The sequence below is a fragment of the Psychroserpens sp. genome (genome assembly GCF_047633235.1).
Classification (GTDB): Bacteria; Bacteroidota; Bacteroidia; order Flavobacteriales; family Flavobacteriaceae; genus Psychroserpens.
In genome coordinates this window covers 1-57671 of sequence record NZ_JBLIET010000014.1, presented here as the reverse complement: position 1 = coordinate 57671, position 57671 = coordinate 1, and the positions used below count along the sequence as shown (strand labels likewise).

The following is a 57671-nucleotide window of genomic DNA, read 5'->3' as shown; positions in this document are numbered from 1 at the left end:
ACGTACACTCGAGATGATTGTCCATTGGCAACGTGTTGGTTTTGTGCATGGTGTTATGAATACAGATAATATGTCTATTCTAGGACTAACCATAGATTTTGGACCTTATGGATGGCTAGAAGGATTTGATTTTGGCTGGACACCAAACACAACCGATAAGCAACATAAGCGATACAGGTTTGGTAATCAGCCTAATATTGGGCTTTGGAATTTGTATCAACTCGCCAATGCATTGTATCCACTTATTGAAGAAGTAGAGCCTTTAGAAGAAGTTCTTGAGAATTATAAAATTGATTTTGAAAAGAAATCTTTAGAAATGATGTGTTCTAAATTAGGTTTGATGGTAAATGACGACAAAGACAATGAATTGATTCAAAGGTTAGAAGATGTTTTGTTACTCACAGAAACTGATATGACGATATTCTTCCGAAATTTAAGTAATTTCAAATTAGGAGACGCTGGAAAAGGATTACAGATTGTTGAGGATTCATTTTATGTGCCTAATGAAGTGTCAGACACAATTGCTCAACAATGGAGAGATTGGTTTAAAAGCTATGATGTAAGATTGATAGATGAGTCGCTTTCTAATACTGATCGAAAAGAAAGAATGAATGCTGTTAATCCAAAATATGTGCTCAGAAATTATATGTCTCAATTAGCTATTGATGATGCGAATAAAGGCAACTATAAATTGATTGACGAGTTATTTCAAGTTTTAAAACAACCGTATGCTGAGCAACCAGAATACGAAAAGTGGTTTGCTAAACGACCCGATTGGGCAAGACATAAAGTAGGATGTTCCATGTTATCTTGTAGTTCATAATGTCAATTTTAGAACGTATTCAAAATTTGCCAAAAGGGTATAGCGCAGTTGTATTTCAGAATACAAAATATGGAGTTACAAGAACCGACTTTAATTCTGGAAAAAGTATAAAAGTATAAAAGTGTATGCAGAAGAATTAGCAGGAAATAATTTTATAAGCCTAAATTATTATGTAACATCAAATAGAGACTTATTGAAACCTTGCGAAATGGAAGAACAAAAAGTAATTCAATTTTTAAACAATTATAAATTAATAGACAATGAAAGCCATTTGGAATCATCTAGTTATTGCTGAGAGTGATCATACAATCGTGATTGAAAATAACCATTATTTTCCTAGTGAAAGTATTAAAGAAGCGTTTTTTAAACCCAGTAAAACTCATAGCATGTGCCCTTGGAAGGGAGAGGCGTTTTATTATACTTTAGAAGTAAATGGAAAAGAAAATATAGATGCTGCGTGGTATTATCCTGAAGTTTCTGAGTTGGCAAAATCAATCAAGGGATATATTGCTTTTTGGAAAGGTGTGGAGGTAACAAAATAACTTAAAACATTTTTAGTAACTTAAGAAAGTAAAATGGAAACTGAGATAATTGGTTTTGGAGGTGGGTGCCATTGGTGTACAGAAGCCGTTTTTCAATCTTTGAAAGGCGTCGTTTCTGTTGCGCAAGGTTATATTGCATCCAATCATGAGAATTCAAGCTTTTCTGAAGGTGTTTATATTGATTATAACCCGAAAAAAGTTAACCTTCAATTGCTAATTAATGTTCACTTATTGACGCACAAAAGCACTAAAAATCATTCTATGCGTTACAAATATAGATCTGCGATCTACACCTTTTCTCAAATTCAAAGAACAAAAGTAGAAACTATTTTAGTTGAGTTGAATAAAAATAAAGGCGATGATTATATTACTGAAGTTTTAGATTTTGAGACCTTTAAAGCGTCAAACGAAGAGATTACAAATTACTATTATAGCAATCCTGAGAAGCCATTTTGTAAAACCTTTATAAATCCTAAATTAACTTTACTATTAAACTATTATAGTGATGCTGTTGATTTAGATAAATTAAGTCATTTAAAGTTGGCGTCAGCCTTATAATAGATCAATTATGAAAAACCAGAAATTAAAAGTAATAAATAAAAAAGGTCATAAACTTCAAGCTTACTTGGAATTACCAGCAAATCAAAAACCGAACTACTTTGCCATTTTTGCGCATTGTTTTACATGCAGTAGCTCTTTGAGTGCAGTGAGAAACATTAGCAGAGCGCTTACTAATCACGGTTTTGGAATTGTAAGATTCGATTTTACTGGATTAGGAAGAAGTGAAGGGGAGTTTGCTGATAGTCATTTTTCGGCAAACGTTGACGATTTGATAGCAGTAAGTGATTTTATAAAAGAACATTATGAAGCACCGTCGCTTTTGGTTGGCCATTCTCTGGGAGGTGCAGCAGTTTTAGTGGCTGCTTCTAAATTAGACAATATTAAAGCTGTTGCAACTGTTGGAGCTCCAGCAACAATAAGTCATGTGAAGCATTTGTTTTCCCACGGTATAGATGATATAAAAAATAAAGGTCGAGTCGCGGTTAATATAGGAGGAAGACCTTTTAAAATTGATGAAGAATTTGTGTCTGATTTTGATAAAACCGATTTGCCTGCAGTAGTTAAAGCTTTAAGAAAACCACTCTTAATTTTACATTCCCCAACAGATACTATAGTTGGCATTAAAAACGCAGAACAATTATATAACAATGCACATCATCCAAAAAGTTTCGTGACTCTTGACGATGCAGATCATTTATTATCAAAGACTAGAGACAGCTCTTATGCAGGAGATATAATAGGTGCTTGGGTAAAACGATATTTTCCGCAGCAAGAAAACAAAATGTTAGATACTTCAGGAGAGCAATTGGTTGCGCATTTAAATTTGAAAGAAGATAATTTTACAACAACCATTCAAACGGCAAAACATAATTTTATTGCAGATGAACCAGATTCGGTTGGAGGAGATGACTTTGGGCCTTCGCCTTATGATTTTATCAGTGCTGGATTGGCTGCTTGTACCGTAATGACTTTAAAAATTTATGCGGAGCGTAAAAAATGGGATTTACAAGAAGTCTATGCTCACATCACCTATTCTAAAAAACATAGTGATGATTTGATGTTAGACGTGGATAAACCGACTAGAATTGATCATTTATCAAAAAAATTGACTTTTATTGGTGATTTAGACGAGTCGCAAAGACAACGATTAAAAGAAATTGCTTCAAAATGTCCCGTTCATAAAACATTACAAAGCGAAGTAATTATTGATACAGAACTTACTTAATACGACTTTATTGAACATCTTTAAGACCTATTAGAATGAGAATTAATATTTTTATAAATCAAACTCTTTAAAATGAAAAACGCCAACCAACTAGCAGTTATTTTCATGTTAAGTCTATTGTGTAATGCTTGCGCGACATATAAGCCTCAATATAAAAACGAGAATGCGTCTAATACATCGCCAGATAAAGAAATTGAACATTCGTTTTATTTAATTGGTGACGCAGGGAATTATGAACGAGGTGCATCTTCTGAAGTTTTAAATGCCTTTAAAATAGAATTAAATGAAGCTTCAGAAAATAGTACAGCTATTTTTTTAGGAGATAATATCTATCCTGTCGGGTTTCCAGATAAAAATCATAAGTACAGAGAAGTTGCGCAAAAACGTCTTAAAGCACAAACAGACGTTAATCAGGGTTTTAAAGGAAGAACTGTTTTTATTCCTGGTAATCATGATTGGTATAGTGATGGCGTTAAAGGTCTGAAAAGACAAGAAAAGTATGTGGAAGATGCGCTAGGAAAAAACACATTTTTGCCTGAAAATGGTTGTCCAATAGAAAAAATTCATGTGTCTGACGATATCGAATTAATCCTTATTGATAGTCAGTGGTATATCACTAATTGGGATGATCACCCAACACTTAATGACGATTGTGAGATTAAAACAAGAACGGCTTTTTTTGATGAATATAGTAGTCTAATAAAAAAAGCCAGAGGTAAAACAACGATCGTTGCTTTGCACCATCCAATGTATACTAATGGTCCTCATGGAGGGCAATTCACATTTGGGAGTCATATGAAACCACTTCCTATTCTTGGGACAATAAAAAATATAATTAGAAAAACGAGTGGACTTGCGAATGTTGATTTACAAAACAAACGTTATAATGAGTTTAAAAAACGTTTGGTTACCATCTCACAAGAAAATAAAAAAGTGGTCTTTGTATCTGGTCATGAGCATAGTCTGCAATATATAATAGAAGATAATCTACGACAAATTGTAAGTGGGTCTGGTTCTAAGATTTCAGCTACACGTAATATTGGAGGTGGGCAATTCTCATACGGAACTCCAGGTTATGCAAGACTGGATGTGTTTCAAGACGGTTCGTCATATGTGCGTTTTTATTCGGTTAATGATGACAGTATCGTTTTTGAAACTGAAGTGCTCGAGCAAGATGTAAAAAAATCATCAATAACGTATCCTGATAGTTTTCCGAAGGAAATGGTAGCCTCAATTTATTCCGAAGAAGAAACAGATAAATCAAGGACTCATAAATTTCTATGGGGAGATCGTTATAGAAAATTGTACAGTACTCAAGTGTCTGCTCCAACAGTAAATTTAGATACGATGTATGGCGGCTTAAAAGTGGTGAGAAAAGGAGGCGGAAATCAATCTAAGTCATTACGTCTTGAAGATAAAAATGGTGCTCAATACGTCATGAGAGCACTTCGTAAAAATGCTGTACAATATTTACAAGCTGTCCTATTTAAAGATCAATATATTGAAGGTCAATTTGATGATACAAGTACTGAAGATTTAATTCTGGATGTCTTTACAGGTTCCCATCCTTATGCGCCTTTTGCAATTGGTACATTATCTGACGCTGTAGGTATTTATCATACAAACCCCGTATTATACTATATTCCGAAGCAAAAAACATTAGGTGATTATAATGATGAGTTTGGAGATGAACTATATATGATTGAAGAGCATACCTCAGAAGGGCATAGTGATTTGGCAAGTTTTGGCTTTCAGGATGAGGTTGTCAGTACAGATGATATGATGAAGAAAATCCATAAGGATGAAGATATTGTTATTGATGAAGCCTCATACATTCGTGCACGTTTATTTGATATGCTAATAGGAGATTGGGATAGACATCAAGATCAATGGCGTTGGATAGAGTTTAAAGAGAATGGTAAGAAAGTATATCGCCCTTTGCCACGAGATAGAGATCAAGCCTTCTCTATTATGTCTGACGGTGCTTTATTGACTGCTGCTGTAGCTATCATTCCAACAGCAAGATTACTCAGGAAGTATGATGATGATTTAGTAGATGTTCAAGGCGTTAATTTTGAGCCTTATCCTTTAGATATGGAACTCATCCAAGCTTCAGATAAAGCAGTTTGGGATACTCAAGTAAAGGCGATTCAAAAGGGTATAACCAATACTGTCATTGAAGACGCGTTTTTACACTTTCCAGAAGAGGTTCGTGATGAAAGTCTTGATGAGATTAAACAAAAATTAAGAGCAAGATTAGGTAATCTTCAAGCTATTTCAGATCGATATTTTAAATTGATTAATACGTTTGGAGTAGTAAAAGGGACTAATAAAGATGATTATTTTACAATAGAATGTTTGTCTGATGGGAAAGTTAAAATAGTAGCACAACGTATTAAAAAAGGAAAAAAGGGCGAGGTGTTTCATGAACGTGTTTATAATAAAGAGTATACCAAGGAAATTTGGGTTTATGGACTAGATGATGACGATGTCTTTGAAGTTAAAGGTAAGAATACTAAGATTAAAATAAGATTGATAGGTGGCCAAAATAATGATATTTACATTATTCCTGATGGTGGTAAAATAACTGTATACGATTATAAAAGTAAATCCAATGATGTTTCTCAAGCCCAAAACGCTAAGTTACGATTAAGTGATGATTATGAAATCAACGTATATGATTATAAAAAATTAAAGAATAATACCAATCAACTTTTTCCAACAATTGGCTCTAATCCAGATGATGGTTTTAAAATAGGAGCTAGTAATACCTATACAGCTTATGGTTTTGAACGCAACCCGTTTACGTCTCAGCACACGATTTCAGCAGCATATTATTTTGCTACTGAAGGTTATGATTTTAATTATAAAGGGGAATTTGCTAATATTATAGGGCATACTAATTTTGGCTTTGATGTGCATTTCAATAGTCCAAATTATGCTGTAAATTTCTTTGGTTTTGGTAACAGTACACCTAACCCAGAGGCAGATGAAGATGACGGATTTGATACAGATTTAGATTATAATCGTGTAAAAATAAGAACCTTTAAAGCGATGCCTTCATTGATTTGGAGAGGCGAACAAGGCGCTAGTTTTAAAATAGGTGTTTTTTTTGAATCTAATGAAGTTGAAGAAACTTCAGGCCGATTTATAAATCAATTTATTCCAAATAATACTGAAATTAATGATGAATTCTATGGTATAGAGACACAATATCATTTTGAAAACAGAGACAATGATGCTTTTCCTACTTTAGGTATGCAATTTGGTTTGCAAGTAGGGTATATAAATAATATTTCAACGAGTAAGGGTTTTTCTTATATATTACCAACGTTGGGGTTTGATTATAAATTAATTCCTAGCGGACAATTAGTATTAGCAACAAATTTAAGAGGACATATTAATTTAGGTGATGACTTTGAGTTTTATCAAGCTGCTACTATAGGCGCTAATACAGGATTACGTGGTTACAGAAATCAACGCTTTACAGGAAAAAGTGCTTTTGTTCAATCTTCTGACGTACGATGGGATTTTATGGATTTGAAAACAGGAGTAATTCCTATTAGTATTGGTGTTTTTGGAGGTGCCGATTATGGTCGTGTGTGGATTGAAGATGATTTAGTAGGCGACGCTTCTTTTAATAGAAATGATTGGAATACGTCTTTTGGAGGAGGCTTTTTTGTAAACATGGCCAATATGATGAACGCCAATATTTCTGCCTTTAGTAGTGAAGACGGCTTGCGTTTAGCTTTTAAATTAGGTTTTGGATTTTAAATTAAAGAGTGTTTTACAACTTGATTATATCTTAATTTAATGTTCCCTAGCTATTTAGGAATAGAATACTACGAAGTTGATAGTTGCTTTATTCAAAACAATACTGTAATTTTGAGTACCAGAGAAAACTAAACAATCAATGAAAAAACACATTCTCATAGTAATGTTAATGGTTGCTGCATTTGCTTTTTCGCAAACTAAAACCTATCAAGTTGGATTTTTATTAGATAATAACTCAGCCGAAATAGAAACCTTATTATATGAGCTTTCAAACGAAATATCGACGGTTGTGGGTGAAGACGCTATTATAGAATTTCCTGTTGCTAATACATTAGTCAATAACTTTGATTCTGCGGGAGCACTAAGTAATTATAATACCTTATTGCAAAATGAAACTGACATTATTATAGCCTTTGGTGTTATTAATAATGCAGTAATTTCTAAAATTGGGACTTACGAGAAACCAACAATTCTTTTTGGAGCTTTAAGTGAGGAGTTAATAACCGATGAAACTATTGTTTCTAATATCGAAAACTATACTTCTATTATTACGTCACAGTCTTATACTGAAGATTTGAAGTTTCTTAAAAAACTATCTAACCCCAAAACTGTTGGTGTTGTTCTAGAAAAAGCATTTACAGATAATTTGCCAATAGCCGAAACATTTAGTAAGATAGGTTTAGCGTTAGATCTGGAAATACGTCTTATCACATTTGAATCTTTGGATGATATCACTTCAAATCTTGATGACATCGATGCGGTATATTTAGCAGGTGGATTTTACTTTTCTGATGATGAAATAAAAGAACTAGCAAATGTATTGATTGAAAAGAAATTACCATCGTTTTCAGCAAATCCTGTAAAAGATGTGATGAACGGTATTCTTGCAACAAATCATGATCAGTCTCAATTGAATCAGTTTTTTAGGCGTATTGCTTTAACTGTGGAGTCTGTTGTAAATGGCAATGACTTATCTAGTTTGAGTACTAAGTTAGAATCTAAAAGTAACTTAACGGTTAACTATAATACTGCTGATAGAATTGGCTTGCCACTTAAATACAGTCTAATAGCGACCACAAGTTTCGTTGGAAACCCTAAAGAGATTGTTGCTGATAAGACCTATACACTAGTTAGCGTCATGCAAGAAGTTATTACTGAAAATTTAGAGTTGCAAACCAGAGAGCGAGATATAAGCTTAACGCAAAAAGAGGTACAATTTGCAAAAAGCGATTATTTACCTAATGTTACAGCGGGTGCCACAGGGACTTATTTGGATCCAGAATTGGCAGCTGTGAGCAATGGGCAAAATCCAGAATTAGTGACGTCTGGAAATGTGACTTTAGAGCAGACCTTGTTTTCTGAAGCGGTAAATGCAAATATTAGCATACAGAAATCTCTTCGAGATGCTCAACAAGAAAACTATAACAGCGAAACGCTTAACACCGTATTCAATGCAGCAACAGCCTATTTTACTGCTTTAATTTTAAAAGCTAATTTATCTATTCAAAATCAAAATTTAGAGCTCACGAAATACAATTTGAAGATTGCTACTGAAAACTATGAAGCTGGACAATCAGGGAAATCTGATGTGTTGCGTTTTAAGTCTGAAAAGGCTCAGAACACACAACAAATGGTAGAAGCCATTAATCAGTTAGAGCAGGGTTATTACACGCTTAATCAATTACTAAATAATCCTATTGATACTAAGATTGATGTTGAAGAGGCAGAATTGCAAAAAGGCGTTTTTAGTAATTATAAGTATGAGCAACTTGGCCAGTTTTTGGATGATCCTAAATTGCGACAACCGTTTGTGAAATTTTTGGTGCAAGAAGCGTTAGTAAACGCACCTGAACTTAAAGTATTGGATTTTAATTTGAAAGCAACAGAGCGCAGTGAACGATTATTTGGCGCAGGACGTTTTTTGCCAACAGTGGCTTTACAAGCTCAGTATAATTATGAATTTTCAAGAGTTGGAGCAGGGACAGATTTTATTTTTGGTGATTTTCCTCAAGGTTATTATACCGTGGGACTAAATGTATCACTCCCAATATTTAATCAGAATAAGCAAAATATTAATAAACAAATAGCTTCGATTCAAAAAGAACAACTTGAGGTTTCGAAGGAAAATATTGAATTAAGTATAGAGAAAAAGATTAATGACTCGGTACTAGATTTGATAAATCAAATTTCTAATATTGAATTATCGAAAGTGTTCGAAGAAACAGCCAAAGAAGCTTTGGACTTAACACAAACCTCGTATGCAAATGGTGCAGTAAATATTGTGCAATTGCTAGATGCTCAAAACAATTATTTACAAGCACAACAGGCGAGTGCTAACGCGACATATAATTACTTACAAGTCTCAATGCAGTTAGAACGCTCTTTAGGATTATTCTTTTTATTGCAAGACGAAAGTGAACGGGAAGACTTCATTCAGCGTTTTTTAGAATTCACACAAAATAATGACTAACAGTTAACACATATATGATAATGCTATCCAATAGAATCTTTAAAATCAGTAGCCTAGTTATGGTTCTTTTACTCATTAGCTGTGGGGAAAAAGAAGTCCAAGAAGAGGTCGTTTTAAGACCCGTGAAGTATAGTGAGGTTTCGTATTTAGGAGGCGAAAAATCTAGACAATTTAGTGGTACTGCACAAACAAATAAAATTGTAAATCTAAGTTTTAGAAGTAGTGGGATTATTACTAAACTCGATATGAATCTTGGTCAAGATGTTAAAAAAGGGCAGTTGTTAGGAGCCTTAGATAATGTTTCTGCTAGACTAAGTTATGAGTCCTCAATTTCATCTAAAAACAGTTCGGAGTCTCAAATGAATACAGCTAAATTATCGTTAAGTCGTGTGCGCATTTTATATGAAAAAGGAAGTGCGTCCTTAAGTGATTATGAAGCTGCTAAAAACTCATACAGAACTGCGGTTGCTAGTTTTGAATCTTCAAAACGAAGTGTTGCCATTCAGCAAGATCAAATCCAATTTGGATATTTATATGCACCTGAAGATGGTGTTATTGCCTCTGTTACTGTTGAGGTTGACGAAAATGTATCCCCAGGACAGGCCGTTGGTGTTTTAAATGCAGGAACTGCAATTGAAATTTCTTTGGGTTTACCTGAATCTGTCATAAACGCGGTTAAAAAAGACATGAACGTTAAGGTGTCTTTTACCGCAATTGAAGGTCGAATTTTTAAGGCTGTTATTACAGAAGTTGCACCAGCTTTAGACTCTAGTACTTCAACATACCCAATTACTGTGATGGTTACCGATTCAGATGAACGTATTAAAAGTGGTATGGCAGCAAATGTGCTTTTTGAATTTGTTGACGAAGATATAGTAAAAAACACCATTGTTGTGCCTGCAAGCGCAGTTGGAGAAGATGGTAAAGGTAGATTCGTCTTTTTAGTTGAAGGGGATAGAAATAAAGCAACAGTAAAAAAACAAACCATTACTATTGGGGATTTAACACCAGAAGGTTTTGAAGTAGAATCTGGTCTCAAGATTGGGCAAAAGATTGCCATAGCGGGTTTACAAACCTTATTAGACGGACAAGACGTAAAATTAAACTAAATAGCAATGAATTTAGCAGCCTTTTCCATTAATAGAAACCGAATTACGTTTATAGTTCTTTTTACAATAATGATTCTGGGTATGGTGTTTTACCAATCTTTATCACGAGATAGTATGCCACCTTATACTGTAAGAGTTGCAACCATCGTATCTTCATTTCCAGGATCTAGTCCAGAGCGTGTTGAGTTACTGGTTACTGATAAAGTTGAAAAAACTGTACAAGAAATACCAGAGTTAAAAGAAGTTACGAGTACGTCACGTTCAGGTTTGTCTGTGGTTACTGTAGAACTTAAAGAACAGGTTAAGCCAGAAGAACTGCAAGCTGTTTGGGATCGGTTACGACGAAAATTAACTCAGATTAAAGGCTTGCCATCAGGCGTCACACCCAACTTAAATGATGATGGTATTGGAGAGGTCTTTGGTATTGCAGTTGGTTTAGTGATAGATGGCTTTACCTATGCAGAGGCTAAGGATTATATTGATGATATTAAAGATGACTTTATTAAATTGGATTTGGCTGCCAAAGTAGAAGTTGGAGGTGTTCAAGACGAACGTGTATTTATAGAATTTGATAATGCACGACTAAAAGAGTATGGCTTATCAGCTTCTAAATTACAAAGTATTATTAGCTCAACAAACATTTTAAGTTCTGGTGGTCAAGTTAATCTAGGGAATGAACGAATTATTTTGGAACCTACAGGTAATTTTAATTCAGTAAAAGATATTAAGCAAACTTTAATACCTGTTGGCGATGGCTCACAGTTGGTGTATTTAGGTGATATTACAAAGGTGAGACAAGATTATATTGACCCGCCAAAACAACTAGTGACCGTAAATGGACAGCAAGCAATTTCTATGCATGTGAGCTTAAAAGAAGGTGCCAATGTTATTCAATTAGGTGCTGATATGGATGTCGTGATTAACGAGTGGGAAAAACGTTTACCTGTTGGGTTAGAGTTGAAACGTTTATCATCTTTAGATACTTATATTGATGTTAAGATTAGTGCTTTTATCGTTAATTTAATTCAGGCAATTACGATTGTATTGATTGTAATGCTTGTGTTTTTAGGATTGAGAACAGGAGGGATTATAGCCAGTTTAATTCCTATGGTAACGATTATGACATTAATGCTCATGGGCCTCATTGATATGGGTCTAAACCAAGTCACACTTGCAGCTTTAATTATGGCATTAGGGATGATGGTAGATAATGCTATTGTAGTTGCAGAAACTATCATGGTTAAAATGGAAAATGGAATAGAGTCTAAAAAAGCAGCTATTGATTCCTGTGCCGAATTATTTACACCACTATTAATTTCTACCTTGACGACTTCTGCAGCTTTCTTAGCCTTTTACATGGCAGAATCTACAATGGGTGATATTGTTGGTCCTATATTTGTCGTTATTTCTTTAGCCCTATTATCGTCTTGGATTTTAGCCTTGACCGTAATCACATTATTGTGTTATCTGTTTTTGAAAGTGACACCAAAAGCAGAAAAAAAGGAAAGCTTTATTGATGGAATTATTAATAAATTAAAGTTGTACTATAAAGATTTAATCTTATTTGCTCTTGCTTATAAGCGTATGGTGTTAGTAGCCATTGTAGTATGTTTTTTTATATCCTTAAAAGGGTTTAGTTATATTCCATTTGTTTTCTTTCCAGATAGTGATCGTAATATGGTAACTATAGATGTTAATTTGCCTCAAGGCACTCGTATAGAAGCAACTCAAGATGTTATAAAAGGAATTGAGGACTATATTGTTTCAGACTTATTAGTTAATGACAGTAGACCAAACGGTATATCAGATTGGTCATCTTATGTTGGAGCAGGACCAGAGTCTTATGATTTAGGATATACTACAGACGAGCCAGATCCAAGTTATGCTCATATTTTGATTAATACCTCCGATTTTATCTACAATAATGAAATGGTAGAGAAATTGGATAACTATTGTTTTAATAGTTTCCCAAATGCCGATGTTAAAGTTGGGTTACTAGCTTCTGGTGGAGGTGGCACACCAATTGAAGTAAAGATTTCTGGTGATAATCCTGATATCCTTTCTGAGCTTTCAGAACAAACGAAGCAAAAACTAAAAGCGGTTTCAGGAACTAAAAACATCAAAGATGATTGGGGACCGAAAACGAAAAAATTTGTTGTCAATATCGATCAGAATAAAGCACAAATGGCTGGCGTTACAAGTGCAGATATTGCAACATCATTACAAACGGTTTTAGATGGTTTTAAAACTGGTGAATATCGTGAAGATGATAAATCCATTCCAATATTAATGCGAAGTAATGAAAGTCAGCAACAAACACTAGCATCCATTGAAACCTTAAATATTTATTCTCAAAGTTCTGGTAAAAGTGTGCCATTACTTCAAGTGGCGAGTATAGAACCACAATGGCAATATGCAAAAATTAAGCGCTTAGATATAGATAGAACGATTAACGTGAGCAGTGAATTAAATGCGACAGGTAATGCGTCTTCCATTATGAAAGAAATGACACCATATATGGCAGAAATTTCTCAACAATGGCCAGAAGGTTATACGTACAAGTTTGGTGGTGATGCAGAAAATACTGCAGAGAATATGGGAGCAGTCATTAGTTATTTGCCGTTATCTGGATTTATTATTATTCTCCTTTTGATTATTATGTTTAACTCGGTCAGAAAAACAATAATGGTAGCGGCAACTATCCCCTTAGGAATTATAGGAGTAGTTATAGGTTTACTTATTTTTCAAGAACCCTTTGGATTTATGCCATTTTTGGGTGTGATTTCATTAGCGGGAATTGTCATTAATAATGCTATTGTTTTAATTGACCGAATTCAAATTGAAGAATCTGAAATTAAGAGACCTATTCAGGATGCTATTATAGCTGCGTGTTTGCAACGTTTTAGACCAATATTATTGGCAACATTTACTACAGTTTTAGGATTGATCCCTTTATATCTAAGTGGGGGAGAAATGTGGGAAGGTATGGCTGTAAGTATTATGGTTGGTTTATTGTTTGGTACAGTAATTACCTTGCTTTTTATTCCATCATTGTATAGTATCCTGTTTAAAGTTAATTACAAAGACTATGAATTTGACGAATCTATTATGGACGATTAATATTTAAAAATGATAGATAGACTCTACCCATATCGTTTTGAATTATTTCTGTTTACACAGTTGTCTATTTTATTTGGCTCCCTTATCATCCCAGTTGAATGGTTTGAAAATTGGGTAATGCCGGTCTTCTTACTTTGCAATATAGCATCTGGAGTATTATTAGTTGCTAAAAGGAGAACGTTATCTCGTTTTATGTTTTCGTTTCTCGTGATTTCTGTTGTGATGTTTAGTATGGGTTTTATTAATTCAGAAATAGAGCACAGATTTAGTTACATCAAGCTTGGTTCATATTTTATATTCTTTGCTATTGTCACTATTGAAATTATAAAACAAGTATGGAAGGCTAAAATAGTAGGTAAGAATGTTATTTTAGGAGTAATAAGTGGATACATTTCATTAGGATTACTTGCTTTTTTTCTCTGCCTTTCTATTGAAATTATAACTCCAAATTCTTTTTCAGGAATAGTAAGTATACCTGGAGTAAATACGGATACTACAGAACAACTCATGTACTATAGCTATGTTACTTTAATGACTATTGGTTATGGTGATATTTTACCTATCACGCCAATTGCCCAGAAAGCGTCAGTTTTTATTGGTCTGATTGGACAATTTTATTTGGTAATTATAACTGCAGTTGTAGTTGGGAAGTATATTCAGCATAGTAATTATAATATTAAAGATTAAGCTAGTTTAATTTGAATTCATATAAGTTTCCACCTTTATGTTTGGTTTTTTCATCAGTAATTAAAACAGTATTTGAGTCGATAAAATTGATGCCTTCTTTTTGAGAATCGTGATCAAATTCAATGGCTTCAATTGTTCCGTTTAAAAAATCGTCGGAGGTGTAATCAGTAAGTTTCCATAATTTATCATGGTTCAATAAAGCAACTGTTTTGCCATCTTCACTAATATCTGCAGACGTTACTTTTGTGTTTTTTCCTTTTAATTTTACTTCGGAAATGTAACTAGCTTCATGATTACCAATTATATTTGGTACTTTGAAAAGCTTCGTTTCCTTGTGGTCTTTACTGAAAAGATAAAAATTATTATTGTATAGAAAAAAGGATTCAAAATCTTCAGATTTCATTTTCTTCGGAAGTTTAAAACTAATAACACCTGCTGTTGCCTTAGTATTCGTGTTTTCTGGATCTGAAACTTTATATATGGCAAAGTTTTTACGCTCTTTATTGTTATTTCCAAAATCACCAATATAGATATTTCCGGAGTCATCAGACGTTAAATCTTCCCAATCGATATTTTGAATATTGTCAATACTAATATCCTTAATAATATCACCTTTAGCATTTAATCCATATAAATTGTTTTTATTGCCAGCATCTTCAATAACCCAAAACAGATCAGAGGTCACAGTTTTTTCAATAGCTGAAATCTCCTTTAAACTTGAAGGTGAATCGGCAACCACAGTCAGTTTCCCTGTATGACATGATGTAGAAATTAGTATGGTAAATAAGAGTAAATAGATATTCAATTTCATAATATGTATTTCAAAATTAAATAAAAGAAATTTTCTTCGTATTAGAAAGCTTAGACTCTTAAAGATTTGATAAAAATCATAATGTTGATATTTTTATGTTTGAATTTTATACATTTATGCGCTATGAAAAAACCACTTAAAATGGGTCATCGAGGTGCAAAAGCTTACGTTATTGAAAACACTATAGAATCCATTGAAAAAGCACTTGAACTTGGTGTTGACGGTATTGAAGTTGACGTTCATAAATGCGCTTCTGGCGAGCTGGTGGTATTTCATGATTTTACTTTAGATAGAATGACTAATGGCTCTGGGGAATTAGGGAAATGTTCTTTGAGTGAATTAAAAGTCTTAAAAGTCAAGCAGCAATTTTCTATTCCAACACTTGATGAAGTTTTGGCTGTGGTTGATAAAAAGTGCGTTATGAATATTGAGCTTAAAGGTAAGGATACAGCAAGTGGCGTTTGTAAAGTAATCACAAATTTTATAGAAGAAAAAGGATGGAAAAATGAGGACTTTATAATCTCTAGTTTTCAACATCACGAACTTGAAGACGTCTACAATATTAATCCAAATTTTAGATTAGGCGTGTTGACAAAAGCCAGTGTGACAGATGCTTTAGAATTTGCTCAAACCATTAATGCTTATGCTATACATCCTAATTATGCGTTATTATCAAAAGACAATGTGAAGTTAGCTCAAAATGAAGGTTATAAAGTCATTACTTGGACTGTTAATGACCATGAATCTATAAAGCGTATGATCTCTTATGGTGTAGACGCAATAATTTCTGATAATCCAGATAGACTATGAACCATTATGATGTTATAATAGTTGGAGGAGGAGCTGCTGGCTTTTTTGCAGCGATTAATGTCGCTGAACAAAATCCAAAACTAAAAGTTGCCATCTTAGAGCGTGGAAAAAGCGGGCTCCAAAAAGTAAAAATATCTGGCGGTGGACGATGTAATGTTACGCATGCAGAATTTATTCCATCAGAATTAGTACGCAACTACCCAAGGGGTGAAAAAGAATTATTAGGACCCTTTCATCAATTTATGACAGGTGATACTATCCAATGGTTTGAAGACAGAGGTGTCGCTTTAAAAATTGAAGATGATGGTAGAATGTTTCCGGTTACTAATAGTTCACAAACTATCATCGATTGTTTTCTAAAAGAAGCTCAAAAGCATAAGGTTGATATTTTGTATAATCATGCTTTGAAATCTGTAATTCATTCAGGCAAAGATTGGCTTTTAGAAACTTCGCAAGGCGAATTCTCTGCCACTAAATTAATGCTGGCTACAGGAAGCAATCCTAAAATTTGGAAATTGTTAGAACAATTAGGTCACACGATATCACAAGCTGTACCATCATTATTCACCTTTGATATTAAAGATGAACGCATCAAAGATATTCCTGGAGTAGTAGCTCTGGATGTTGAGGTGAAAGTAGTTGGTTCAAATTTATGGAGTGAAGGACCATTGCTTATTACACATGTAGGAATGAGTGCTCCTGCTATTTTGAAATTGTCTGCTTTTGGAGCCATAGAATTGGCCAAACGTGATTATGATTTTGAAATAGAAGTGAATTTTATAAAGCAGTCATTGGATGATTGTATGGAGCAATTAAAAACTTTAAAGCACGATTTAGCAAAGAAAACAGTACTTAAATCTTCTCAATTTGAATTGCCAAAACGACTATGGCAAAAACTGGTTTTAGCATCACAAATGACCACTGAAACACGTTGGGCAGACCTTACCAAATTTCAAGTAGAACAATTAGCCTCTCAGCTTACTAAAGCAGTATTCCATGTGACAGGTAAAAGTACTTTTAAAGAAGAATTTGTAACTGCAGGTGGTGTCAGTTTAAAAGAAGTGAATTTTAAAACCTTTGAAAGTAGGCTTCACGAAAACTTATACTTTGCCGGCGAAATTTTAAATATTGACGCTATAACTGGAGGGTTTAATTTTCAGAATGCATGGTCAGGTGCCTATATTTCGTCACTTGCTATGTCTATTAGTGATGAGGTAGATTAGAGTAGGATTGTATTATATTTCTAAAGTCTTCAAAATTATAGGGTTTTGTAATGACTTGATTGATGCCTGATTTTTGAGCTTTTTCTTCAATTTCATTAGAGTTTAATGCTGTTAAGGCTAAAATAGGAATATCAGGATTAAACATTCTAATATGCTTTGTGACTTCAAAGCCATCCATATCTGGCATATTGATATCCATTAAAATTAAATCAAAATTCTTATCTTTTACAATAGAAATACTTTGACGACCGTTAGAGGTAGTTTCACAGGTATGACCTTTTATTTTTTCAATATTCTTTTTGGTAATAAGTAGATTAATTTTATTATCATCTACAACAAGGATATGTGCTTCTGTGTTGTGTATGGAATTTATAGCGCTTAAATCTTCTTTATAATTGCGCGATATTTCAAATGTTGCTTCAAAAAAGAAAGTAGAGCCTTTCCCTTTTTCTGAAATAAAATCAATATCTGTATTGTGACTTTTCAATAATGTCTTTACAATATAAAGTCCCAATCCAGATCCGCGACTATTTTGATCTAAAAACGTTTTGTTTTCAAAGGCATTAAAAACTAAAGAGCGGTTTTCTTTAGCGATGCCTATTCCTGTATCCTTTACTTCAAATAGAAGCGTTACATGGTTTGCAGTTCTGTTTTTCTCTTTTACACTAATTGAGACAGAGCCTTCTTTGGTGTATCGTATGCCATTATAAGCAAGGTTAATTAGTATTTGACTAAATGCTACTTTATCTATCAATATATACTCATCATCTTTGGATCCTTCAATATCTATATGAAAATTTAAACCTTTGTTTTTAGCTGCTATTTCTACAGTGCTGGTTACATTTTTAATAAGATTATTCATCTTATCAGGCTTTAAACGTAAATTTTTGTCTTCAAATCTTAGTTTAGTGGCTTGTAAAACATTGTCAATTAACAGCGATATATAATTACTTGAAGAAATCAATGAATTTAAATATTCCTGCTTCTTTTCTAAATCATCTTCTTGTTTTATAAGTGTTGCTAGGCCATTAATGCCATAAATTGGGGTTCTAAGTTCATGGCTCAGTATGGAGAAGAATTCTAAACGCTCTTTATCGGTAGCAATAAGTTTATCATTGGTGTCTTGTAGCTCCTTATTAATTATGTTTATATTTTTTTTTGCCTTATAATAGAAAAAGAAAATAATAAGAGATAGAAATAATATAAAGCTTACGGTTATGGTTGAAATTAAATACGTTTTCGAAAGCTGCGCTTCATTTTCCCGAGTTTTTTCTATGAGATCTAATTGCTGTTCAGTGGTTATGATTTTATAAATAAGTTCACTATTTTTTATATTTCTTTTTTCATAATCTCTAAGTGCATCGTATTTGTAAGTATCAGATTTTAGTAAATAGCTGGTTGCGGAATCTAAATTTTTTACATTGTTTTTAAAATACAAAAATTTGTAATAGTTAAATGTCGCAAGTTTTCTGTATTTATCATTCTCTTTGTTTAGTGCCTCTTTGAGCGCATCTTCATCAATTTTTAATAATTGATTAAATCCTTCATTTGCATAATTGTCTGATTTTATTTTTGCTATTGTGTTGTGATATTCAAAGTATGTTTTTAAGTTTTTCTTTAGTATTGGGGATCTGTATTGTTTTGAGAATTTTAAAGTATTAAACTCAGTGGCTTCTAGTTTTGAAATAGCATGCTCAGTTGTCGCTAAAAGACTGTCGTTTTCAACATTGTAGTAGTGTTTTTTTATTTTATTTTCAAGATTTATAAATTGAAGCGCGCTATTAAGTAGTCTTGAATGCTGTTGAGCTATTGGGTAAATACTATCAAATTTTTTATAGTATTTACCGTTTGCATATGCTCTCAATAGACTTCCGAGGACAAGATCTTTTTGTTTACTCAGTTGCAATGAATCAAATATCGATAGTGCTCTGTAGTAATAACTCTCAGCATTGTTGTAATTTCCCATCTCAGCAAATACTTTACCAAGATTATAATAGATTTTAGCTTCAGAGGATTTGAGATTATTTTTTGTAGCAAAAGATAATGATTCGGTTAATAAAACTGTGGCTTCATAAAGACTGTCATTGCTTATCAGTCGATCTAACTCTTGGCTATCAAATGTGAAGGATGATTGTGCTATGGTGTTTTCTGTTTGTGAGAAAAGACCAAAGCTGTATAATAGGAAAAATAAAAGAAAGTAAGCGGTTTGGTTTTTGGATTTTAGTGGCATTATGAGTAGGGAATCAGTACTTAGGGTTGCGTAAATTTAACTATTTTTTGACTAGTAAAGTTTTTCAAGTATAACTTAAGTCGTTTGATTCAGTACAGGTGACTGATAAATAGTTAATTACAAAAAAAATAAACTTCATAAAATGAAAAATTTTATAGTTTTAATCCGAGGAGTTAATGTTGGTGGACATAAAAAGACACCGATGATTGAACTTCGTGAATTGCTTTTAAAAAATGGTTTTGAAGTTATTAGAGTCTATATCCAAAGTGGTCATATTATTGTGCAATCTTCAGGAGATAAATCTAAAATTGAATTAAAACTGAAAGAAGCCCTACACGCTCATTTTGGATTTGATGTTTCAGTTATAGCGAGCACTAGGGTTGAACTAAAGCGAATTTTTGATGCTTGCCCGTTTTCCGAAGAAAAAAAGGAAAATAGTTATTTCGTTTTACTCAGTGGAATCCCAAATGTAGAATTAGTAGAAGAGGTGATAAAAATCACTCATGATAACGAAGTATTTCATATCATTAATGATTGTATTTATTTTTATTCTTCCGTTGGTTATGGTAATTCAAAATTTAATATGAATTCGTTTGAGAAAAAACTAAATGTAAAAGCCACCTCGCGTAACTTTAAAACAATAGCAAAGTTAATTGCAATGTCTTCGGAAAATTAAAAAGACCAATAGATATTGCTTATTTTTGCAAAATATATATTAACAATTTTTAAAAGTCTGTTTTAGACAGTCTTTGTCGTAGAAGTAATATTATACATGACTGAAAAAGATTTCATTTCAAAACCCTATTCAAAAACTCTAGTAAGCGGAAGTTTCACTTGGTCATCACCAAGTAATATAGCTCTCGTAAAATATTGGGGAAAAAAGGAATATCAAATTCCAGAAAACCCGTCGGTTAGCTTTACTCTAGATTATTGTAAAACAACCACGACGCTTAGTTTTTCTGAAAAAGATGAGAATGAAGAGTTCTCTTTCGATGTGTTTTTAGATGGTGAACAGAAGGACGATTTTAAGCCAAAAATAGAAATGTTTTTCAAACGTATTGAAGGATATTTACCGTTTTTAAAAGCGTATCATTTCAAGATTGAAACGTCTAATTCATTTCCGCATAGTTCTGGTATTGCTTCATCAGCATCAGGTATGAGTGCTTTGGCGTTGTGTTTAATGAGTATTGAAAAACAGCTTTCAAATGATGTTTCTGATGCACATTTTAACCAAAAAGCATCATTCCTCTCACGTTTAGGTTCAGGAAGCGCTTGTCGAAGTATTGACGGTGATTTGATTGTTTGGGGAACACATCAAGAGATTGTCGGTAGTTCTGATTTATATGGAATTAAATATCTACATGATGTTCACGAAAATTTTAAAAACTATCAAGACACGATTCTTTTAGTTGATAAAGGCGAAAAGCAGGTAAGTAGTACTGTTGGTCATGATTTGATGCACAATCATCCATATGCTACAAGGCGTTTTGAACAAGCTCATGAGAATATGTCTAAGCTAATTTCAATTTTCAAAACTGGAAATTTAGATGGGTTCATCAAAATAGTTGAAAGTGAGGCATTAACGCTACATTCTATGATGATGACGAGTATGCCTTATTTTATTTTGATGAAACCAAATACCTTAGAAATTATTAATAGCATTTGGGCTTATAGAACTAAAACCAATTCTAAAATCTGTTTTACTTTAGATGCAGGAGCCAATGTTCACGTCTTATATCCTGAAAACGAAAAAGAGACTGTTATGGAATTCATTAAAAAGGAATTAATTACTTATTGTCAAAATGGACATTATATTAGTGACCAAATTGGCTTTGGTGCACAATTAATTTTATAGATTTATAACGCTATTAACTATTGGTTTTAAACCAAATAACAGAATAATACGTATATTTGTTAAAGGTATTGCCCGCAAAATATGAAAGGACCTCTTTTTTACTCTAAAATCTTACTCTTTGGTGAATATGGAATCATCAAAGATTCAAAAGGATTATCTATCCCTTATAATTTTTATAATGGTGCTTTAAAGACCGATGAAAATCCGTCGCAAGAGGCTATAAAGTCAAATGAAAGCCTAGGACGCTTTGTGTCTTACTTACAAAATATTGAGGCGAAATTAGTGGTTTTTGACTTAGGGACTTTAGCTAGTGATGTGGAAGCAGGAATGTATTTTGATTCTTCAATTCCTCAAGGTTATGGTGTAGGGAGCAGTGGTGCCTTGGTTGCTGCTATTTATGACAAATATGCATATGATAAAATAACAGTTTTAGAAAATTTGACGAGAGAAAAACTATTAAAACTGAAAACCATATTTTCTGAAATGGAATCGTTTTTCCATGGAAAATCCTCGGGATTAGACCCATTAAATAGCTATTTGAGTATTCCAATTTTAATTAATTCTCAAGATAATATTGAAGCTACAGGTATTCCAGCTCAACAAGCCGATGGTAAGGGAGCTGTGTTTTTATTAGACTCAGGCATTATTGGAGAAACAGCTCCTATGGTTCATATTTTTATGGAAAACATGAAGCAAGAAGGGTTCAGAAGTATGCTTAAAAATCAGTTTATCAAGCATACAGATGCTTGTGTAGATGATTTCTTAAAAGGTGATGTTAAATCATTATTCAAAAACACAAAGCAATTGTCTAAAGTGGTACTTAATCACTTTAAACCTATGATTCCTCCGCAATTTCATGAGCTTTGGAAAACAGGAATCGAAACCAACGAATACTATCTTAAACTTTGTGGATCAGGAGGAGGAGGTTATATATTGGGCTTTACTGAAGATATCGATACTGCAAGACAAGCTCTAAAAGATTACAAGTTAGAAGTGGTTTATAACTTCTAATGCTCTTTCTTACTTAGCTTTATTCAGGATTTCATCAATTTTTTTTTTATGTTTAATCGAAAACAGAAACACATTCTACTTAAGTTTTTTAGCATGTTTTCTGTTGTTCGTGGTTATAACATTCTTGTTATTGTTATTGCTCAATATTTGACATCTGTCTATATTTTGGCACACGACAAAACACTTAAAGAAGTTCTTTTTGATCTTAATTTGTTGATGCTTGTATTAGCATCTGCAGCAACAATAGCTGCTGGATACATCATCAATAATTTTTATGATTCTGAAAAAGACTTAATAAATCGGCCTAATAAGTCTCAACTTGACCGATTATTGAGTCAAAATACGAAACTCTCATTTTATTTTGTACTCAATTTTTCAGCAGTCATTATGGCGAGTTATGTCTCTTTTGGTGCAGTATTGTTTTTCTCCTTTTATATCTTCGGAATATGGTTTTATTCTCATAAGTTGAAAAAGCTTCCTTTTATTGGGAACCTAACGTCTGCTGTGTTAACAATACTACCGTTTTTTGCTATTTTCTTATATTATAAAAACTTTGAATCGGTGATTTTTGTACACGCAGTTTTCTTGTTTTTAATGATTTCAATGCGTGAATTGACGAAAGATTTAGAGAATCTTAAAGGCGATTTATTACTTAATTATAAAACGATACCTATTGTTTATGGCGAAAACGCGTCAAAAATCATGTTGACGGTTTTGATCACACTAACTAGCATTCCTTTGTATTTAGTGCTCACTTCCTATGATGTAGGTCATATGTATTTGTTTTTTTACCTTTCTATAATCTTGCTATTAGTTTTTCTAATACTACTTTGGATATCAAAAACGAAAACTCACTTTTTGATACTGCATAATATTTTGAAATTTATTATTGTAGCTGGTGTGTTTTGTATTGTCTTAATTAATGTCAATGTTGTTTTAAACCGAATCTAAATGAATCATAAACTTAAAGTTGCTTTAGCTCAAATATCACCAGTGTGGTTGAATAAAAGTGAAACACTCAAAAAGGTTGAAAATGCGATCAATGAAGCCTCAATAGAAAACGCAGAACTCATTGTCTTTGGAGAAGGATTAGTTCCAGGATATCCGTTTTGGTTGTCTTTGACGGGAGGATCAGAGTGGAATACTAAAGTGAACAAAGAGTTACATGCGCATTATGTTAAAAACTCAATTACGATAGAAAAGGGAGATTTAGAGGATGTTTGTAAATTGGCAAAAAAGCATGAAATGGCAATTTATTTGGGTGTCATAGAGCGTCCGGAAGATCGTGGTGGTCATAGTATTTACGCGTCATTAGTATACATTAATCAAGAAGGAATTATTCAATCTGTTCACAGAAAATTGCAACCAACATATGATGAACGTCTTACTTGGTCTCCAGGCGATGGTAATGGTTTGCAGGTGCATCCACTTAAAGATTTTACCGTTGGCGGTTTAAATTGTTGGGAAAATTGGATGCCTTTACCTAGAGCAGCACTTTATGGGTTAGGTGAGGATTTACATATTGCTGTGTGGCCAGGAAGCGATCATAATACTAAAGATATTACGCGTTTTATTGCTAGAGAATCTCGCTCTTATGTGATTTCTGTATCGTGTTTGATGTTTTCGAAAGATTTTCCTGAGTCAACACCACATTTAGATACAATATTAGAAAGGTCACCTAAGGTTCTAGCCAATGGCGGAAGCTGCATTGCAGGACCCGATGGAGAATGGTTGGTAGAACCTGTTTTGCTTAAAGAAGGATTGATTTATCACACTATAGATTTTAACCGTGTGTTAGAAGAACGACAGAATTTTGATCCTGTAGGGCATTATTCAAGACCAGATGTCACACAATTATCGGTTAATAGAGAACGTCAATCTACGATTAAATTTGTAGATTAGTTCAACTAATATGCTACCTTTGCGGAAAATTTACATATCATGAGCAAACAGCAAGGAAAGTCGGGAAAAGGAAGTAATAAGCCTACTAATAAAAAATCAAGTAAAGGGCGTAGTGATGCGAAAGGGAAAAGTTTTGCTCGTGAACAGGCTCCTATTAAGAAAAAGATAGTTACATCTTCGGCACCAAAGAGACCTTCTAATCCTGATGAAATTAGATTAAATAAATACATTGCAAATTCTGGTGTTTGTTCTCGTAGAGACGCAGATATGCATATTGCTGTTGGTAGTGTTACGGTAAACGGTAAGGTTATTAATGAAATGGGCTACAAAGTGAAATTTGAGGACGATGTTCGTTTTGATGGAGCACGTATAAACCCAGAGAAAAAAACATATGTGCTGCTAAATAAACCTAAAGGTTTTGCCACAACAACAAGTGATAGTAAAGGTAAAACAGTGATGGATCTTGTAGCTAATTCGACAACTGCTCGTATAAAACCAATAGGAAGATTAGGTAGAGGTTCAACTGGATTATTGTTGTTTACTAATGATGATTTGATTGTAAAAAAATTCACTAATTCTAAAACTGGTGTATCTCGATTATTTCAAATTGAATTGGATAAAGATTTGAAACATGAGGATTTTAAGAAAATTCAAGAGGGGATTAAGCCGATGGGTAAACTTGTAGCAGTAGAAGAAATTAGTTATATTGATGGCGCTCCTAAAACTCAAATAGGGCTTAAAATTAAAAATACAGGGAACACTATTTTACATACTATTTTTGATTATTTAAAATATGAAATCGTACGTGTCGATTGCGTGCAAATAGGTCACTTGACTAAAAAAGATTTACCTCGTGGTCACTGGAAACATTTAACAACGCAAGAGATCAATACCTTACAGATGTTGTAATAAAAGTTAACAACCTACTTATCAACAGAATATCTTAATACTAAGTGACTTTACTGTCACATAATTACTGATAAACAGATATTTATACCATTTATCGATGTATTTTTGTATATTAGGCCTTCAATTGTATGACCTACTATGAAAATTTCAACTCAGATTGTTTGTCTCCTCTATTTCTTTATGTTTATATCAGTGCATGCTCAATCAGAATATGCAGACGATACCACAACGGATATATCTAATTTTGAAATTTCAAAACAATTACCAAAAATATCTAAAGATTCTACTCAGATTGAGATGATAGCGCGTATCGATTTAGTATTGATTTGGATGAAAAAAGAACACTATAAATTCAATTTTGCATCACCTTTGGTGTACGCTGAGAACGCTTTATTATTGGCAAATAAAATTACTGACAAATCTTATCTACATGAGACAAGGAGTATACTAGGTAACATCATGCTGCGTATTAAGGATACCGCTAATGCAAAAGCGATGTTTTTGAAATCTTTAAAAGATGCTGAAGCCTCCAATGACAGTACCATTATATTGGCTAGTAAGGGGAATTTGGCAAATGCCTACTACTACACAGGTGGTTATAAGCATAAAGCAATTGCTACTTATATTGATGGCTTAGAAATTGCAAAACGTTTGAAGGATACCACCAGGATTTTTATAATGCACCATAATGTATCTAGAATTTTTATTGAAAATGAAGATATAGAAAATAGTCAATATCACATTAGTGAATCAGCTAGGTATTTGGAGTATCTCGATAATCCTTTCTATAAATCTGGACAACTTAGAAATGAAGGCATGTTGTATGTCCTTTTAAATCAGCCAGAAAAGGCTATAGAACGGTTTAAACAGAATATTAAAATTGCTGAGCGTACAGAGGCGATGGATGGTATTATTGAGGGGCATCAAGGCTATATAAAAGCTTTAGAACTTAAAGAAGATTATAAAACACTTTATGAAGTTAGCAAAAAGCTTAAATTTTATACAGATAAGAAGGCGAAAGATGACGACAATCAAACCATTGATGCAGTAAAATCAAGTACTCGTATAGCTCGTTATAAAGAGCAAATACAATCTAAAGAGCTCGAAAAAGAACGATTGGAGCATCAGGCTGAGGATAGGGGTTTCGTACTTTTTGTTGTATTGGGTGCTCTTATATCTATCTCTATCATATTTGCACAGACTTATAAGTCAAATATTAAGCGTAAGGTTTTAATAAAACATTTAGAGGATAAAAACGCTCTATATTTAGAAGCCAAAATGCAAAGTGACGAACTCATAAAGGCAAAAGCCAAGTTTTTCGCGACAGTAAGTCATGAGTTGAGAACCCCATTATATGGCGTTATTGGTCTCAGTTCAATACTATTGGAAAACAAAGATTTAAAAAAACATGAAAACGATTTAAAATCATTAAAATTTTCTGCTAATTATCTTTTAGCGCTTGTAAATGATTTACTGCACATTAATAAAATTGATAACCATAGTTTTACAGATGAGGAAGTTACTTTTAATATAGAAGATCTTTCGGCTACGATTATATCCTCCTTTGAGTATATAAGGCTACAGCATGAAAACAAAATAGAGATTACTATAAGTAAAGATGTCCCTTTATTACTTAAAGGTAACTCCGTTAGGTTGTCTCAAATTTTTATGAATTTAATTGGTAATGCTTGTAAGTTTACTGAAAAAGGAGTGATTAGTTTAGATATAAAAGCTATTGAACACACAGGTAATATGGTAAAGCTTCAATTTATTATTAGTGATACAGGTCCAGGAATTGAGCAGCATAGACTCAAAGAAATTTTTAATGAATTCACTCAAATTGAATCAGAATTAGGTTCAAGAATGTATCAGGGAACAGGCTTAGGATTATCAATTGTAAAAAAATTAGTGGAACAAGGTAAAGGTTCCATTATGGTCACGAGTGAAATTGGAAAGGGCACCACATTTCAATTTGATTTAGAAATCAAAGTAGCGTCTGAATCTGAAAAGAAACCTATACCAATTTTAGATTTCAAACAATTAATAAGTAAACGTATTCTTATCGTTGAGGACAATCGTATTAATCAAACTGTTACAAAAAGGATTCTCGAACAAGCAGATGTTGTCTGTCAAATAGCGCAAAATGGAGAAGAAGCTGTTACCCTAGCAAAACAATTTTCATATGATTTGATTCTAATGGATATTAATATGCCTGTAAAAAATGGAATTGAGGCTACAAAAGAGATTAGAACGTTTAATAAATTCATACCTATAATTGCGCTAACTGCAGTTGAAATAGAGGAACAGAAGTATCAAATTTTTGATTGTGGAATGAATGATATAATTTTGAAGCCTTACGATATAGACCTTTTTAAAAAGACGATTATTGCTAATCTATCACCACAAGTGAAAGATGAATTAAGAAAATTAGCTTAATCAATTAATAGGATTGCTATTTAACACTAAATGTATAAGTAGAAATCAAATCATCACTAATATAGAGATGTAGATCATAAAATCCATTGGAGTTAAATTGATATTCTAATTGAAGTGATTGGTTGTCTATGGTAATAGAGTTGGGCTTTATCTTTTTATTAGTAAATCCATCGTCAATTAAAAAATGAATACTTTTTATATCAATGGTTTTTTTAAGTTGATATATAAATCTTACTACTTCATTTTTATGCAATGATTGATGCATTTGTTTTGGAATTTTGTGTTCGTTTAGGTTTTTGTATGCCTTACCATAGAGAATAGGTGCTGTTAGGAAATCATTAAATGAGTGGACTTCGTTCTCTAAAAGAGTCCATTTTTGGTCTTTTGGAAAGTGATTAATTATAAATAGTTTAGGATTAGATAGAAAGTACCCATCATTATAGTCAAATCTAAAAATATTGGTACTAAGGTCAGGTATACCACTTGCCCATGTTGGGTCACATAAATACCATTTTTTATCCAATTTTACAGCATTCCAGGAATGGTTGGGAGGATCAAGTTTGTCAATATCTGTCATGCTAGTTTTGCCATAACCATGAACAATCTCACAATTTAAATTAGCTAATTTAGAGAGCTCTTGTACAATATAGGCATAGCCTGTGCAAATGGTTCTTTCTTGTTTTAAAAGCTTACGAAAGACCTCTTTTTTAAAGCGATCATTCCAAGTTTTGAGCTTGATACTATCATTTTGATATTTATTTCTTTTGCGTTTGTTTCTTAGGTAAAGAGTATAATCATTTGCAATATTGTGACAAACCCACATATAAATGGCTCTAAAACGCTCAGCATCAGTATCTAAGTGTGATGTTAGGTTGTAAGCGAGCATAGGCATATTATTAAGTCCTTCATTTTTGCATGACAATGCTGCTTGATCTGCTTTTGAAAAATCAATATGATCAAAGTCAGATATTTGAGCATGAGATGGAAATGCAACGATAAAGAGCAAGAGATATCTCATATGTATATAATACGTATAATTAAACTTTAATTTGAACGCTTCGATTTATAGGGTTTGCTGGCATTTGGCGCACCCATCATTTCAACAAGATCAGACGACATTAATAAATTGATATACGTTGTTTTAGCGTCAATTGTAATGTTTTGTTTTTCAAATCCCAAGTAGCTAAATACCAAAATATCGCCAGAGCTTAATGACTCCGGAAATGTGAATTCTCCATTTTTATCTGTAATAATACCAATTTTACTACCTTTAAGTACAATATTAACGCCTAGTAATGGTCCTTTGTCATCACTTACTTTTCCTTTAACAGTTAATTGTTGGTCCGCATTAATAGCGGTAGCAACATTTTGCGATTGTGCATACACAGGATTGGATATAAGTGTAGCAAATATTGCTATAGTCATAAAACTTAAGGCTTGTGCAATGTTTTTAATGGTTAGTGCTTTCATAATTATATATGTTTTGTTTGCATCAAATTTACGCACGCTTAAAACGATTTACTAACTAGATTGAGTTAATAAGACGTTTGACTTAGTGAAAACCGCTTTTAAATGAGTCTACTATAAAATTAAAGATTAAATAATTAATAGACTTAAAAAAAAATTCAAAAAAAAAAGTAAAATGTAAAACATATCAAAAAATAAATTAAATTTGTATTGCTTTTAGAGTAATTAAAGTCTAATAAGCCAGGCACATAGCTGAACAAATTGAACAATGTTTATACGTTTGGGTTTTTGAAAATTAGGAAGTCATATTCAAAAGCAGCTTATAGATTAAGTAACCAAATTTTAGAGCTAACTTCCGCTTACTTTATCGTCATGAGCCAACATCTGTTTGGCTTTATTCCTACGACTCATCCTCAACTGCAGGTATGAGCTTTCTTTTTTATTAAGTTTTTTTGATGCCAAAATGACGATACGTCATTATTATTTTATTAAGTTTTTATTGACTTAATATGGTGTTGACCCTCACAATTTATAGATAACTTTTTTTAAAAATAAAAATGAATACAAAGTATATTGACTTGGTAAATCAAACTTTTGATTTTCCTCAAGAAGAGTTTAAACTTAAAAATAAAACTTTAGAATTCCATGATATTAATCTTATGGAACTAGTAGAGCAATATGGGACACCTTTGAAGTTTACATATTTACCCCAAATTTCTAATAATATCAATCGCGCCAAAAAATGGTTTGCAGATGCCATAGAGAAGAATAACTATAAAGGAAAATACAATTACTGTTATTGCACAAAAAGCTCTCACTTTAAGCACGTGCTTGATGAAGCTTTGACAAATGATATTCATATTGAAACTTCTTCCGCTTTTGATATTGATATTGTAGAACGTTTAAAGGCCGAAGGTAAGATCACAGATAATACATTTATTATAAGCAATGGGTTTAAGCGTGCTCAGTATGTAACTAATATTGCTAGATTAATTAATAATGGTCATAAGAACTCGATTCCTATCATTGATAATTACGAGGAGATAGATTTGCTTTCCGAAGAAATAAAAGGAAATTTCAATGTGGGAATTAGGATAGCCTCAGAAGAAGACCCGAAATTTGAGTTTTATACTTCAAGGTTAGGTATTGGGTATAAGAATATTGTTCCTTTTTATAGAAATCAAATACAGAATAATAAAAAAGTCAAACTTAAAATGCTTCACTTTTTTATCAATACAGGCATTCGTGATAATGCGTACTATTGGAATGAACTTACAAAATGCTTAAAAGTTTATACAAGTCTTAAAAAGATTTGTCCATCATTAGATAGTTTAAATATTGGAGGCGGTTTTCCTATAAAAAACTCATTGGTTTACGATTTTGATTACGCGTATATGGTTGATGAGATTGTCAATCAAATCAAAACAGTTTGTGAAGAGGAAGAGGTCGAGGTACCAAATATTTTTACTGAGTTTGGTAGTTTTACAGTAGGAGAAAGTGGAGGAGCGATTTATGAAATTTTATATCAAAAACAACAAAATGATCGCGAAAAATGGAATATGATTAACTCCTCTTTCATTACAACATTGCCAGATACTTGGGCCATTAATAAACGCTTTATTATGCTGCCAATTAATCGTTGGCATGAGAGTTATGAGCGTGTGCTTTTAGGAGGCTTAACTTGTGATAGTGATGACTACTACAATAGTGAACAGCATATGAATGCTATTTATCTTCCTAAGTACAATAAAGAGAAACCACTCTATATTGGGTTTTTTAATACAGGAGCTTATCAAGAAACTATTGGTGGATTTGGAGGTTTACAACATTGTTTAGTCCCTTCGCCAAAGCATATTTTAATACAAAAGGATGATGACGGAAACATCACCACAAAATTATTTAGTGAACAACAAAAAAGTGAAGATTTACTTAAAATTTTAGGTTATAATGAATAATAAAACTTACGCAGGAATCGAAGAGCATTATGCTAAACTAGACAGTTCTAAGATTGTCTTAATTCCCGTGCCTTATGATGGCACAAGTACATGGCAAAAAGGAGCAGACAAAGGGCCAGAGGCTTTTTTAAATGCTTCGGAAAACATGGAGCTCTATGATATCGAGACTGAAACAGAAGTGTATAAACAAGGTGTATTTCTGGCAGATGCTATTACTGAAAATACTTCGCCAGAAAAAATGGTGGATGAGGTACATCAAATCACTAAAAAATATATCAAGCGTAATAAATTTGTAACGACTTTTGGTGGAGAACATTCTATTTCAATTGGAACGATAAGAGCATTTAATGAGTGTTTTGATGACCTAACCGTTTTGCAAATTGACGCACATGCCGATTTACGTCAGGAATATGAAGGTAGTAAGTACAATCACGCTTGTGCTGTTTATCAAGCTAGCCAAACTACAAATTTAATTCAAGTTGGGATTCGTAGCATGGATGTTATGGAAACGACCGTAATGGATAAGGAAAAAACATATTTTGCTCATGAGATGGCAGAGGATGGTTCTTGGATGGATTCTGCAATAGAACAAATGACAGATAATGTCTATATTACGTTTGATTTAGATGCTTTTGATCCCTCAATTATGCCATCAACAGGTACTCCAGAGCCTGGAGGATTACTTTGGTATGAGACTATTGAGTTTTTGCGTCAAGTATTTGAAGAAAAGAATGTGGTAGGTTTTGATATTGTTGAATTGTGTCCAAACCCAAAAGAAAAATCTTCAGATTTTCTAGCAGCAAAGTTGTATTATAAAATGCTAACTTATAAGTTCTTAAACGAAAATACGGACGACGGTTTCGACAATAATATTAACGAATCAAAAGGGAATTCTAATAAGGTTTCTAAATTTAACAATGACGATGACGATGACAATCAATAAAGGGCCAATCTCACAATTTATAGAAAAGTATTATCTACACTTTAATTCAGCAGCTTTGGTTGATGCAGCAAAGGGATATGAAGATCAGTTAAATTCTGGTGCAAAAATGCTTGTATCGCTTGCTGGTGCCATGAGTACTGCAGAATTAGGTAAGATTTTTGCAGAAATGATTCGTCAAGATAAAGTTCATATCATTTCCTGCACAGGTGCAAACTTAGAAGAGGATATCATGAATCTAGTCGCACATTCACATTATAAACGTGTCCCAAATTATCGTGATCTAACGCCACAAGACGAATGGGATTTGTTGGAGAAAGGCTTAAATCGTGTGACAGATACCTGTATTCCAGAGGAAGAAGCTTTCCGTAGAATTCAAAAACACATTGTTAAGATTTGGATGGATGCCGAAGCTAAAGGCGAACGATACCTTCCGCATGAATACATGTATAAACTTTTGCTTTCAGGTGTATTAGAAGAGCACTATGAAATTGATTTAAAAGATTCATGGATGTACGCAGCTGCAGAAAAAAACTTACCTATTGTTTGCCCAGGTTGGGAGGATAGTACCATGGGTAATATCTTTGCAAGCTACGTACTTAAGGGTGAACTGAAAGCTAGCACTACGAAGTCTGGAATTGAGTACATGACTTTTTTAGCAGATTGGTATACAGATAATTCAAAAAAAGGAATTGGTTTCTTCCAAATTGGAGGCGGTATTGCTGGCGACTTTCCTATTTGTGTTGTGCCAATGTTGTATCAAGATATGGAGCGTCCAGAGACACCATTTTGGAGTTATTTCTGTCAGATTAGTGATTCTACAACAAGTTATGGGTCCTACTCTGGGGCTGTGCCAAACGAAAAAATAACTTGGGGAAAATTAGATATCGATACCCCAAAATTTATAATTGAGAGTGATGCGACTATTGTAGCACCATTAATTTTTGCTTACCTCTTAGATTTATAATGGAAGAGCATAAAATTGAAAATATAGAATTAAAATACTTAACGGTTGATGATTTTGAAGAATTAAAATCGGCAACTCTAGAGTCTTATGGAGGTGTTTTAAATTCGTATTGGAAAAAGCATCATATTGAACGCTTGACTAATATTTTCCCTAAAGGTCAAGTGGTCATTAAAATTGATGGTAACATTGCAGGTTGTGCATTATCACTTATTGTTGATTATGATAAAATTGATGATAATCACACCTATGCAGATATTATTAATGGTGATTCGTTTAATAATCACGATAGTGAAGGTGATGTTCTCTATGGAATAGATGTTTTTATAAAACCTGAATATAGAGGATTACGCTTAGGAAGACGCCTCTATGATTATAGAAAAGAGATTTGTGAAAACTTAAACCTAAAAGGAATCGTTTTTGGCGGTAGAATGCCAAATTATCACAAGCATAAAGAACTGACACCAAAAGAATATATAGAAAAAGTAAAACGTAAGGAAATTCATGATCCCGTTTTAAATTTTCAAATATCTAACGATTTTCATCCAGTTCGAGTTTTAAAAGGCTATCTAGAAGGTGATACTGCATCCAATGAATATGCAGTTTTAATGGAGTGGGATAATATTTATTATACCAAAAAAAGCAAAAAAGCAGGTTCAGTAAAAACAGTTGTTCGATTGGGCTTAATTCAGTGGCAAATGCGGACCTACAATAGCCTAGAAGAACTCATGCAGCAAGTTGAGTATTTCGTAGATAGTGTAGCGGCATATAGATCAGATTTTGCGTTATTTCCAGAGTTTTTTAATGCTCCATTAATGGCGAAGTATAATCACATGCACGAGCCAGACGCGATTAGAGAATTAGCAAAATATACAAAGGTGATCGTTGAAAAAATGCAACAATTATCTATTTCATATAATATAAATATCATAACAGGTAGTATGCCAGAGCTTATCGATGATAAGTTGTTTAATATAGGTTATTTATGTCGTAGAGACGGCAGTTTAGAGCGTTATGAGAAAATTCATGTGACTCCAGATGAAGCTAAAATTTGGGGAATGCAAAGAGGTCATAAATTGCAAACGTTTGAAACAGATGCAGGCAAAATTGGTATTTTGATTTGTTATGACTCAGAATTCCCAGAATTATCAAGGTTATTAGCAGACGAAGGTATGGACATATTATTTGTTCCGTTTTTAACAGATACTCAAAATGGATATTCGCGAGTGCGTTTGTGCGCGCAAGCTAGAGCGATTGAAAATGAATGTTATGTTGCTATTGCTGGTAGTGTCGGTAATCTCCCCAATGTGAATAATATGGATATTCAATATGCGCAGTCGGCTGTATTTACACCTTGTGATTTTTCTTTTCCAAGTAATGGTATAAAGGCAGAAGCGACTACAAATACAGAAATGATATTGGTTGCAGATGTTGATTTGAGTTTGTTAAGAGAATTACACTCTTTTGGTGCGGTTAAAAATTTAAAAGATAGAAGAAAAGATGTTTATGACGTTATAAGAGTAAAAGAATAAGTAGTATATTTAACATAAATTAGCCCCAACTATTAAATTAAGAAATGAAACACAAAGACGCAAACTTAAAACGAGTTATCGTTGATTTTAAAAAATTAACTCCAGAAATTCTAGCTTTATTAGTGCAAAAGTATCCTCACGGATATGATGATGATAATATCATATCATTTAAGAATGCTAAGAATGAACTCGTAGAGGCTGTGGAAGTCATAACAGAAGATACAAAGTATCTTGTCAGAGTGAGTACAAAACTGGAACTCACAATGGAGAATTATGACGTAGAGGATTATGAAGATTTTGAAGAGGATGATTCGGAGGCAGTACAAGATCCAGATATGGAAGCAGCTGAGGAAGATGATTTTGTATGATTAATTTTTAAGATTATTTTTGATTCTACCGCTCACAATATAATTTAAAATGTTTGTTTAAAAACTAATTTGATCTAAGCGACTGTATAAAATATATATAATATTCCACGCGTAATTCATAAGATGAAATTACTAAAAGCACTCTCGGACTTGTAGTGGCTATTTTCCGAAGAAAAAACTCAATTTTCAACGTTTTAATTATTTTAAGATGAAAACAAAATCATTTACAATTGCTAGTTTTTTTATTATTTGCCTTTTTACTTTAACTTCGATGACTGCTGTTCAGGATACACAAATTTTTGAAGGTGTTTATGATGGTAATGAAGATTATGGATATAATTTCATCGGTATGGATGAAGATGGAGAAGAGTTTACAATGACATTTCAAAACATTGATGACGTACTTTTGAAATCATTTAATTTGAATACAGATAAATTAGTAGGTTCGAAATTTACAGTGTCCTACACTTCAAAAACAGAAAAATCAGAAGACGAAGATGGTTATGAAGATGACGTAGAGGTTTATACTATCACAGCCTTAAAAAAATTATAATTTTATAATACCATTTATGATTTAGCCAACTCAATTGAGTTGGCTTTTTTGTTCTTTTGAAATCGACTAGAAAAGAATACTTCCCAGATAAATACACCGTAAACAATCAGGTATTCTAAAGTGACAATCCAGAGATTTTCAGACGTGTTTGCTTTATTGAGATGGCTATAAGCTAGGTAACTTAAAATAATAACGAAACTCCAAACTAAGGGGAATTTATAATTAGTAAATACACTCAAAATTAAAAGTGTTGCAATGTACCAAGGGTGAACTGTTGTGCTTAAAAACAAATAGAAAGAGAATGCAAAAAGCATATTTATAAAAAGCATTTTAGTTTCAATTTTTCTTCGGAAAAGGGACAAACAGAGAACACATAAAAACACCAAAATTGGCAAGATTTTCCCAATCACTGCAATTTCATTATATCCTGTATACCAGTACCCAATTTCACGAGCTAAGTAATAAATGCTCGCATTAAATTCAAAATTAGTGAACCATAATGCAACGGTCTGGGAATAGTTGTTTACAAATTCTAAAGAGAAAAAAGGAGTGAATAATAGGGTTGTAGTGATGCCTATAAGACTATAGAAACCAATTAGTCTTGATAGTCCTTTCTTGGTCGTTGAGCTGTTATAAATGAACCATTTAAACATCAAAGGTAAAAACAAAAGTGGTATCAATTTCACAGAAATGGATAATCCAAAAGCAACAGCTGCTAATTTCCATTGATCTGTATGTAAGAGATATAAACTCCATATCAGAAAGAAAATCATGACACCTTCAAAATGAAGGTTTCCGGTCAATTCTATAATAATAAAAGGATTGAGGATATACCAAAAAATATTCTTAACAGGAATATTAAGTCGTTCTAGCAAGCGCTTTCCGAAGAAAAAAGTTCCAAAATCTGCTGCGACAATAAGTAAACGAAGCATAATTGTAGAACCTAAAATACTATGACTGGAGAATAGAGCACTAATCAAAAAGCAGAGCTGATTGATTGGTGGATAGTTGGTGTAATGACTACCGTTGAGTTCTCCCATACCTGCATAAAGCGCTTTAGCTTCTGCAACAGGAAAACTTCCTCCAGCGTGTATAAATGACTCTGGTGTGTAGAGATAAGGATTTAATCCTTCCAGAATCATACGTCCATCCCAAATAAAACGGTAGAAATCTTGCGATAAATTCGGGATTGCTAAAATAAAAATAGCTCTAGATAAAAATGCAATTGCAGTTAAAAGCTTGATGTTGTTTTTGTAATATTTCAGAAGTAAAAGAAATACCAAAAAAACCGAACAGTATAAGACAATAAGTTTAATAGACTCTGTTCTAACTAAATCATAAGCAAAAAGCCCATAGAGAAAAAAGCTAACTAAAGTGAGTAGTAATGGAACCTTATTAAGTTTCCAAAAGGGTATCAAAACTTAGATGTTATAGATTTGAAAAAGACATAACCAAACCCAATAAACAGCATCAAGTGAAAAGGGAATAACCCAAAGTCACCACCTTGATCACCAACAACAAAAGCGCTATATAAGCCAAATGCAAAATACAACATTAGGATCCCTTCAAGAATGACATGAGGTGATATTTTTTTCTTTAAATATTTGTTATCTTTCCAAGAGTCTTTAAGTGTACTGATATTAAATTTTGGAGTGCGCACAAATTCACTACGCTTACCAGCATGACCTTCTAAGACAGCAATTGAGTTATGAAGTGAAAAACCCATAGCAATTGAGAAAAAAGTAAAGAACATACCGACGTAACTAAAGAATTTTTTGAATCCGCTTCCATAAATTTCTTTATACATAAACCAATAGCAAACAAAGAAAATAACGGTACTCATTACAAAGAAACTCATAAAGTAAAAGTAGAATCTCAAATGTTCATATTCATTTTTGATGTATAACATAGGGATGCTCAAAACAGCGACAAGAAATACATTTAAAAACATCGTACTGTTCAATAAATGAAGTAATCCATGTACTTTAGTTTTAGCAGATATATTATTTGAGAGGATAACGCGAGTACACATTTTTCTAAAGTTTTCGGCACCACCTTTATTCCATCTAAACTGCTGTGAACGCGCAGCACTAATAACCACAGGTAATTCGGCAGGCGTTTCTACATCTTCTAAATATTTGAATTTCCAGTTTTTAAGTTGTGCTCTATAACTCAAATCTAAATCTTCAGTTAAGGTGTCACCTTCCCAGTTTCCAGCATCGATTATGCATTCTTTTCTCCAAACTCCAGCAGTACCATTAAAATTAATAAAATGCCCTTTACTACTGCGTCCTACTTGCTCTAAAGTAAAATGTGCATCTAGTGCAAACGCCTGAATTTTTGTTAGTATAGAGTAATTTCTATTGATATGTCCCCAACGGGTTTGTACAACCCCAATTTGAGGGTCTTTAAAATAAAGTATGGTACGTTTTAACCAATCTTTCTGCGGAAGAAAATCGGCGTCAAAAATAGCAATGTACTCACCTTTAGCAATTTTAAGACCTTCTTTAAGTGCGCCCGCTTTAAATCCACTGCGATCTATTCTAGTAATGTGTGTAATATCTAACCCTGTACTTTGAAGTTTTTCTATGTGCTTACGAGTCGTTATTACAGTTTCATCTGTAGAATCATCAAGCACTTGAATTTCCAATTTGTCTTTTGGGTACTCTATAAGCGCAATATTATCTAACAAACGCTCCATTACATACATCTCATTAAATACAGGGAGCTGAATGGTTACTAGTGGGATTTCGTCTGGATTAGAAAAGTCAAATGTGTCACATTCTATGTTAGCTTTTTTAGAGGATAAATAATTAAAAAGCAAGTTAAGTTGCGCTAGCGCATACATGAAGATGAGTAGGATAGCAATAGTATAAATGACTATAATTGTCGTTTCAAGAATCATTGTTTAAAACTGTATTTAAAAATCCAACCTAAGATTTTTACGCCTGCAAATATAGCACCTTTTACCGTACCTGAAACTTTTGAGACACCTATTCTATTTCTGTAGTTTACAGGCACTTCAATATAGCTAAATTTCTTACGTAATGCCTTGAGCTGCATCTCAACGGTCCAGCCATAAGTTTTGTCTTCCATTTTTAATTCTAGAAGCTTATTATACTTGATGGCTCTAAATGGTCCTAAGTCTGTAAACTTAGCTCTAAATAAAATAGACATCAATGTTGTTGCTAACCAATTTCCGAAGATTTGAGGAATAGTCATCGACCCTTTTTCTCTTAATTCTTTTACTCGTGATCCAATGACAAAATCTATATTCTCGTTTAGAATTGGAGCTACTATTTTTGTTAATTCCTCAGGGTAATCACTGTAATCACCATCTAGAAAGACAATAATATCTGGACGCTCAGCATTCTCTAAGTTAGCGATATAATCCATGCCTTTTAAACAGGCATAACCATAACCTCTCCTGTTTTCAATAAGAACTGTTGCTCCAGCGTTTTTTGCATTGATTTCGGTATCATCGTTAGAGTGGTTACTGACGACAATAATTTCATTAACAATACTTGGAATATTCTTGATGACAAAACCGATAGAATCTGCTTCATTATAAGCTGGGATGATAACTTTTATCTTGGGCATTTAAAGATTTTTACTGTTTTCGGTATTGCAATATTTTATAACAAGCAATATCCGTTTTTATATTATTTTTTTAAAATGATATCTAATTTTTTTTCTTCTGAAATTTTGAAACTTACCAACTTTTTACTTTTGAGGTACTGGTTTGTGCCAAGCATATTTCAGAAATAAACATTGTTTTAAGTCAAGTTAAACCTATGCATCTGAGTACACCTGAAAACTGAAACTGCGACCGAAAACTTATTTTTGATTAACAAGGTCCATTAAGTCTACATCATTACCTAAAAGTATTTCTGTAGGATTAATTCGTCCATCTTCGGGACCATTCTCTAATTTTAAAACACCACGCGGACAAACAGCACTGCAAACACCACAGCCAACACAACTAGAACGCACTATGTTTTCTCCTTTTTGGGCATAAGCTCTCACATCAATTCCCATTTCACAATAAGTAGAACAATTTCCGCAAGAAATACATTGTCCACCATTGGTTGTAATTCTAAATTTTGATTTAAAACGTTGTACAAACCCTAAATATGCAGCAAGTGGACAACCAAAACGACACCAAACGCGATTTCCAAAAATAGGATAGAAACCTGTGCCAATTACTCCAGCAAAAACAGAGCCTATGACTAAACTGTAAATGCTTTGTACAGTGGATGTTTTAATGCCTAAAACAGTGCCTGTATCACTAAAAAAACTATACAGAGTCATAGCAGTCATTACGATAACAAAGACTAAAACGCCATGGACTAAATAACGTTCAACTTTCCATGCAAATAATGATTTGTCTGAGTGCTGCCTATATGGGTCACCAAGTGTTTCTGCCAAGCCACCACAACCACAAACCCAAGAACAGTACCATCGTTTACCAAAGAAATAGACCATTACAGGAACAACAACTAAAGTGAGAACAATTCCCCAAACTAGAATAAAAATTCCTATGCCACCAGTGTTAGTTAGCTCTTTTAAATTCCATTGAAAAAAGAAATCGTAATCTAAAGGGAAGGCATTTTTGAAATCGTAATAGGGCATTTGCAGTCTTACCATAATTTCAGGAATGATAAATGCAAATACAATTTGAAAGAATAAAACCGATGTAGTTCTAAAGACTTGATAAATATTATGACGGTATTTTATATACATTCTTACCGCCATTACTGTCATGACTGTGCAATACATAAAGCCATAAACAAACCAGTGTCCAGCAAGATTTCCACTTAAGGCCTCACTAATTGGATCTACCAAAAGTGTCCAATTGGTCGCATATTCTGATGCAAAATAAAGGACTAAATAAAACGATACTAAAAAGATAAAAACCAGCCAGCCAATCCAACCTCGATTTGTAGCACTTTGATGATAAATACCATCATTTTTTATGCCTTTTTTCCCGAGTAAAATGACGTTTGGTAGTATGAACATTAATGCACCTATGATTCCTAAGCCAAAGGTTAATAACCACATCAATCCTTTATTATTAGCAATAAATCCGTTAGCAGATTTCTTACCAATAAAAGCAGTCATATCGCTAGATTTGGTATATATTTTTTTATCCCATTCCTTGTTTTTTGTGTGCGTCTCATTCGCCTTGTCTAACGCTTTAGAGATTTTAGGAGATAAGGCCTGCATCCCTTTAAAGTCCAGACCTACGATGTTTGATTTTATATCGTTTATAAAAACATCGCTTTCAATTTTCTGTTCTTTAATGATGGTGTTAAAACTGGCTTCCTTTAAGTTGAAGGTTCCTAATAGTGGTAAAGCGGTGAAAATGGCTAATCCTATAAAGAAGATAACCAATCCTGTATTTTTAATTGCTTTCATGTGTTTTTATATATTGTTTTTTTAACGGTCACATGCTGTTCGCAATTGATCATTCTCTTGGGTGATAATGCTCTTAACATGCTCGTTTTGTGCGCTTGTATAATTCGATAAAATTGAAAACGTTTTATTTAGGCCTTACTAAAAATGCGTTTCCAACTCTTTTTTTGTGTTGTAAGATTGGTGTTAAATGTAGTGTTGTATTGTTTTAGAATGTCGCTTTCATAAACTTTATAAAATTCTGGATCAAAATTAGCATCTTTCAAATAACTCATTACATGATTCATATCTCGTTTTTCAGTGAGCCACTTGTCAAAAATTTCGTGACGCATTCTAATTCCGAAAGTGTTTATTCCTAAAAATTCATTAGTGTCTTTATGGAAAGCAGCCGTAATGCAAATATCTTCTTTATGATGTTTCCAATGAAAATGAGTTTCATAATCTTTTGGTTTTGCAAATACCCAGCCATAAGTTTGATATTCTATATCTAAAAATTTAGCAGAGTTAAACCAATGTCCAGGTTTGTATTCTATACGATTACTACAAATAGTTTGAGCTAAAGTCTCTCCCATCATTCGTCCTGTATACCAAACAGCTTCAATAGATCTGCGGTTTCCAATGGCTTCATGTTGCTCAGCACAATCACCAATAGCAAATACATCTTTAATATTGGTTTCTAAAAAACGATTCACTTTTACACCACGTCCCAATTCTATTTTTGAAGATTTTAAGAAATCTATGTTTGGCGTTACACCTGCTGTTAATCCAACAACATTACAAGCGAGTTCTTCTCCAGTTTCTTCTAGGATAACAGATGTAACACGACCATTCTCATCACTTTTTATTTCTTTTAAATTAGTAGATAAACGCAAATCTATATGGTGATTTTTAATATGATTATTAATCATTTGGCTCTCACCTTCGGGTAATACACCATTCCAAAAACTATCTTCTCGCACTAAAAAAGTAACAGGAATTTTTCTGGAATTCAGCATTTCTGCTAGTTCAATGCCAATTAAACCACCACCAACAATGACAGCACGATTACAAACTTTGTTATTTGGAGCCAGAACTTCCAGACGATCTAAATCCTGCTTGTGATACATTCCTATGACACCATCTAAATCTTGTCCAGGCCATCCAAATTTATTCGGTTTACTGCCAGTTGCGATGATGAGTTTATCGTAATTGAGATGTGCACCATCAGCAAATTGTACTACTTTGTTGTCTGTGTCAACCTCTTGAACATAGGCTTTTAGAAGTTCAATTCTATTCTTTTTCCAAAACCAATTTTCATAAGGTTGCGTGTGTTCAAATTTCATATGGCCCATATAAACATACATGATTGCTGTTCTAGAAAAGAAATAATCAGTTTCTGCAGATATGATTGTAATTTTCTTGTCGGAAAGTTTTCTAATGTGTCTTGCTAAGGTGACACCAGAAATTCCGTTTCCTATTATGACGATGTGTTCCATTTTGAATGCCCGAGAAGTCAGGTAACTATTGGTTGTTGTGACGGGTCAGTCGAAGGTTTTGTTAAAACCTTAATAAACCTGTGACATTTTGTTTAAATTTATACATTAAATCTTTGGTATGAGAATAATTTTTGTTTTCTGCGTTTTGTTTTTACTCAATGGCTGTGCAGTGTCGAAAGCGACTTCAGAAAAAATTAATGGAGTTAGCTTTGTAGCTGCTAGAGAAGCTATTGAAGATACACATACAAATCCAGTGGTCAATGTTGGTGCTAATTATGCAGCGATTATGCCTTTTGGTTTTTTAAAAAATCTAGATCATCCCGAAATTATTCATAATACAGACAGACAATGGTTTGGTGAAACCAGATCAGGAGGTAAGCAATATATTGAGGAGTTAAGGAAAAAGGACATTAAAATAATGGTTAAACCTCAAATTTGGGTTTGGAATGGTGAGTTTACAGGTCTCATTAAAATGACCAATGAGGAGAATTGGAAAGCTTTAGAAGGCTCCTACACTAGCTTTATTTTAGAATATGCAGAGTTAGCACAAGAAACCAAAGCCGAAATTTTGTGTATTGGTACAGAATTAGACAATTTCGTTAAGGCACGTCCAGACTATTGGCATAATTTAATTATTAAAATTAAAACTATTTATAAAGGAAAACTAACCTATGCTGCCAATTGGGATGAGTTTAAACGTACGCCATTTTGGGGAGCATTAGATTTTATTGGAGTTGATGCTTATTTCCCAGTCAGCGATAATCAAACACCAAGTGTTGCAAATTGTAAAGCTGGATGGAAAGATCATAAAACGCTGATCAAATCGGTCTCTGAAAAATACGATAGACCTATTTTATTTACTGAATATGGTTATCGAAGTGTAGATTTTACAGGAAAAGAGCCATGGCAAAGTGATCATACCTTAACGTCTTTGAATTTTGAAGGACAATCAAACGCAACACAGGCCTTATTTGAAGAATTTTGGAATGAGGACTGGTTTGCTGGAGGTTTCGTTTGGAAATGGTTTCATGCTCATAACAAAGTAGGAGGCGAGAAAGACAATCAATTTACACCTCAAAACAAACCTGTTGAATTTGTGATTCAATCCTTTTATAAATCTAAATAGTATCCTAAATTTGTATATATAAAAAGGACTATGCGAACATTAGTTATTGGAGATATTCATGGAGGTTTAAAAGCACTCACGCAACTTATAGAGATTGCGAAGGTGACCAAAGACGATAGGCTAATTTTTGTTGGCGATTATGTAGATGGCTGGAGTGAATCTGCTCAAGTAATTCAATATTTAATTGAGTTATCCAAGACTAATGACTGTGTTTTTATTAAAGGTAATCACGATGTTTGGTGTGCAGATTGGTTGCGAACAGGAGATGGTGATTCAGTTTGGCTAGCACATGGAGGAAAAGAAACTGTCGACAGTTATGATGGGTTTTCCGAAGCAGATAAGAAACAACATTTATATTTTTTTGAAGACATGCAACTCTATCATATTGATAACGATAACCGGTTGTTTCTTCATGCAGGATTTACTTCAGGGTATGGCGTGGAAAGAGAAATACATAAAGAGAATTTCTACTTTGACCGTACGCTTTGGGAAATGGCCTTGACTATGGATAAGCATATTGACAAACAGTCTGAGTTGTATCCAAACCGACTCAAACATTACCATGAAATTTACATTGGTCATACACCTACAACCAATTTTAAACAAAGCCAGCCTATGAAAGCTATTAATGTTTGGAATGTGGATACAGGAGCCGCTTTTAAAGGAAAATTATCTGCTATGGATTTAGAAACGAAGGAAATGTTTCAAAGTGAGACTGTTTATACCTTGTATCCAAATGAATTAGGACGTAATAAGTAATAATCAACCAATATACTTCTTATAGTAAGCACACAAATCATCTGCGCTAGCTCCCAACCATTTCTTCACATATATCATCCAAAAGTGGTATTGTAGTTTCCAAATACCATGTTTACGATAGAGTCTTGCTGAGGTTACTATTTTTTTATTGATGACCACAAATTCCTTTCTAGCATAGAGTTCGTTAATTAATACGTTATCTTCATAAATGGTGAAATTCTCATCAAAACCACCAATCTCATCAAAAAGGGCTCTTGTAACAAACTGACTCTGATCACCACCACGACAAGCTCTCCATGAAAATTGTGTAAGCCAACCCGCTAATCGCAACCACCAATGATTGCTGTCGAATTTTAAACGAAAACATCCAGCGTTGTTGCCTTTTTTTACTTCGGAAATAATTAATTTATCAAAATGTAAAGGCGGAAAAGAATCCGCATGCAAGAAGTAAAGAATGTCTCCAGAAGCTGCTTTTGCACCAAGATTCATTTGCTTCGCTCTCCCTTTTGGAGATGAGAGTAGTTTAATCCTTAATCCTAAACGCTTAATAATCTCTTGTGATCCATCAGTACTTTGGCCATCAACGACTATGATTTCTGAAATAGTCTCCAACGACGAATGGTCTATAACATGAAAAAGGAGATCTTCAATTGTTTTAGCTTCGTTTAAAATGGGAATAATAATGCTTATCATATTTTTATCTACGCAAAAATACGGTACCTAGTTTTGTTCATTTAAATTCCAGTTATAATCAATATATTGAACTTTAGTGTCTGCTGAAGTTTTAGTAGTTGCATATCTATTGATATAATCGATTACAGAACCGTTCTCAGTGAAATCACTCTTATACCATTTAAAGATTTCTGAAATTTTTGGAGCGTTTGTAGTGAGTTTGTTTTTATTAACATTATTAATAAATTCTAAGGTTGCTCGTTCCATAAGGTCTTGAACATTGTTTGCTGTATAAGCAGTATTCAATAATTTTGGACAAGAAAAAGACGCACAATTAATAGCAAAATGAATTCTTGGCTCATTCATTTTCCGAAGAATTCCATTTTCAATATCGGCTAAAGAATAATCCTTGTCTCCTATCTTTAGTCTGTTTTTCATCCAAGGATTATTAATGTCTTTTATGCTTTTTGTAGGATAATTATCTGCGATAAGTTTAATCGTGTTAGCATTGTAAACATTTATGAAATAAGCCAACTGCTCGTTTATACTCCAACTTTCAGTAGGTATTTGTGAAGCCAAATAAGTGACATACTTATTTAATTTTTGAATATCGTTTTTAAAACCTTTATAAGCAACATCGCCATTGTCTGCAACATGTTTTTTTAATAAAGCATCCCAGGTTGAATGATCTAAAAGTGGATTAATAGTCACATAATCTGTCTGTACATCATCTTGAATTTCAACGCCTAGTTCGACTGCGCCTTCCGTTTTGCCCTCTATGGATTCCGTGCTGTCTTCAATTTCAGTTTCTATGTCCTCTTTCGTTTCAGTTTGTATTATTGTTTCGCCTTTGACTTCTTTGATAGGAAGTCCTTTTGCAGAAAAACAACTACACAAAAAAGTAGAAATCACAATTGCAATAAAATAATTTGAATACTCCATCTTTTAGTTTTAGGTATTATAAGCACTTATGGTAAACCTTATATTTTGGTTTTAAGCGGATATAATTCTTGGTGTAAAAAATCTTTTGGGAAGTGTTCATCACCTTTAAAGCCAATCTCTATGTCTCGTCCATCATGAGGTACATAGTCTGTTTTAAAGAGATAATCCCAAATACTTAGTGTTAGTCCGTAATTCACACCAAAACTAACATGATTAGGGAGTTCTTTTGCATGATGCCATATATGCATCTTCGGATTATTAAAAATATATTTCAATGGTCCATAGTCCCAACCCAAATTTGCGTGGTTGAGATGACCAATGGCGATAGAAAAGAAATACACAATAGCAACATCTTGTGAGCTGTAATTAGCAATGATTGCGAGAGGAATATATCTAATAGAATTATAAACCACAGGTTCCATCCAATGATAGCGTAAATGGGCAGCAAATCCCATTTCTTTTACGCTGTGATGTACTTTATGGAAATTCCAAAGCCATGGGACACGGTGTAATAAGCGATGTGTGTTCCATTGTACAAAATCATTAATTAGAAAGAAAATGAAAAGACCTAACCACTTCGGTAAATCTGTAGAGTCAAAGAGTTGCAAGCTAGATAATGAAAGCCCTATGCCTTCTAATATATCATTTAAAAATTCTGATACCGTATTTGATAAAGCGATAAGTAGAATTAAATTAAGAATAAAGAAATTGAAGAACATGTAAAAGGTGTCCAACCAAAAGTCTTTTCTGAACACACCTTGGTTTTTTCTCCATGGAAATAATCCTTCCAACAACCAAACAACAATCGAAATTGCGATTAATCCATAAAAATAGTTATCCCAATTATTTTGAAGTAGAATTTCATTCTTCAAATAATTCCAGTAACCCGAATAGGAGTTTTTTATGAGGTCTATATATTTTTCCATCTTTAGCTCCTATGAAAGTAGGAGTCTCTTTTAAATAAAGGATGTTTTTATTTTTAGTTAATGAGATTTATGCCTTTGCAGTAAAGACAATGAACCTAGCAGCATCCACCGCCATCATAGTGAAAGGTTGATTCACTAAAATAGATATCATCTCTTCCCAAAGCTTGTAAGGCTCCAGCAGTTTTATCACATATAGCTAGCGGTTGGTTTTTCAATAGAATATGTCCAGCCTTGTCGTCAAAATAATCTTCATTTCCATAATATATGGCTGCTTTTCCAGTAAAAATGCAAGGACCATCTTCTGGCATTGGATCTTTAATTGCAGCAACTTCAATAGATTCAATATAAATCAATTCGTCTGTCGGATAATTTTTTGGATCTAAGATTCTATAGGGTTTTCTAGCACGAATTTCAATAGTACCAAAACCTGCATCTGTTAATGCTTTGACATATTGGTCAATAGGTAAACTTCCACTAAGACAAAGCGCTCTAAGACGATCATCATTTCGTAACGTGTCATTCATAGGTTGCTCACAAGTAGGATCACTCATTACTAAACGACCATGGGGCTTTAAAATACGATACATTTCATCAATAGCGAGTTTTAAATCTTCGGCTTTAAAGATGTTAAACAAACAATTTTGAGCAGCGACATCAATACTGTTGTCTTCAACAGGTAAATTTAAAGCATCTCCCTTTTTAAGTTCAACAAAATCACTTTTAAACCAATCATTTTGAGCTTCGGCTTCAATAAAGTTTTTGCGTGACGCTTCTAACATTTCATCAACAACATCTACGCCAATAACGCCTCCTTTTTCACGGTTGAAATATGAAAATTGTAATAACTCCATTCCTCCGCCTACACCTACATAAAGCATTTTAGGGTTATTAGTTAAATCTCTAGCATGAACCGTACTGCCACATCCGTAGTTCATTTCTTGCATGATCTTCGGAATTTTTAATCCAGGAAATTCCCAAATTGGATTGGTAGTACAGCATAAGCCAACATCAGGTGTTAACGCAGCGTCTTTATATAAATCGTTTGTAGCATTTAAATAGCTCATAATTATAACATTTTTATTAATTCTATAAATAAAGTGATCATATCAGGTTCAGCTTTTCCAGCCATAGCAATAATCTCACTAATATCTACAGGTTTGAGATTATTTGGGTCGCATTCATCTGTTAAAACTGACACTGCAGCTACTTTTAAATTCAAATGATTTGCAACGATAACTTCTGGAACGGTGCTCATTCCAACAGCATCTGCACCTATAAGTTTTAGCATTTTATACTCTGCCCTGGTTTCTAATTGCGGACCAACAACACTCGCATAAACGCCTTCATGTAATTTTATATGATGCGCTTTTGCAATGGTTTTAAATTTAGCATTGATTTCAAGATCATAGGGAGCACTCATATCTGCAAAACGCTCACCTAATTCTCCAACACCTTTAAAGGCTAGGGGAGAGCCACCTTGTAGATTAATATGATCATCAATCAGCATTAATTCACCTTTTTTAAAGTCTAAATTAATAGCTCCAGAGGCATTGGACACTAATAGGGTTGTGATGCCTAAATGTTTCATAACCCGAACTGGGTATGTCACGTCCTGTAAAGAATACCCTTCATAAACATGAAAACGGCCTTGCATCACAATTACCTTTTTGCCAGCTAAATTTCCATAAATTAATTTACCCTTATGAAATTCTACCGTTGCAGTAGGGAAGTTTGGGATCTGGTTATAGCCCACTTCTGCTATAATCTCAATCTCGTCAGTTAATTGACCTAAACCTGTACCTAAAATAATACCGACTTCTGGATTATCAAAACCTTTAGATTGCAAATATTCAGTAGTTTCTTGTATAAATTTAATCATGCGTAGTATAAAATTGTTTGAGTTGGTTGTAATGTGTCATATCGTCAAAGGTGTCGATATCATTAAGTGGGTTAAGCAAAGATACGGCCTTGTTTTTTAAATCTGTCATCGTATCTTCTCTAACCGTCTCGGTTCCCCAAGCTTTGTTTTTAAAAATAGCTGGATGTAGTTGCTTCATTCCTAATAGATAATAACCTCCGTCTTCTGCAGGGCCTAAAACGACATCATTGTCATCTAACTTTTGAATAGCCTCTTCAATAATTTGTTCGTCCAAATCTAGTAAGTCACTGCCAACAATGATGACTTTTTTATAGTCTAAATTTAATAATTCATCAAATGCATTGTGCATGCGTTCTCCCAAATCATTCCCTTTTTGTAGTTTTTTACTGAAATGTGCCACACTCCAAATATCATCGTTGTTGATGTTTTCAGAATAAAACACATAACGATCTGCCTTTACCTCTTTTGAAATATTTGCTGTATGCTGAAGTAAATATTTATAAATATCGAGAGCAGATTGATCACCTAAAGTTTTAGCTAAACGAGTTTTACATTTGCCTAGTTCTGGATTTCTGGTAAATATTATTAATGCAGTTTTCAATTTTAATTACTTTTTTTAGTCTCGGGATAAACCTTTGTTCCTTTAGTTAACCATTTGCTCCAAGCTTTTGAAAAAGCATGAATGCTATCGGTTTTTTTATCTTCCGAATTATAAACCTTAAAACCCTTGTTTCTCCATTCAAAAATACCACCATATAAGTTTTTGATGTTCGTATAGCCAGCTTTTTTAAGTTGGTTAGCGATGGTTTCAGATCGGATTCCTAATGAGCAATACACAACAATAGTTTGATTTTTGTCCTGAAGTTTTTGTGTCGTTTGTTCTAAACTAAAATGATTATACCCAATAAATATTGCATTTTTAAGATGGCTTATGTCGTACTCAGATCGTTCTCTAGCATCTAAAATAATAGCTTCAGTTTTAGGCATTGCTAATTCTTGTACCGAAATATAAGGGACAGCATTAGTGTTATATTGCTTCAATAAATTGTCTAACGAGTCTTGAGCAGACATCGAGAGCGCCAGTAGAGAGAAAAAAATGAATACTATTAATTTCATTGTTTTATAATTGAATTCCGAAGCCTTGTAAACCACTCTCAACTTCTGGTAAAATTTCGGTATTATCCCAAATACCAGTCACTATTGTTCGAGCGTATTCTTGAGGTAATAATCCGTTATCCATCAATTTACGCGTTAATTTATAATTATAGTCTAAGGTATGATGTTTAAAGGTAAAACTTTCTTGAGCGTCGTCCAAAATAGCATACCATACACTAGGATTTCCGTCATTTGCTGGCATCCCAATCACACCCGGATTTAACCATAACTTGTTTTCGTTTTTATGATTAAAAGGTAACCCACAATGTCCACCAACAATGACATTACTCTTGGTCGTCTCAAAATTAGGTTGCTTACGTTCCCAAGGACTCGATTTGTAGATAAAAGCAGAGGTGTTAAAATAAGATCCATGAACTACAGTAACACGTTGTCCCGCATAATCAAATGTAATATGGTCAGGAAGTGTCTCCATAAAGCTTAAAGAATTTTTAGACAGTTTACTTTGTGCAAACGGATACCATTGTTGCGAAAACCCATCACAGCGAGATCCTTTTTTAAAATCGCAACCGCAATCATCAGCACCTCCGCGCAATTGTATTTCAACGTTACCAGCAATACTTCTTGCCTTCCAAAGTTGAAACAGTTGAACTGTCTCTTCAGGTTGCGCACAATAGCCAACAATATCTCCTGTACAAATGCAATTTTCTGCCGAAATTTGTTCGCGCTCAGCAACTTGCTTCATAGCTTCTAAAGCTTGTAGATTGCTGTAAACACCACCAAAGAGGAGTATTCTTCCCTTTATGGTTCCTAAATCTTCTATTTTTTTATCCATAGCATTTTCCAAACAACAGGAAATCTTATCTTTTAATTACGATAAACTTTGGGATGATATAAATTATAATACAACTTAATATCCCCCAAACATTGACCCAAAGTAAATCGGCATATTTGCCTTCAGTAAACATTAAGGATTCAGGGAATACCCCAAATACTAATACAAACCCAAAAACCAATCCACAAATAACACTCAAGTAAAAACTAATTCGTGGTACTTTCATATTCCAGAATACAAATACCGGAGTTAAACCAATAACCATAGTTCCTGAAATGGTTGTAGCCGATAAAATTTCAACATCTAAAAATACAGGAAGCGTTCCCAAAATAGCAATTATTGCCATTGATATACGACCAAAGGTTAAATCTTTTCCCATTTTTAAATCAATAGCCAATAACTTAGAAAACGATGAGAATGTCGAATCTAGCGTAGATGCAGCAGACGTTATCATAATAAAATTAATGACTAATAAAATGATCACACCAAAGGCTTTCCCTACTTCCACTGCCGCTTGACCTTTCATGCCTTGTGTTTGTGCATAAATGCCAATGACACTAAATAATATGATACAAATTGCACCTAAAATACTAGCTAGTAAAAAGCTTCTTCGTGTTACTTTTGGAGAGGTTATAAATGCGCGATCTGTCAATACAGGATCATGAAACGGATAACTAAATGACTGTATAATCGCTGCAAAAAATAAGTTAAGCCCTAGTTCAAAACTCCATGTTCCAGAGGTTACAATGTCTGTTGTCGCGAAATCTTCCGTAGAAAAAATAGTACCTAAAATTATCATCAACAATACTGAAAACAAGACCATTTGTATTACATCTGTAAATATAGAACTGCTCAATCCACCTTTTGCGGCATAGGCTAAAGTCAATACCGTAAAAACTATTATAGCTAAATAATAAGGCTGACCTCCAGATTTTCCAAAATAACTACCAATAACCATCGTATTACTCCACACCTCGTTGAATAAACGAATAGCAATTAAAATAGAGAAAATGGCCATAGCACCTTTCCCGAATTTTGTGGTTAGGAATTCGTGAATACTTTTAAATCCACCTTTAGTTCGCATTTGGTAAATCAATATACCAGCGACCGCGAATGACAAATAATAACCAGCATAAGCAACACCGCCAACAATCCCGTAATCAAGACCTAGATTTGCAGCATTTGTGATGCTTTTGGCAAAAATCCATGAGATCATTAAGCTCCCGGTCAATACCAAAGTATTTGGTGCTTTGCGGTTACTCACAGCTTTAAAAAACTGATCTCTAGTTTTTGCTAAAGGCGACAAGAAAAACAGTATCAAACTTGATACGATTATTAATGTCCATTGCCAGTGTATTGTTTCCATGTTCTTATCTAAATCCCATCCTAACCTTCCCGAAGGGAAGGAACTCTTACTCGATTGTGTTTCTTCGTGAGGTCTCGTTTCTCATTATTCATCCAGTCTCTAACACGGTTCCCTTTTCTTTGGAAAGGGCTAGGGCTAGGGTTATTCATTCCACCAAACCTTCACATTAATACTATTATCATCGGTTGCTACAGCAGCAATTGTGTAATTCTCATTATTTAAAGCGTCTTCCTCTGCGGGATAAGGCATGCGAACCGGTATTAAATCATTATTAAAACTTGCCGAAATTGTCCCTAATTCAGGGAATCCTGTTCTGCGATACTCTACCCAACCTTCATAGCCATTAATAACATTGGCAATCCATTTTTGGGTAATAATTTGCTGAACAGCTGTGGTTCCTGCGGCATTGAAAGCGGCGTTTCCTATTAAATAATCGACAGGTAACTCGGTATTCCAATAGTTGAAAGCTAATGCGACGCCAGTTTCATATAAATTTTGAGCATCTGCTACAATCAAATTCCTTGCTGCCGCCTCTGCTAAGGCAAATTGAACTTCCCAAGCGGTTATGAAATTTGCATCAAGGCTCGAAGTATCTTCTCTAAAAGGAGTTCCTGCTAGCGAATAATCTGATAAGTTTACAGACGTTTCTGAAGGATCAATACCGTTAATTAATCCATTAAATTCTCCAGTTGATGAATTTGAAAATGGTCTAAAGAAGGTTTTAATTCTTGTATCATTCAACTCTGTTAGGATGTCACCCATTGTTTCAGACAATACAAAATTGTTGAAATCACCAACACGCAATTGTGCTAAACGAAAACTGTTAGGGTCTGTATTTGTAAAATTGAATATTGCGTTTTGAATATTTGATGTGATATAATTACCACCATCAAAAATAGTTTGTAATTCTGCGGAAACATCAACTTGTCCAGAAATGCGTAGCAAATGTTTAATTTTTAGGGAATTTGCAAAACGTACCCAAGCACTTAAATCGCCATTAAATAAAATATCTCCTTCCAATGGAGTCACATCACTGTATGCCTCAATAGCGGCAATGCCCTTGTTTAGATTATCTAGAATTCCATTCTCATTTAAGTAAATATCTTCTTGTAAATCATAAGCAGGTGTTACCGTTCCGTTGACACCATTAAAGGCTTCAAAATAGGGAACGTCGCCAAATAAATCTGTCAAACCAGCAGTCATATAAGCTTTTAGAATTAACGCTGGACCTTCATAAACTGAAAAGGTTTCAACGGTTCTCGACTGATTTAAAATAATCTCATTATCGCGAAGATTTGTGTAAAACACTGGCCAAGGATTTCCTCCTAATTGTGGTGATTTAAGTGCATGACGATCAAAGAGATTAAAATCTAAGGCGGTTCTATGTTGTGATAATAAATCACCAGCTACAAATCCTTCGTAACTCATGTTTTCTCCAAAATCATAAATCACTTGACGTAATAGTAAGCTTGGTTGTACAGCGCTTGGTGAATTTGGGTTAGTATTAATGTCTTCAAAGTCTTTAGTGCAACTCACTAGAGCTAGAAGACCTAAAAATATAAATAGGTATTTTATGTTTTTCATCATAATTAGTTTAGAAATTAAATCCGGCTTTAAATCCGATACTTCGTGTAGCAGCATAACTCATATCTTCAACTCCGCTTACAAAGCTATTGCCTTGCACTGCGAGTTGTTCTGGATCAAAATGCGGATTTTCAGTAATCACAAATAAGTTGTTTCCAATGAGTGCCAGACTTAAATCGGCACCTTCTTTTAATCCTAAAAAGCCACCTTTTAGTTTAAAATCGTAGCCAATAGAAAATTGTCGTAGCTTCAAAAAAGAGGCATCATACACATTGTTTTCTTCATGGTTCCTATCGTAAAATTGTCTGTAATAGCTTTCTGCAGAGATAGAAACTGTATTTGGTTCACCTGTCGTTTGGTTGACGCCTTGAGCTGTGATGCCATTATCTGGTCTAAAAGCAGTTTCTGCTAATTGACCTCCAACATTACCTAAAGCGCGAGTTCGGGATACGATTTCTCCACCCTGCCTCCAGTCAAATAAGAAACTCATAGTCCAATTTTTATAACTGAAGTTGTTATTCCATCCTAATGTAAAATCTGGATTATAATTCCCTATTTTTTGAAGGTTGTTATCTGCTATAAATCGCCCGTTGTCGTCAATTATAAAATCACCATTATCATTTCTCAAATAGCCAGTTCCGTAAATATCACCAATGCGTCCACCTTCTTCTACTTGAAACCAAACCGTTTGGTTCGCACTGTCATAAATCCTGCTGTATGCTAGAGTTAGTCTACCATCTTTTTGTGGTAAATCTTTAATGGTTGCACGACTTGTTGCAAAATTAAAGAGTGTATTCCATCTAAAATTTTGATTCTTAATAGGTGTAGCACCTAAAATGATTTCAACACCTTGCGAGTTTACTTCTCCGCCATTGACGACTTGTTGATTGTATCCAGAAGACACAGCAATTGGTAGGGAGATGATTTGATCTCTTGTGGTTGCGTTATAATATGTCAAATCAAAAGTTAAACGGTCTTTGAAGAAACGTAAATCGGTACCAATCTCAAACGACGTGGTTTGTTCTGGTTTTAAGTTTGAATTCGGGATAAAGTTTTGATCACTAAATGTTGGCTGACCATTAAAAGGGGTTTGAGATACAAACGCTCCAGAGGTTTGATACGCTCCAGTATCATTTCCTACTTGAGCAACACTTGCTCTTAATTTGGCAAAAGAAAATACCTCTGGTAATTCAGTAACATTGGATGCAATAAAACTTGTAGAAACCGAAGGATAAAAGAACGACGTACCATCAACAGAGAAAGGTGTTGCTAGAGCACTAGACCAATCATTACGTCCTGTAATATCTAAGAATAAATAGTCTTTATAACCAAATTTAGCAATTCCGTAAAGTGAGTTGATGCGTTTTCTACTTTCAAACTGAAATGCTTGAATTGGCGATGCGGCATTATTAAGATTGAAAATTCCAGGTTGTGCTAAGTTAACTGTTTGTAATTGTTTAGTTGACGCGTTTTGGTCGAGACGATTTCCGCCTAAAGACACATCAAAAGAGAGATCACCCAATTGATTGTTGTAATTGACTAAAAAATCGGTGTTGACTTCTCTAAAGGTGACATCATGTTCTGCATAACCACCATTTTGAAAACGATTGCTACTAAAGCTACGTCTTAATTGTCTGGTTTCACTACTGTAATCCATTCCAGATCTCAGCGAAATACTTAGATCATTTGTAATCTTATGATGAACTCTAATATTTCCGAAGATACGATCACGCTCAAAGGAGTTTCTGTTTTCATTTAAAATAAAGAACGGATTATCAAAAAACGTATAGTTAAATGAATATTGTTGGACACCTTCCAAACCCGGTTGCCAATAATGTCGCAAACTATTGATGTCTAATGAGCGTGGTCCCCAAGCTACAAGTGAGTAATTCGCATTTTCACTGCCATAACCATTGGAGGGTCTATTATCACTACTAGAATTCACATAGTTTATTGAGGTATTGATTTCGGTTTTATCACTTGGATTGAAATTTAATTTTGCAGCAACCGTTTGTCTGTCGAGATTGACTCCTGGAATGATAGATTCACTTCGTAAATCAGTGAATGACAAACGGTAATTTCCAGTTTCAAATCCGTTAGAAATTGACAAATTATTAATAGTGGTCACTCCCGTTTCGTAGAAATCTTTAAGATTATCAGGGTTAGAATTGAAGGCTGTTGCAGTAATTGGAATCCCAGAATATAGAGAGGTGTCACCACCACGAACAAAAATACCGTTTCCTAAATCTACAGGACTATCAAATTGAGAAATCAATAGTCCAGCATCCAATCGTGGTCCCCAAGAATAGGTGATATTATCGCTAATTCCACCACCAAGACCATCAACATATTCAAATTGACCAGATTGACCTTGACCATATTGATTTTGAAAATCTGGTAAACGAAATGCAGAGTCGACAGTAAGTGATGTATTAAAACTAACGCCTAAGCCTTTTTTGTTGCGACCATCCTTAGTTTTTATTACGATAACGCCATTTGAAGCGCGCGTTCCATAAAGTGCAGCAGCATTAGCTCCTTTTAAAACGGTTACCGATTCTATGTCATCTGGATTGACTTCCATGGCGCCATTACCAAAGTCAATTTCTTGAAAACCAGCAGCAGCTTCATTAGTGAAATTGAAAACCGTTTCATTGTTTATTGGTGTACCATCCACAATAAATAAGGGGTTATTATTAGAAAATGAGGATTCACCGCGAATTGTGATTTTTGATGAAGACCCAACACCTGTAGCACCTTGAGAGACGGTTACACCTGCTAATTTTCCTGCAATATTATCAAGGAAGTTCACTGTTTTGACTTCTGTAAGGGCTTTTTCATCTAAAGCTTGAACAGCGTAACCCAATTCTTTGGATTCACGTTTAAGGCCTAAAGCTGTAATGACTACTTCATCTAAAGAGGAGCTGTCTTCTATCATTTTGATGTCAATAATTGTGTTAGCACCAACAATAGCTATTTGTAAGTCATAACCTAAATACGAGTATCGAATTTGGTCTTCAGAGGAAGATACTTCGATTGCGTATTTTCCGTTTTCATCAGAAATAGTTCCACTTCCAGAGGAAGAACTAATATTAACATAGGCTAATGGTTGATTGTCAATTTCACTTGTAATTGTTCCTGTAACTGTGATTTGTGCATAGCTAAAACTTGTCAGTAATAGCAGAATGCAAACGTAGATTTGCTTCATGAACTGCCCACAAAAGCGGGTATCTTTTTAATTGAATTTTAGATAATCCTATTAGCAGCTCGAGTTAATAGCCTCATTCACCAAAAGAATTTTGAAATTTTTGTTTGCTAAAGATGAAGCAATGCAGGAGAGCCTTTATTAAAAAGAAGCGCTTGTATTGAAGTTTCAATAGAAGAGAAACGAGAGTTTGTAATCTTTTTTTCTACTGAAATATAGGCTAGTAAAAGTTGTTTTATATGCCTTGGAATACGGCTGAAACTGTCAATTATAGTTTCTGTATCCCTAATTGTATCAATATCTGAAAGTATTTCAAGATATGACAATTTAATATGTTTAGAAATTACTAATCGTGAAATGCTTCTGCGTAGTTTCGAAGTTTGCCAAGGTAATTTCAAGAAGGTTTCGCTATTAAAATAAGATTGTTTTAATCCCATTAAGTAGAAACCACCGTCCTTAGAAGGTCCTAATACAATATCGTTTTGCTGTAAATAATGTACAGCTCTTAAAATATGATTTGTTTTTAGTTGAGGTGTATCATTTCCAATGGTAATAACAGTTTCAAAGCCTTTATTGTAAACAGACTGAATGGCATTTGTGAAACGTTCACCAAAGGAATCTCCTGTTTGGTTTTTTTCTGAAGATAAAAAATAAGATAAGCCCGTTTTTTTTACGATGTTTAATGTATGCGAATTAAGGGCATCAAATAAAACCTCTGAAGATTTAAACGGTTTTTGTATCGCTTCAAATTCAGCAGAGTTTGCAAAAATTAATATGGCTGTGTTGTTATTCATATAAATTCTCGGCATAGGCAGAGATCTCATTTTTTATTTTATTACATAAGTCTATTGTGCTGAATTTATTTCAGTATCAAATCTTGTAGGGGCTATTCCAGTTTCTATTTATTTTTTGGCACGAATGAATTTATTATGCTACGACACCTTGACAGCTGCTTCCTGCGCCAGCAGTACAACCATAACAATGTTGTGAAATAACGATATTACGTCCTTCTAATTGTTCTTCGTTAAATTCTGAAATATGCTTAGATTTACTATTTACAGGTAGTTCTAACATTTGATTAAAATCACAATCAAATAAAT

Annotated in this window: 48 protein-coding genes (1 of these 48 running past the window's edge); 26 read left to right on the top strand and 22 right to left on the bottom strand. The window is 33.7% G+C overall.

What is annotated here, in order from left to right; all coding sequences use genetic code 11:
- The 9 genes from ACJAZK_RS06505 to ACJAZK_RS06465 form a co-directional block, all read left to right on the top strand.
- A protein-coding gene (locus tag ACJAZK_RS06505; protein ID WP_415223191.1) for a protein adenylyltransferase SelO crosses the window boundary here: on the top strand, positions 1 to 823 show its 3' portion. It extends 740 nt beyond the left edge of the window; only the last 823 of its 1563 coding nucleotides appear in the window; its start codon lies beyond the left edge, outside the window; it ends in the stop codon at positions 821 to 823.
- Between the two features lie 260 nt (positions 824 to 1083).
- Complete coding sequence (locus ACJAZK_RS06500; RefSeq protein WP_415223190.1) at positions 1084 to 1365, top strand: DUF427 domain-containing protein; 282 nt, start codon at positions 1084 to 1086, stop codon at positions 1363 to 1365.
- Positions 1366 to 1398: 33 nt separating this feature from the next.
- Positions 1399 to 1923, top strand: a complete 525-nt coding sequence (locus tag ACJAZK_RS06495; protein WP_415223189.1) for a peptide-methionine (S)-S-oxide reductase — start codon at positions 1399 to 1401, stop codon at positions 1921 to 1923.
- A gap of 10 nt (positions 1924 to 1933) precedes the next feature.
- Entirely contained in the window at positions 1934 to 3151 is a 1218-nt protein-coding gene (locus ACJAZK_RS06490) for an alpha/beta fold hydrolase (RefSeq protein WP_415223188.1), read from the top strand.
- A 72-nt stretch (positions 3152 to 3223) separates the two neighbouring features.
- Positions 3224 to 6925 (top strand): metallophosphoesterase, encoded by a 3702-nt coding sequence (locus ACJAZK_RS06485; RefSeq protein WP_415223187.1) that lies wholly within the window; start codon positions 3224 to 3226, stop codon positions 6923 to 6925.
- Positions 6926 to 7064: 139 nt separating this feature from the next.
- Positions 7065 to 9395, top strand: a complete 2331-nt coding sequence (locus ACJAZK_RS06480) for a TolC family protein (protein ID WP_415223186.1) — start codon at positions 7065 to 7067, stop codon at positions 9393 to 9395.
- Positions 9396 to 9454: 59 nt separating this feature from the next.
- Positions 9455 to 10504 carry an efflux RND transporter periplasmic adaptor subunit gene (locus ACJAZK_RS06475; protein WP_415223185.1) on the top strand — a complete coding sequence of 350 codons (1050 nt, stop codon included), beginning with the start codon at positions 9455 to 9457 and terminating at the stop codon, positions 10502 to 10504.
- Positions 10505 to 10510: 6 nt separating this feature from the next.
- Positions 10511 to 13624, top strand: coding sequence for an efflux RND transporter permease subunit (locus tag ACJAZK_RS06470; RefSeq protein ID WP_415223184.1), 3114 nt, complete (start codon positions 10511 to 10513; stop codon positions 13622 to 13624).
- Positions 13625 to 13633: 9 nt separating this feature from the next.
- Positions 13634 to 14311 carry an ion channel gene (locus ACJAZK_RS06465; protein ID WP_415223183.1) on the top strand — a complete coding sequence of 226 codons (678 nt, stop codon included), beginning with the start codon at positions 13634 to 13636 and terminating at the stop codon, positions 14309 to 14311.
- Between the two features lies 1 nt (position 14312).
- Here ACJAZK_RS06465 and ACJAZK_RS06460 read toward each other — a convergent pair whose 3' ends face one another.
- Complete coding sequence (locus tag ACJAZK_RS06460; protein WP_415223182.1) at positions 14313 to 15122, bottom strand: hypothetical protein; 810 nt, start codon at positions 15120 to 15122, stop codon at positions 14313 to 14315.
- Positions 15123 to 15245: 123 nt separating this feature from the next.
- On the opposite strand from ACJAZK_RS06460, the gene ACJAZK_RS06455 reads away from it, so the two are divergent.
- Together ACJAZK_RS06455 and ACJAZK_RS06450 are read left to right on the top strand one after the other, a co-directional pair.
- Positions 15246 to 15932, top strand: coding sequence for a glycerophosphodiester phosphodiesterase (locus ACJAZK_RS06455; protein WP_415223181.1), 687 nt, complete (start codon positions 15246 to 15248; stop codon positions 15930 to 15932).
- Positions 15929 to 17155 carry an NAD(P)/FAD-dependent oxidoreductase gene (locus ACJAZK_RS06450; protein WP_415223180.1) on the top strand — a complete coding sequence of 409 codons (1227 nt, stop codon included), beginning with the start codon at positions 15929 to 15931 and terminating at the stop codon, positions 17153 to 17155. The genes ACJAZK_RS06455 and ACJAZK_RS06450 overlap by 4 nt, the downstream gene beginning before the upstream one ends.
- Here ACJAZK_RS06450 and ACJAZK_RS06445 read toward each other — a convergent pair.
- Positions 17136 to 19385, bottom strand: a complete 2250-nt coding sequence (locus ACJAZK_RS06445; protein WP_415223179.1) for a response regulator — start codon at positions 19383 to 19385, stop codon at positions 17136 to 17138. The two genes, ACJAZK_RS06450 and ACJAZK_RS06445, sit on opposite strands and share 20 nt — an antisense overlap.
- Before the next feature lie 142 nt (positions 19386 to 19527).
- On the opposite strand from ACJAZK_RS06445, the gene ACJAZK_RS06440 reads away from it, so the two are divergent.
- From ACJAZK_RS06440 to ACJAZK_RS06410, 7 genes are all read left to right on the top strand, one after another.
- Entirely contained in the window at positions 19528 to 20061 is a 534-nt protein-coding gene (locus ACJAZK_RS06440) for a DUF1697 domain-containing protein (RefSeq protein ID WP_415223178.1), read from the top strand.
- A gap of 96 nt (positions 20062 to 20157) precedes the next feature.
- Complete coding sequence (locus ACJAZK_RS06435; protein WP_415223177.1) at positions 20158 to 21240, top strand: diphosphomevalonate/mevalonate 3,5-bisphosphate decarboxylase family protein; 1083 nt, start codon at positions 20158 to 20160, stop codon at positions 21238 to 21240.
- Positions 21241 to 21321: 81 nt separating this feature from the next.
- Positions 21322 to 22251 (top strand): mevalonate kinase, encoded by a 930-nt coding sequence (locus ACJAZK_RS06430; RefSeq protein WP_415223176.1) that lies wholly within the window; start codon positions 21322 to 21324, stop codon positions 22249 to 22251.
- Between the two features lie 48 nt (positions 22252 to 22299).
- A complete protein-coding gene (locus tag ACJAZK_RS06425) occupies positions 22300 to 23202 on the top strand; it encodes a geranylgeranylglycerol-phosphate geranylgeranyltransferase (protein ID WP_415223175.1) in 903 nt (300 codons plus the stop codon).
- On the top strand, positions 23203 to 24153 hold the full coding sequence (locus ACJAZK_RS06420; protein WP_415223174.1) for a carbon-nitrogen hydrolase family protein: 951 nt from the start codon (positions 23203 to 23205) through the stop codon (positions 24151 to 24153). It begins immediately after the preceding gene.
- Positions 24154 to 24192: 39 nt separating this feature from the next.
- On the top strand, positions 24193 to 25062 hold the full coding sequence (locus ACJAZK_RS06415; RefSeq protein WP_415223173.1) for a pseudouridine synthase: 870 nt from the start codon (positions 24193 to 24195) through the stop codon (positions 25060 to 25062).
- Between the two features lie 138 nt (positions 25063 to 25200).
- Positions 25201 to 27498 (top strand): response regulator, encoded by a 2298-nt coding sequence (locus ACJAZK_RS06410; protein ID WP_415223172.1) that lies wholly within the window; start codon positions 25201 to 25203, stop codon positions 27496 to 27498.
- A 16-nt stretch (positions 27499 to 27514) separates the two neighbouring features.
- Here the strand turns inward: ACJAZK_RS06410 and ACJAZK_RS06405 are convergent, their stop codons facing one another.
- A complete protein-coding gene (locus ACJAZK_RS06405; protein ID WP_415223171.1) occupies positions 27515 to 28516 on the bottom strand; it encodes a transglutaminase domain-containing protein in 1002 nt (333 codons plus the stop codon).
- Positions 28517 to 28542: 26 nt separating this feature from the next.
- Positions 28543 to 28968: a carboxypeptidase-like regulatory domain-containing protein gene (locus ACJAZK_RS06400; protein WP_415223170.1), complete on the bottom strand. Its 426-nt coding sequence runs from the start codon at positions 28966 to 28968 to the stop codon at positions 28543 to 28545.
- Positions 28969 to 29522: 554 nt separating this feature from the next.
- Here ACJAZK_RS06400 and ACJAZK_RS06395 point away from each other — a divergent pair.
- The 6 genes from ACJAZK_RS06395 (at position 29523) to ACJAZK_RS06370 (ending at position 35277) form a co-directional block, all read left to right on the top strand.
- Positions 29523 to 30920, top strand: coding sequence for an arginine decarboxylase (locus ACJAZK_RS06395; protein WP_415223169.1), 1398 nt, complete (start codon positions 29523 to 29525; stop codon positions 30918 to 30920).
- Positions 30913 to 31863, top strand: a complete 951-nt coding sequence (speB, locus tag ACJAZK_RS06390; RefSeq protein WP_415223168.1) for an agmatinase — start codon at positions 30913 to 30915, stop codon at positions 31861 to 31863. Before ACJAZK_RS06395 ends, speB begins: the two co-directional genes overlap by 8 nt.
- The gene (locus ACJAZK_RS06385) at positions 31850 to 32827 is read left to right on the top strand and encodes a deoxyhypusine synthase family protein (protein WP_415223167.1); all 978 of its coding nucleotides are present in this window, start codon (positions 31850 to 31852) and stop codon (positions 32825 to 32827) included. The genes speB and ACJAZK_RS06385 overlap by 14 nt, the downstream gene beginning before the upstream one ends.
- Positions 32827 to 34356 (top strand): bifunctional GNAT family N-acetyltransferase/carbon-nitrogen hydrolase family protein, encoded by a 1530-nt coding sequence (locus tag ACJAZK_RS06380; protein WP_415223166.1) that lies wholly within the window; start codon positions 32827 to 32829, stop codon positions 34354 to 34356. The genes ACJAZK_RS06385 and ACJAZK_RS06380 overlap by 1 nt, the downstream gene beginning before the upstream one ends.
- A gap of 44 nt (positions 34357 to 34400) precedes the next feature.
- On the top strand, positions 34401 to 34724 hold the full coding sequence (locus tag ACJAZK_RS06375) for a hypothetical protein (RefSeq protein ID WP_415223165.1): 324 nt from the start codon (positions 34401 to 34403) through the stop codon (positions 34722 to 34724).
- Positions 34725 to 34932: 208 nt separating this feature from the next.
- Entirely contained in the window at positions 34933 to 35277 is a 345-nt protein-coding gene (locus ACJAZK_RS06370; protein WP_415223164.1) for a hypothetical protein, read from the top strand.
- A gap of 14 nt (positions 35278 to 35291) precedes the next feature.
- Here ACJAZK_RS06370 and ACJAZK_RS06365 read toward each other — a convergent pair whose 3' ends face one another.
- The 5 genes from ACJAZK_RS06365 to ACJAZK_RS06345 form a co-directional block, all read right to left on the bottom strand.
- Complete coding sequence (locus ACJAZK_RS06365; protein WP_415223203.1) at positions 35292 to 36692, bottom strand: glycosyltransferase 87 family protein; 1401 nt, start codon at positions 36690 to 36692, stop codon at positions 35292 to 35294.
- Complete coding sequence (locus ACJAZK_RS06360) at positions 36692 to 38182, bottom strand: cellulose synthase family protein (protein WP_415223163.1); 1491 nt, start codon at positions 38180 to 38182, stop codon at positions 36692 to 36694. Before ACJAZK_RS06360 ends, ACJAZK_RS06365 begins: the two co-directional genes overlap by 1 nt.
- Positions 38179 to 38877 (bottom strand): glycosyltransferase family 2 protein, encoded by a 699-nt coding sequence (locus ACJAZK_RS06355; RefSeq protein ID WP_415223162.1) that lies wholly within the window; start codon positions 38875 to 38877, stop codon positions 38179 to 38181. Before ACJAZK_RS06355 ends, ACJAZK_RS06360 begins: the two co-directional genes overlap by 4 nt.
- A gap of 237 nt (positions 38878 to 39114) precedes the next feature.
- Positions 39115 to 40695 (bottom strand): 4Fe-4S binding protein, encoded by a 1581-nt coding sequence (locus ACJAZK_RS06350; RefSeq protein WP_415223161.1) that lies wholly within the window; start codon positions 40693 to 40695, stop codon positions 39115 to 39117.
- Between the two features lie 128 nt (positions 40696 to 40823).
- The gene (locus ACJAZK_RS06345) at positions 40824 to 42167 is read right to left on the bottom strand and encodes an NAD(P)/FAD-dependent oxidoreductase (RefSeq protein ID WP_415223160.1); all 1344 of its coding nucleotides are present in this window, start codon (positions 42165 to 42167) and stop codon (positions 40824 to 40826) included.
- 118 nt (positions 42168 to 42285) lie between these two features.
- Between ACJAZK_RS06345 and ACJAZK_RS06340 the strand changes: the two genes are divergently transcribed.
- Together ACJAZK_RS06340 and ACJAZK_RS06335 are read left to right on the top strand one after the other, a co-directional pair.
- Entirely contained in the window at positions 42286 to 43293 is a 1008-nt protein-coding gene (locus tag ACJAZK_RS06340; protein ID WP_415223159.1) for a glycoside hydrolase family 113, read from the top strand.
- A 30-nt stretch (positions 43294 to 43323) separates the two neighbouring features.
- Positions 43324 to 44052, top strand: a complete 729-nt coding sequence (locus ACJAZK_RS06335; RefSeq protein WP_415223158.1) for a metallophosphoesterase family protein — start codon at positions 43324 to 43326, stop codon at positions 44050 to 44052.
- 3 nt (positions 44053 to 44055) lie between these two features.
- Here the strand turns inward: ACJAZK_RS06335 and ACJAZK_RS06330 are convergent, their stop codons facing one another.
- The 13 genes from ACJAZK_RS06330 to ACJAZK_RS06270 all read right to left on the bottom strand — a co-directional run.
- Positions 44056 to 44745, bottom strand: a complete 690-nt coding sequence (locus ACJAZK_RS06330) for a TIGR04283 family arsenosugar biosynthesis glycosyltransferase (protein ID WP_415223157.1) — start codon at positions 44743 to 44745, stop codon at positions 44056 to 44058.
- Positions 44746 to 44772: 27 nt separating this feature from the next.
- Entirely contained in the window at positions 44773 to 45666 is an 894-nt protein-coding gene (locus ACJAZK_RS06325; protein WP_415223156.1) for a DUF547 domain-containing protein, read from the bottom strand.
- Positions 45667 to 45704: 38 nt separating this feature from the next.
- The gene (locus ACJAZK_RS06320; RefSeq protein ID WP_415223155.1) at positions 45705 to 46592 is read right to left on the bottom strand and encodes a sterol desaturase family protein; all 888 of its coding nucleotides are present in this window, start codon (positions 46590 to 46592) and stop codon (positions 45705 to 45707) included.
- A gap of 95 nt (positions 46593 to 46687) precedes the next feature.
- Positions 46688 to 47656 carry an arsenosugar biosynthesis arsenite methyltransferase ArsM gene (gene arsM, locus ACJAZK_RS06315; protein WP_415223154.1) on the bottom strand — a complete coding sequence of 323 codons (969 nt, stop codon included), beginning with the start codon at positions 47654 to 47656 and terminating at the stop codon, positions 46688 to 46690.
- Positions 47657 to 47658: 2 nt separating this feature from the next.
- A complete protein-coding gene (locus tag ACJAZK_RS06310) occupies positions 47659 to 48471 on the bottom strand; it encodes a purine-nucleoside phosphorylase (protein ID WP_415223153.1) in 813 nt (270 codons plus the stop codon).
- The gene (locus tag ACJAZK_RS06305) at positions 48464 to 49072 is read right to left on the bottom strand and encodes a TIGR04282 family arsenosugar biosynthesis glycosyltransferase (protein WP_415223152.1); all 609 of its coding nucleotides are present in this window, start codon (positions 49070 to 49072) and stop codon (positions 48464 to 48466) included. The genes ACJAZK_RS06310 and ACJAZK_RS06305 overlap by 8 nt, the downstream gene beginning before the upstream one ends.
- Before the next feature lie 2 nt (positions 49073 to 49074).
- The gene (locus tag ACJAZK_RS06300; protein WP_415223151.1) at positions 49075 to 49587 is read right to left on the bottom strand and encodes a rhodanese-like domain-containing protein; all 513 of its coding nucleotides are present in this window, start codon (positions 49585 to 49587) and stop codon (positions 49075 to 49077) included.
- A gap of 4 nt (positions 49588 to 49591) precedes the next feature.
- Positions 49592 to 50419 (bottom strand): metallophosphoesterase family protein, encoded by an 828-nt coding sequence (locus ACJAZK_RS06295; RefSeq protein WP_415223150.1) that lies wholly within the window; start codon positions 50417 to 50419, stop codon positions 49592 to 49594.
- 25 nt (positions 50420 to 50444) lie between these two features.
- Positions 50445 to 51785 (bottom strand): sodium:solute symporter family transporter, encoded by a 1341-nt coding sequence (locus ACJAZK_RS06290; RefSeq protein WP_415223149.1) that lies wholly within the window; start codon positions 51783 to 51785, stop codon positions 50445 to 50447.
- Between the two features lie 141 nt (positions 51786 to 51926).
- On the bottom strand, positions 51927 to 53369 hold the full coding sequence (locus ACJAZK_RS06285) for a SusD/RagB family nutrient-binding outer membrane lipoprotein (RefSeq protein ID WP_415223202.1): 1443 nt from the start codon (positions 53367 to 53369) through the stop codon (positions 51927 to 51929).
- Positions 53370 to 53379: 10 nt separating this feature from the next.
- Positions 53380 to 56574: a SusC/RagA family TonB-linked outer membrane protein gene (locus tag ACJAZK_RS06280; RefSeq protein ID WP_415223148.1), complete on the bottom strand. Its 3195-nt coding sequence runs from the start codon at positions 56572 to 56574 to the stop codon at positions 53380 to 53382.
- 107 nt (positions 56575 to 56681) lie between these two features.
- A complete protein-coding gene (locus tag ACJAZK_RS06275; RefSeq protein ID WP_415223147.1) occupies positions 56682 to 57365 on the bottom strand; it encodes a TIGR04282 family arsenosugar biosynthesis glycosyltransferase in 684 nt (227 codons plus the stop codon).
- Between the two features lie 133 nt (positions 57366 to 57498).
- Positions 57499 to 57671 (bottom strand): DUF3641 domain-containing protein (locus tag ACJAZK_RS06270; protein ID WP_415223201.1); only part of this gene is annotated, 173 nt, incomplete at its 5' end.

What these genes read in the sequence shown, in the direction of transcription:
- ACJAZK_RS06500 (WP_415223190.1), top strand. Translation starts at nt 1,084, where the DNA reads ATGAAAGCCATTTGGAATCATCTAGTTATTGCTGAGAGTGATCATACA.
- ACJAZK_RS06495 (WP_415223189.1), top strand. Translation starts at nt 1,399, where the DNA reads ATGGAAACTGAGATAATTGGTTTTGGAGGTGGGTGCCATTGGTGTACA.
- ACJAZK_RS06490 (WP_415223188.1), top strand. Translation starts at nt 1,934, where the DNA reads ATGAAAAACCAGAAATTAAAAGTAATAAATAAAAAAGGTCATAAACTT.
- ACJAZK_RS06485 (WP_415223187.1), top strand. Translation starts at nt 3,224, where the DNA reads ATGAAAAACGCCAACCAACTAGCAGTTATTTTCATGTTAAGTCTATTG.
- ACJAZK_RS06480 (WP_415223186.1), top strand. Translation starts at nt 7,065, where the DNA reads ATGAAAAAACACATTCTCATAGTAATGTTAATGGTTGCTGCATTTGCT.
- ACJAZK_RS06475 (WP_415223185.1), top strand. Translation starts at nt 9,455, where the DNA reads ATGGTTCTTTTACTCATTAGCTGTGGGGAAAAAGAAGTCCAAGAAGAG.
- ACJAZK_RS06470 (WP_415223184.1), top strand. Translation starts at nt 10,511, where the DNA reads ATGAATTTAGCAGCCTTTTCCATTAATAGAAACCGAATTACGTTTATA.
- ACJAZK_RS06465 (WP_415223183.1), top strand. Translation starts at nt 13,634, where the DNA reads ATGATAGATAGACTCTACCCATATCGTTTTGAATTATTTCTGTTTACA.
- ACJAZK_RS06460 (WP_415223182.1), bottom strand. Translation starts at nt 15,122, where the DNA reads ATGAAATTGAATATCTATTTACTCTTATTTACCATACTAATTTCTACA.
- ACJAZK_RS06455 (WP_415223181.1), top strand. Translation starts at nt 15,246, where the DNA reads ATGAAAAAACCACTTAAAATGGGTCATCGAGGTGCAAAAGCTTACGTT.
- ACJAZK_RS06450 (WP_415223180.1), top strand. Translation starts at nt 15,929, where the DNA reads ATGAACCATTATGATGTTATAATAGTTGGAGGAGGAGCTGCTGGCTTT.
- ACJAZK_RS06445 (WP_415223179.1), bottom strand. Translation starts at nt 19,385, where the DNA reads ATGCCACTAAAATCCAAAAACCAAACCGCTTACTTTCTTTTATTTTTC.
- ACJAZK_RS06440 (WP_415223178.1), top strand. Translation starts at nt 19,528, where the DNA reads ATGAAAAATTTTATAGTTTTAATCCGAGGAGTTAATGTTGGTGGACAT.
- ACJAZK_RS06435 (WP_415223177.1), top strand. Translation starts at nt 20,158, where the DNA reads ATGACTGAAAAAGATTTCATTTCAAAACCCTATTCAAAAACTCTAGTA.
- ACJAZK_RS06430 (WP_415223176.1), top strand. Translation starts at nt 21,322, where the DNA reads ATGAAAGGACCTCTTTTTTACTCTAAAATCTTACTCTTTGGTGAATAT.
- ACJAZK_RS06425 (WP_415223175.1), top strand. Translation starts at nt 22,300, where the DNA reads ATGTTTAATCGAAAACAGAAACACATTCTACTTAAGTTTTTTAGCATG.
- ACJAZK_RS06420 (WP_415223174.1), top strand. Translation starts at nt 23,203, where the DNA reads ATGAATCATAAACTTAAAGTTGCTTTAGCTCAAATATCACCAGTGTGG.
- ACJAZK_RS06415 (WP_415223173.1), top strand. Translation starts at nt 24,193, where the DNA reads ATGAGCAAACAGCAAGGAAAGTCGGGAAAAGGAAGTAATAAGCCTACT.
- ACJAZK_RS06410 (WP_415223172.1), top strand. Translation starts at nt 25,201, where the DNA reads ATGAAAATTTCAACTCAGATTGTTTGTCTCCTCTATTTCTTTATGTTT.
- ACJAZK_RS06405 (WP_415223171.1), bottom strand. Translation starts at nt 28,516, where the DNA reads ATGAGATATCTCTTGCTCTTTATCGTTGCATTTCCATCTCATGCTCAA.
- ACJAZK_RS06400 (WP_415223170.1), bottom strand. Translation starts at nt 28,968, where the DNA reads ATGAAAGCACTAACCATTAAAAACATTGCACAAGCCTTAAGTTTTATG.
- ACJAZK_RS06395 (WP_415223169.1), top strand. Translation starts at nt 29,523, where the DNA reads ATGAATACAAAGTATATTGACTTGGTAAATCAAACTTTTGATTTTCCT.
- speB (WP_415223168.1), top strand. Translation starts at nt 30,913, where the DNA reads ATGAATAATAAAACTTACGCAGGAATCGAAGAGCATTATGCTAAACTA.
- ACJAZK_RS06385 (WP_415223167.1), top strand. Translation starts at nt 31,850, where the DNA reads ATGACAATCAATAAAGGGCCAATCTCACAATTTATAGAAAAGTATTAT.
- ACJAZK_RS06380 (WP_415223166.1), top strand. Translation starts at nt 32,827, where the DNA reads ATGGAAGAGCATAAAATTGAAAATATAGAATTAAAATACTTAACGGTT.
- ACJAZK_RS06375 (WP_415223165.1), top strand. Translation starts at nt 34,401, where the DNA reads ATGAAACACAAAGACGCAAACTTAAAACGAGTTATCGTTGATTTTAAA.
- ACJAZK_RS06370 (WP_415223164.1), top strand. Translation starts at nt 34,933, where the DNA reads ATGAAAACAAAATCATTTACAATTGCTAGTTTTTTTATTATTTGCCTT.
- ACJAZK_RS06360 (WP_415223163.1), bottom strand. Translation starts at nt 38,182, where the DNA reads ATGATTCTTGAAACGACAATTATAGTCATTTATACTATTGCTATCCTA.
- ACJAZK_RS06355 (WP_415223162.1), bottom strand. Translation starts at nt 38,877, where the DNA reads ATGCCCAAGATAAAAGTTATCATCCCAGCTTATAATGAAGCAGATTCT.
- ACJAZK_RS06350 (WP_415223161.1), bottom strand. Translation starts at nt 40,695, where the DNA reads ATGAAAGCAATTAAAAATACAGGATTGGTTATCTTCTTTATAGGATTA.
- ACJAZK_RS06345 (WP_415223160.1), bottom strand. Translation starts at nt 42,167, where the DNA reads ATGGAACACATCGTCATAATAGGAAACGGAATTTCTGGTGTCACCTTA.
- ACJAZK_RS06340 (WP_415223159.1), top strand. Translation starts at nt 42,286, where the DNA reads ATGAGAATAATTTTTGTTTTCTGCGTTTTGTTTTTACTCAATGGCTGT.
- ACJAZK_RS06335 (WP_415223158.1), top strand. Translation starts at nt 43,324, where the DNA reads ATGCGAACATTAGTTATTGGAGATATTCATGGAGGTTTAAAAGCACTC.
- ACJAZK_RS06330 (WP_415223157.1), bottom strand. Translation starts at nt 44,745, where the DNA reads ATGATAAGCATTATTATTCCCATTTTAAACGAAGCTAAAACAATTGAA.
- ACJAZK_RS06325 (WP_415223156.1), bottom strand. Translation starts at nt 45,666, where the DNA reads ATGGAGTATTCAAATTATTTTATTGCAATTGTGATTTCTACTTTTTTG.
- ACJAZK_RS06320 (WP_415223155.1), bottom strand. Translation starts at nt 46,592, where the DNA reads ATGGAAAAATATATAGACCTCATAAAAAACTCCTATTCGGGTTACTGG.
- arsM (WP_415223154.1), bottom strand. Translation starts at nt 47,656, where the DNA reads ATGAGCTATTTAAATGCTACAAACGATTTATATAAAGACGCTGCGTTA.
- ACJAZK_RS06310 (WP_415223153.1), bottom strand. Translation starts at nt 48,471, where the DNA reads ATGATTAAATTTATACAAGAAACTACTGAATATTTGCAATCTAAAGGT.
- ACJAZK_RS06300 (WP_415223151.1), bottom strand. Translation starts at nt 49,587, where the DNA reads ATGAAATTAATAGTATTCATTTTTTTCTCTCTACTGGCGCTCTCGATG.
- ACJAZK_RS06295 (WP_415223150.1), bottom strand. Translation starts at nt 50,419, where the DNA reads ATGGATAAAAAAATAGAAGATTTAGGAACCATAAAGGGAAGAATACTC.
- ACJAZK_RS06290 (WP_415223149.1), bottom strand. Translation starts at nt 51,785, where the DNA reads ATGGAAACAATACACTGGCAATGGACATTAATAATCGTATCAAGTTTG.
- ACJAZK_RS06285 (WP_415223202.1), bottom strand. Translation starts at nt 53,369, where the DNA reads ATGAAAAACATAAAATACCTATTTATATTTTTAGGTCTTCTAGCTCTA.
- ACJAZK_RS06280 (WP_415223148.1), bottom strand. Translation starts at nt 56,574, where the DNA reads ATGAAGCAAATCTACGTTTGCATTCTGCTATTACTGACAAGTTTTAGC.
- ACJAZK_RS06275 (WP_415223147.1), bottom strand. Translation starts at nt 57,365, where the DNA reads ATGAATAACAACACAGCCATATTAATTTTTGCAAACTCTGCTGAATTT.